This window comes from Nonomuraea sp. NPDC051941, assembly GCF_044593615.1.
This window is the reverse complement of the sequence record NZ_JBIUCF010000008.1, coordinates 93,548-147,805: the sequence shown is the minus strand read 5'-3', so window position 1 is coordinate 147,805 and position 54,258 is coordinate 93,548. Positions and strand designations below refer to the sequence as shown.

The 54,258-nt window shown below is 70.9% G+C and carries 58 protein-coding genes (1 of these 58 running past the window's edge); 26 read left to right on the top strand and 32 right to left on the bottom strand.

Annotation, left to right across the window (positions count from 1 at the left end):
- Positions 1 to 706: the 5' portion of a thiolase C-terminal domain-containing protein gene (locus ACIHFD_RS16475; protein WP_355201545.1), read on the bottom strand. It extends 464 nt beyond the left edge of the window; 706 of the gene's 1,170 nt are visible here — the first part of the coding sequence; it begins with the start codon at positions 704 to 706; the stop codon falls past the left edge of the window.
- Between the two features lie 286 nt (positions 707 to 992).
- On the opposite strand from ACIHFD_RS16475, the gene ACIHFD_RS16470 reads away from it, so the two are divergent.
- From ACIHFD_RS16470 to ACIHFD_RS16455, 4 genes are all read left to right on the top strand, one after another.
- The gene (locus ACIHFD_RS16470) at positions 993 to 1,514 is read left to right on the top strand and encodes a flavin reductase family protein (protein ID WP_397367684.1); all 522 of its coding nucleotides are present in this window, start codon (positions 993 to 995) and stop codon (positions 1,512 to 1,514) included.
- A 76-nt stretch (positions 1,515 to 1,590) separates the two neighbouring features.
- On the top strand, positions 1,591 to 2,781 hold the full coding sequence (locus tag ACIHFD_RS16465) for an acyl-CoA dehydrogenase family protein (RefSeq protein ID WP_397367682.1): 1,191 nt from the start codon (positions 1,591 to 1,593) through the stop codon (positions 2,779 to 2,781).
- A gap of 11 nt (positions 2,782 to 2,792) precedes the next feature.
- Positions 2,793 to 3,563 (top strand): SDR family oxidoreductase, encoded by a 771-nt coding sequence (locus ACIHFD_RS16460; RefSeq protein WP_397367585.1) that lies wholly within the window; start codon positions 2,793 to 2,795, stop codon positions 3,561 to 3,563.
- A gap of 88 nt (positions 3,564 to 3,651) precedes the next feature.
- Positions 3,652 to 4,947 (top strand): DUF2252 domain-containing protein, encoded by a 1,296-nt coding sequence (locus tag ACIHFD_RS16455; protein ID WP_397367584.1) that lies wholly within the window; start codon positions 3,652 to 3,654, stop codon positions 4,945 to 4,947.
- A gap of 6 nt (positions 4,948 to 4,953) precedes the next feature.
- Here the strand turns inward: ACIHFD_RS16455 and ACIHFD_RS16450 are convergent, their stop codons facing one another.
- From ACIHFD_RS16450 to ACIHFD_RS16435, 4 genes are all read right to left on the bottom strand, one after another.
- Entirely contained in the window at positions 4,954 to 6,570 is a 1,617-nt protein-coding gene (locus ACIHFD_RS16450; RefSeq protein ID WP_397367583.1) for an IS200/IS605 family accessory protein TnpB-related protein, read from the bottom strand.
- A gap of 368 nt (positions 6,571 to 6,938) precedes the next feature.
- A complete protein-coding gene (locus ACIHFD_RS16445; RefSeq protein WP_397367582.1) occupies positions 6,939 to 7,118 on the bottom strand; it encodes a hypothetical protein in 180 nt (59 codons plus the stop codon).
- Positions 7,119 to 7,156: 38 nt separating this feature from the next.
- Positions 7,157 to 7,423 carry a hypothetical protein gene (locus tag ACIHFD_RS16440; protein ID WP_350724587.1) on the bottom strand — a complete coding sequence of 89 codons (267 nt, stop codon included), beginning with the start codon at positions 7,421 to 7,423 and terminating at the stop codon, positions 7,157 to 7,159.
- A 44-nt stretch (positions 7,424 to 7,467) separates the two neighbouring features.
- Positions 7,468 to 7,755: a hypothetical protein gene (locus ACIHFD_RS16435; protein ID WP_363967754.1), complete on the bottom strand. Its 288-nt coding sequence runs from the start codon at positions 7,753 to 7,755 to the stop codon at positions 7,468 to 7,470.
- Positions 7,756 to 7,954: 199 nt separating this feature from the next.
- Here ACIHFD_RS16435 and ACIHFD_RS16430 point away from each other — a divergent pair, with 199 nt between their 5' ends.
- Entirely contained in the window at positions 7,955 to 8,608 is a 654-nt protein-coding gene (locus ACIHFD_RS16430; protein WP_397367581.1) for an NIPSNAP family protein, read from the top strand.
- Positions 8,609 to 8,618: 10 nt separating this feature from the next.
- Here ACIHFD_RS16430 and ACIHFD_RS16425 read toward each other — a convergent pair whose 3' ends face one another.
- Together ACIHFD_RS16425 and ACIHFD_RS16420 are read right to left on the bottom strand one after the other, a co-directional pair.
- The gene (locus ACIHFD_RS16425) at positions 8,619 to 9,521 is read right to left on the bottom strand and encodes an SDR family oxidoreductase (protein WP_397367580.1); all 903 of its coding nucleotides are present in this window, start codon (positions 9,519 to 9,521) and stop codon (positions 8,619 to 8,621) included.
- Positions 9,522 to 9,552: 31 nt separating this feature from the next.
- On the bottom strand, positions 9,553 to 10,302 hold the full coding sequence (locus tag ACIHFD_RS16420) for an SDR family oxidoreductase (RefSeq protein ID WP_397367579.1): 750 nt from the start codon (positions 10,300 to 10,302) through the stop codon (positions 9,553 to 9,555).
- 46 nt (positions 10,303 to 10,348) lie between these two features.
- Between ACIHFD_RS16420 and ACIHFD_RS16415 the strand changes: the two genes are divergently transcribed.
- Genes ACIHFD_RS16415 through ACIHFD_RS16400 form a run of 4 tightly spaced genes read left to right on the top strand, consistent with a single transcriptional unit; the run spans position 10,349 to position 13,596 of the window.
- Positions 10,349 to 11,077 (top strand): enoyl-CoA hydratase family protein, encoded by a 729-nt coding sequence (locus ACIHFD_RS16415; RefSeq protein WP_397367578.1) that lies wholly within the window; start codon positions 10,349 to 10,351, stop codon positions 11,075 to 11,077.
- Positions 11,078 to 11,085: 8 nt separating this feature from the next.
- Positions 11,086 to 11,856, top strand: a complete 771-nt coding sequence (locus ACIHFD_RS16410) for a CoA transferase subunit A (RefSeq protein ID WP_397367681.1) — start codon at positions 11,086 to 11,088, stop codon at positions 11,854 to 11,856.
- On the top strand, positions 11,840 to 12,559 hold the full coding sequence (locus ACIHFD_RS16405; protein ID WP_397367577.1) for a CoA-transferase subunit beta: 720 nt from the start codon (positions 11,840 to 11,842) through the stop codon (positions 12,557 to 12,559). Before ACIHFD_RS16410 ends, ACIHFD_RS16405 begins: the two co-directional genes overlap by 17 nt.
- Positions 12,556 to 13,596, top strand: coding sequence for an NAD(P)H-dependent flavin oxidoreductase (locus ACIHFD_RS16400; protein ID WP_397367576.1), 1,041 nt, complete (start codon positions 12,556 to 12,558; stop codon positions 13,594 to 13,596). The genes ACIHFD_RS16405 and ACIHFD_RS16400 overlap by 4 nt, the downstream gene beginning before the upstream one ends.
- A 47-nt stretch (positions 13,597 to 13,643) precedes the next feature.
- Here ACIHFD_RS16400 and ACIHFD_RS16395 read toward each other — a convergent pair whose 3' ends face one another.
- The 5 genes from ACIHFD_RS16395 to ACIHFD_RS16375 all read right to left on the bottom strand — a co-directional run bounded on the left by ACIHFD_RS16395 (position 13,644) and on the right by ACIHFD_RS16375 (position 18,430).
- Complete coding sequence (locus ACIHFD_RS16395; RefSeq protein WP_397367575.1) at positions 13,644 to 14,636, bottom strand: hypothetical protein; 993 nt, start codon at positions 14,634 to 14,636, stop codon at positions 13,644 to 13,646.
- A 20-nt stretch (positions 14,637 to 14,656) separates the two neighbouring features.
- Positions 14,657 to 14,989: a PadR family transcriptional regulator gene (locus tag ACIHFD_RS16390; RefSeq protein WP_397367573.1), complete on the bottom strand. Its 333-nt coding sequence runs from the start codon at positions 14,987 to 14,989 to the stop codon at positions 14,657 to 14,659.
- Between the two features lie 66 nt (positions 14,990 to 15,055).
- On the bottom strand, positions 15,056 to 15,727 hold the full coding sequence (locus ACIHFD_RS16385) for a pentapeptide repeat-containing protein (protein WP_397367572.1): 672 nt from the start codon (positions 15,725 to 15,727) through the stop codon (positions 15,056 to 15,058).
- Between the two features lie 4 nt (positions 15,728 to 15,731).
- Positions 15,732 to 17,207 carry a glycoside hydrolase family 3 protein gene (locus tag ACIHFD_RS16380; protein ID WP_397367571.1) on the bottom strand — a complete coding sequence of 492 codons (1,476 nt, stop codon included), beginning with the start codon at positions 17,205 to 17,207 and terminating at the stop codon, positions 15,732 to 15,734.
- Positions 17,208 to 17,272: 65 nt separating this feature from the next.
- Entirely contained in the window at positions 17,273 to 18,430 is a 1,158-nt protein-coding gene (locus ACIHFD_RS16375) for an acetyl-CoA C-acetyltransferase (RefSeq protein ID WP_397367680.1), read from the bottom strand.
- Positions 18,431 to 18,530: 100 nt separating this feature from the next.
- Between ACIHFD_RS16375 and ACIHFD_RS16370 the strand changes: the two genes are divergently transcribed.
- The gene (locus tag ACIHFD_RS16370) at positions 18,531 to 19,196 is read left to right on the top strand and encodes a TetR/AcrR family transcriptional regulator (protein WP_397367570.1); all 666 of its coding nucleotides are present in this window, start codon (positions 18,531 to 18,533) and stop codon (positions 19,194 to 19,196) included.
- A complete protein-coding gene (locus tag ACIHFD_RS16365; protein WP_350724563.1) occupies positions 19,193 to 19,873 on the top strand; it encodes a DNA alkylation repair protein in 681 nt (226 codons plus the stop codon). Before ACIHFD_RS16370 ends, ACIHFD_RS16365 begins: the two co-directional genes overlap by 4 nt.
- Here ACIHFD_RS16365 and ACIHFD_RS16360 read toward each other — a convergent pair.
- The gene (locus tag ACIHFD_RS16360) at positions 19,866 to 20,705 is read right to left on the bottom strand and encodes a LysR family transcriptional regulator (RefSeq protein ID WP_397367679.1); all 840 of its coding nucleotides are present in this window, start codon (positions 20,703 to 20,705) and stop codon (positions 19,866 to 19,868) included. The genes ACIHFD_RS16365 and ACIHFD_RS16360 overlap by 8 nt on opposite strands.
- 87 nt (positions 20,706 to 20,792) lie before the next feature.
- On the opposite strand from ACIHFD_RS16360, the gene metE reads away from it, so the two are divergent.
- The gene (gene metE / locus ACIHFD_RS16355) at positions 20,793 to 22,952 is read left to right on the top strand and encodes a 5-methyltetrahydropteroyltriglutamate--homocysteine S-methyltransferase (RefSeq protein WP_397367569.1); all 2,160 of its coding nucleotides are present in this window, start codon (positions 20,793 to 20,795) and stop codon (positions 22,950 to 22,952) included.
- Here the strand turns inward: metE and ACIHFD_RS16350 are convergent.
- The gene (locus tag ACIHFD_RS16350; RefSeq protein WP_397367568.1) at positions 22,940 to 23,494 is read right to left on the bottom strand and encodes a GNAT family N-acetyltransferase; all 555 of its coding nucleotides are present in this window, start codon (positions 23,492 to 23,494) and stop codon (positions 22,940 to 22,942) included. The two genes, metE and ACIHFD_RS16350, sit on opposite strands and share 13 nt — an antisense overlap.
- 258 nt (positions 23,495 to 23,752) lie before the next feature.
- Here ACIHFD_RS16350 and ACIHFD_RS16345 point away from each other — a divergent pair, with 258 nt between their 5' ends.
- The 3 genes from ACIHFD_RS16345 to ACIHFD_RS16335 all read left to right on the top strand — a co-directional run bounded on the left by ACIHFD_RS16345 (position 23,753) and on the right by ACIHFD_RS16335 (position 25,450).
- Positions 23,753 to 24,463 (top strand): FHA domain-containing protein, encoded by a 711-nt coding sequence (locus tag ACIHFD_RS16345; RefSeq protein WP_397367566.1) that lies wholly within the window; start codon positions 23,753 to 23,755, stop codon positions 24,461 to 24,463.
- 15 nt (positions 24,464 to 24,478) lie between these two features.
- Complete coding sequence (locus ACIHFD_RS16340; protein WP_397367565.1) at positions 24,479 to 24,901, top strand: hypothetical protein; 423 nt, start codon at positions 24,479 to 24,481, stop codon at positions 24,899 to 24,901.
- A 159-nt stretch (positions 24,902 to 25,060) separates the two neighbouring features.
- Positions 25,061 to 25,450 (top strand): VOC family protein, encoded by a 390-nt coding sequence (locus ACIHFD_RS16335; RefSeq protein WP_355201514.1) that lies wholly within the window; start codon positions 25,061 to 25,063, stop codon positions 25,448 to 25,450.
- Between the two features lie 222 nt (positions 25,451 to 25,672).
- Here ACIHFD_RS16335 and ACIHFD_RS16330 read toward each other — a convergent pair whose 3' ends face one another.
- From ACIHFD_RS16330 to ACIHFD_RS16305, 6 genes are read right to left on the bottom strand one after another with little or no spacing between them, the layout of a single operon-like run.
- Positions 25,673 to 26,518, bottom strand: a complete 846-nt coding sequence (locus ACIHFD_RS16330) for a phosphotransferase family protein (RefSeq protein WP_397367564.1) — start codon at positions 26,516 to 26,518, stop codon at positions 25,673 to 25,675.
- Between the two features lie 20 nt (positions 26,519 to 26,538).
- Positions 26,539 to 27,456 carry a carbohydrate ABC transporter permease gene (locus ACIHFD_RS16325; protein ID WP_397367563.1) on the bottom strand — a complete coding sequence of 306 codons (918 nt, stop codon included), beginning with the start codon at positions 27,454 to 27,456 and terminating at the stop codon, positions 26,539 to 26,541.
- Positions 27,456 to 28,367 (bottom strand): carbohydrate ABC transporter permease, encoded by a 912-nt coding sequence (locus ACIHFD_RS16320; RefSeq protein ID WP_397367562.1) that lies wholly within the window; start codon positions 28,365 to 28,367, stop codon positions 27,456 to 27,458. The genes ACIHFD_RS16325 and ACIHFD_RS16320 overlap by 1 nt, the downstream gene beginning before the upstream one ends.
- The gene (gene ngcE / locus ACIHFD_RS16315; protein ID WP_364747568.1) at positions 28,367 to 29,779 is read right to left on the bottom strand and encodes an N-acetylglucosamine/diacetylchitobiose ABC transporter substrate-binding protein; all 1,413 of its coding nucleotides are present in this window, start codon (positions 29,777 to 29,779) and stop codon (positions 28,367 to 28,369) included. Before ngcE ends, ACIHFD_RS16320 begins: the two co-directional genes overlap by 1 nt.
- 19 nt (positions 29,780 to 29,798) lie before the next feature.
- On the bottom strand, positions 29,799 to 30,533 hold the full coding sequence (locus ACIHFD_RS16310; RefSeq protein WP_350724543.1) for an SIS domain-containing protein: 735 nt from the start codon (positions 30,531 to 30,533) through the stop codon (positions 29,799 to 29,801).
- The gene (locus tag ACIHFD_RS16305) at positions 30,534 to 31,403 is read right to left on the bottom strand and encodes a MurR/RpiR family transcriptional regulator (protein ID WP_397367560.1); all 870 of its coding nucleotides are present in this window, start codon (positions 31,401 to 31,403) and stop codon (positions 30,534 to 30,536) included.
- Between the two features lie 79 nt (positions 31,404 to 31,482).
- Here ACIHFD_RS16305 and ACIHFD_RS16300 point away from each other — a divergent pair, with 79 nt between their 5' ends.
- Positions 31,483 to 32,433 carry an N-acetylglucosamine kinase gene (locus tag ACIHFD_RS16300; RefSeq protein ID WP_397367559.1) on the top strand — a complete coding sequence of 317 codons (951 nt, stop codon included), beginning with the start codon at positions 31,483 to 31,485 and terminating at the stop codon, positions 32,431 to 32,433.
- Here the strand turns inward: ACIHFD_RS16300 and ACIHFD_RS16295 are convergent.
- From ACIHFD_RS16295 to ACIHFD_RS16270, 6 genes are all read right to left on the bottom strand, one after another.
- A complete protein-coding gene (locus ACIHFD_RS16295) occupies positions 32,423 to 33,241 on the bottom strand; it encodes a carbohydrate ABC transporter permease (RefSeq protein ID WP_350724538.1) in 819 nt (272 codons plus the stop codon). The genes ACIHFD_RS16300 and ACIHFD_RS16295 overlap by 11 nt on opposite strands.
- On the bottom strand, positions 33,238 to 34,119 hold the full coding sequence (locus tag ACIHFD_RS16290; RefSeq protein WP_363967799.1) for a sugar ABC transporter permease: 882 nt from the start codon (positions 34,117 to 34,119) through the stop codon (positions 33,238 to 33,240). Before ACIHFD_RS16290 ends, ACIHFD_RS16295 begins: the two co-directional genes overlap by 4 nt.
- Complete coding sequence (locus ACIHFD_RS16285) at positions 34,120 to 35,367, bottom strand: extracellular solute-binding protein (RefSeq protein ID WP_363967801.1); 1,248 nt, start codon at positions 35,365 to 35,367, stop codon at positions 34,120 to 34,122. It abuts the gene before it with no gap.
- Positions 35,368 to 35,378: 11 nt separating this feature from the next.
- Entirely contained in the window at positions 35,379 to 36,734 is a 1,356-nt protein-coding gene (locus ACIHFD_RS16280; protein ID WP_397367558.1) for a cellulose binding domain-containing protein, read from the bottom strand.
- 75 nt (positions 36,735 to 36,809) lie between these two features.
- Positions 36,810 to 37,559: a sugar isomerase domain-containing protein gene (locus ACIHFD_RS16275; protein ID WP_397367557.1), complete on the bottom strand. Its 750-nt coding sequence runs from the start codon at positions 37,557 to 37,559 to the stop codon at positions 36,810 to 36,812.
- Positions 37,556 to 38,425 carry a MurR/RpiR family transcriptional regulator gene (locus ACIHFD_RS16270; protein ID WP_355201494.1) on the bottom strand — a complete coding sequence of 290 codons (870 nt, stop codon included), beginning with the start codon at positions 38,423 to 38,425 and terminating at the stop codon, positions 37,556 to 37,558. The genes ACIHFD_RS16275 and ACIHFD_RS16270 overlap by 4 nt, the downstream gene beginning before the upstream one ends.
- Before the next feature lie 60 nt (positions 38,426 to 38,485).
- On the opposite strand from ACIHFD_RS16270, the gene ACIHFD_RS16265 reads away from it, so the two are divergent.
- Positions 38,486 to 39,427: an N-acetylglucosamine kinase gene (locus ACIHFD_RS16265; protein WP_397367556.1), complete on the top strand. Its 942-nt coding sequence runs from the start codon at positions 38,486 to 38,488 to the stop codon at positions 39,425 to 39,427.
- A gap of 6 nt (positions 39,428 to 39,433) precedes the next feature.
- Here ACIHFD_RS16265 and ACIHFD_RS16260 read toward each other — a convergent pair whose 3' ends face one another.
- The 3 genes from ACIHFD_RS16260 to ACIHFD_RS16250 form a co-directional block, all read right to left on the bottom strand.
- Positions 39,434 to 40,330 carry a hypothetical protein gene (locus ACIHFD_RS16260; protein ID WP_397367554.1) on the bottom strand — a complete coding sequence of 299 codons (897 nt, stop codon included), beginning with the start codon at positions 40,328 to 40,330 and terminating at the stop codon, positions 39,434 to 39,436.
- On the bottom strand, positions 40,327 to 40,860 hold the full coding sequence (locus tag ACIHFD_RS16255) for an RNA polymerase sigma factor (RefSeq protein ID WP_397367553.1): 534 nt from the start codon (positions 40,858 to 40,860) through the stop codon (positions 40,327 to 40,329). Before ACIHFD_RS16255 ends, ACIHFD_RS16260 begins: the two co-directional genes overlap by 4 nt.
- A gap of 88 nt (positions 40,861 to 40,948) precedes the next feature.
- On the bottom strand, positions 40,949 to 41,977 hold the full coding sequence (locus ACIHFD_RS16250) for a thiolase C-terminal domain-containing protein (RefSeq protein WP_397367678.1): 1,029 nt from the start codon (positions 41,975 to 41,977) through the stop codon (positions 40,949 to 40,951).
- Between the two features lie 345 nt (positions 41,978 to 42,322).
- On the opposite strand from ACIHFD_RS16250, the gene ACIHFD_RS16245 reads away from it, so the two are divergent.
- Complete coding sequence (locus ACIHFD_RS16245; protein ID WP_363967814.1) at positions 42,323 to 43,171, top strand: LysR family transcriptional regulator; 849 nt, start codon at positions 42,323 to 42,325, stop codon at positions 43,169 to 43,171.
- A gap of 15 nt (positions 43,172 to 43,186) precedes the next feature.
- Positions 43,187 to 43,807 (top strand): MerR family transcriptional regulator, encoded by a 621-nt coding sequence (locus ACIHFD_RS16240; RefSeq protein ID WP_397367552.1) that lies wholly within the window; start codon positions 43,187 to 43,189, stop codon positions 43,805 to 43,807.
- Here the strand turns inward: ACIHFD_RS16240 and ACIHFD_RS16235 are convergent.
- On the bottom strand, positions 43,804 to 44,691 hold the full coding sequence (locus ACIHFD_RS16235; RefSeq protein ID WP_397367551.1) for a hypothetical protein: 888 nt from the start codon (positions 44,689 to 44,691) through the stop codon (positions 43,804 to 43,806). The two genes, ACIHFD_RS16240 and ACIHFD_RS16235, sit on opposite strands and share 4 nt — an antisense overlap.
- Before the next feature lie 77 nt (positions 44,692 to 44,768).
- Here ACIHFD_RS16235 and ACIHFD_RS16230 point away from each other — a divergent pair, with 77 nt between their 5' ends.
- The gene (locus ACIHFD_RS16230; protein WP_397367550.1) at positions 44,769 to 45,182 is read left to right on the top strand and encodes a TIGR03668 family PPOX class F420-dependent oxidoreductase; all 414 of its coding nucleotides are present in this window, start codon (positions 44,769 to 44,771) and stop codon (positions 45,180 to 45,182) included.
- Here the strand turns inward: ACIHFD_RS16230 and ACIHFD_RS16225 are convergent.
- On the bottom strand, positions 45,172 to 45,846 hold the full coding sequence (locus ACIHFD_RS16225; RefSeq protein ID WP_397367549.1) for a ThuA domain-containing protein: 675 nt from the start codon (positions 45,844 to 45,846) through the stop codon (positions 45,172 to 45,174). The genes ACIHFD_RS16230 and ACIHFD_RS16225 overlap by 11 nt on opposite strands.
- 98 nt (positions 45,847 to 45,944) lie before the next feature.
- Here ACIHFD_RS16225 and ACIHFD_RS16220 point away from each other — a divergent pair, with 98 nt between their 5' ends.
- Both ACIHFD_RS16220 and ACIHFD_RS16215 read left to right on the top strand, forming a co-directional pair.
- The gene (locus ACIHFD_RS16220) at positions 45,945 to 46,820 is read left to right on the top strand and encodes an RNA polymerase sigma-70 factor (RefSeq protein WP_397367548.1); all 876 of its coding nucleotides are present in this window, start codon (positions 45,945 to 45,947) and stop codon (positions 46,818 to 46,820) included.
- Positions 46,821 to 46,828: 8 nt separating this feature from the next.
- A complete protein-coding gene (locus ACIHFD_RS16215; protein ID WP_397367547.1) occupies positions 46,829 to 47,590 on the top strand; it encodes an SDR family oxidoreductase in 762 nt (253 codons plus the stop codon).
- Positions 47,591 to 47,596: 6 nt separating this feature from the next.
- Here the strand turns inward: ACIHFD_RS16215 and ACIHFD_RS16210 are convergent, their stop codons facing one another.
- Complete coding sequence (locus ACIHFD_RS16210) at positions 47,597 to 48,169, bottom strand: TetR/AcrR family transcriptional regulator (RefSeq protein WP_350724507.1); 573 nt, start codon at positions 48,167 to 48,169, stop codon at positions 47,597 to 47,599.
- A 78-nt stretch (positions 48,170 to 48,247) separates the two neighbouring features.
- Between ACIHFD_RS16210 and ACIHFD_RS16205 the strand changes: the two genes are divergently transcribed.
- The 4 genes from ACIHFD_RS16205 (at position 48,248) to ACIHFD_RS16190 (ending at position 54,128) form a co-directional block, all read left to right on the top strand.
- Positions 48,248 to 49,897 carry an FAD-dependent oxidoreductase gene (locus ACIHFD_RS16205; RefSeq protein ID WP_364240387.1) on the top strand — a complete coding sequence of 550 codons (1,650 nt, stop codon included), beginning with the start codon at positions 48,248 to 48,250 and terminating at the stop codon, positions 49,895 to 49,897.
- Positions 49,894 to 51,324, top strand: a complete 1,431-nt coding sequence (locus ACIHFD_RS16200; RefSeq protein WP_397367546.1) for an ATP-binding protein — start codon at positions 49,894 to 49,896, stop codon at positions 51,322 to 51,324. Before ACIHFD_RS16205 ends, ACIHFD_RS16200 begins: the two co-directional genes overlap by 4 nt.
- Before the next feature lie 70 nt (positions 51,325 to 51,394).
- A complete protein-coding gene (locus ACIHFD_RS16195) occupies positions 51,395 to 52,984 on the top strand; it encodes an AbgT family transporter (protein ID WP_397367545.1) in 1,590 nt (529 codons plus the stop codon).
- 10 nt (positions 52,985 to 52,994) lie between these two features.
- Positions 52,995 to 54,128, top strand: a complete 1,134-nt coding sequence (locus tag ACIHFD_RS16190) for a M20 family metallopeptidase (protein WP_397367544.1) — start codon at positions 52,995 to 52,997, stop codon at positions 54,126 to 54,128.
- Positions 54,129 to 54,258: the final 130 nt, after the last annotated feature.

Below are 54,258 nucleotides of genomic sequence, written 5' to 3'. Positions count from 1 at the left end.
GGCGGAGAGCGCGGGCGCGTTCGGCCGTGGTGACGACCACGGCGCAGGCTCCGTCCGTCTCCAGGCAGCAGTCCAGCAGCCGGAACGGCTCCGCGATCCACCTGCTCGCCAGGTAGTCGTCCAGCGTGATGGGGGTGCGCATCAGGGCACGCGGGTTCTTGGCCGCGTTGGCGCGCTGGGTGACGGCTAGTTGCCCGAAATGCTCCGCTTGAGTGCCATATTTCAGCATGTGTGCGCGGGCGTACATGGCGTACTGCTGCGGCGGCGCCACATACCCGTACGGCGCTTGATACTGCACCTCCGGGCTCGCCGGCACGCCCCGGCCGGTGCCGCCCATGCGGAACTCGGAACGGGCGTTGATGGCCCGGTAGCACACCACCGTCTCGGCCACCCCGGCCGCCACCGCCAGCACCGCCTGACCGACGACCGCGTGCGAGACACTGCCGCCGCCGAACTGGTCGAGATGCCAGGCGAGGTCGGTCAGGCCCAGCGCGGGGGCCACCAGCGTGGGGGCGGCGGAGTCACCGACGCGGTGCGTGGCCAGCCCGTCCACCTCGTCCACCGACAGCCCCGCGTCCTCCAGCGCGGCCAGCACGGCACGGCAGGCCAGCGTGAGGGTGCTGACGCCCGAGTCCTTCGTGAAGGGGGTGTAGCCGACCCCGGCTATCGCGGTGCGGTCTCGGATATCAAGCAAGCGCTTGGGCACAAACGTCACGTTAGGCCTGAAATTTCCCCCATGTCAACGCACCCGCCCACCGGTCGCCCGGGCGGGGGCGACCGGGCGCCAGCGGCCCGTTACGCCCCGTGGGGCATGCGAACTTGACATGGTTTCCTGGTTCGCCCTACCGTCCAAGCAAGCGCTTGGTATGATAGAGCGCAGACGGTGGACTAGGAGGCGGACCATGAGCACACACGCTGCCCGGCTCGTCGCGCCGGACGGCTGTCGCGGCCTTCCGACGCCCCCTCAGCGCAGGATTCGCAACGGAGCCGCCATGCCGACCGGCCCTTCACCCCACAGCGCGAACGGTCACCTCGACAGCCTCCGCTTCCGGCAGGTGCTCGGGAGGTTCGCGACCGGTGTGGTGGCGATCACGGCGGTCGATCCGATGAACGGCCTGCCGTCCGGCCTGGCGGCCAACTCCTTCACCTCGGTCTCGCTCGACCCGCCCCTGGTGGCGTTCTGCGTCGCCTACACCAGCACCAGCTGGCCCAAGGTGCGCGGCGCGAAGGTCATCACCGTGAACGTGCTGGCCGAGGATCAGCAGGCGGTGTGCGCCCAGATGGCGACCAAGGGCGGCGACAAGTTCGCGGGCCTGGAGTGGACCGGCTCCCCCGGTGGCAACCCGGTGCTCGAAGGCGCGCTGGCCTGGATCGACTGCGCGGTCGAGGCCGAGCACCCGGCGGGTGACCACATGATCGTGGTGGCCCGGGTGCTCCAGCTCGACACCCACTCCGAAGGTGGCCCGCTGCTGTTCTTCCGCGGGGGCTACGGAGGCTTCGTTGAGCGTCTCTGACGGGCGCGCAGGATCGTCAGGACACAGCGAGCACGCTCCTCCAGGCGTGACGGGCGCGATGAGCTCGACGGGCGCGATGGGGCCGGAGAGTGCGGTGCCGGGGCTGCGCGGAGAGGCGCGGTCCTGGCTGGAGGAGGCGCTGAGCGGCGAGTTCGCGCACGTCAAAGGGCTCGGCGGGCCCGGGCGCGAGCACGAGGGCCACGAACTGCGGCAGGCGTGGGAGCGCCACCTCGGTAAGGCCGGCTGGACCTGCCTGGGCTGGCCCGAGCGGTACGGCGGCCGCGCCGCGTCCCTGGAGGACCAGGTCGCCTTCTACGAGGAGTACGCCAGGGCCGACGCCCCCGCCAGGGTGGGCCACATCGGCGAGGGGCTGATCGGCCCGACCATTCTCGAATTCGGCACCGACGAGCAGAAAGACCGCTTCCTGCCGCCGATCCAGCGCGGCGACGAGCTCTGGTGCCAGGGCTACTCCGAGCCCGAGGCGGGCTCCGACCTGGCCAACGTGCAGACGAAGGCGCACCTGGAAGGCGGCGAGTGGGTCGTCACCGGGCAGAAGGTGTGGACGTCGCTGGCGCACGTGGCCGACTGGTGCTTCGTGCTGTGCCGTACCGAGCCCGGCTCGCAGCGGCACAAGGGCCTGTCGTACCTGCTCGTCCCCATGGACCGGGCGGGCGTGGACGTGCGGCCGATCGTGCAGCTCACCGGTACGTCGGAGTTCAATGAGGTGTTCTTCGACGGCGCGCGCACGGCGGCGGGGAACATCCTCGGAGCGCCGGGCGACGGCTGGCGGGTCGCGATGGCCACGCTCGGCTACGAGCGGGGTGCCTCGACGCTCGGGCAGCAGATCGGGTTCAGGCGGGAGCTGGCCAAGGTCGTCGAGACCGCCGGACGGACGGGCGCGATCGACGATCCGGTGCTGCGTGACAGGCTCGTCCAGTCGTGGCTGGAGCTGGAGATCATGCGGCTGAACGCGCTCCGGATGCTGCGGCGGCCGAACCCGGGGCCCGAGGTGTCGATCGCCAAGCTCTACTGGTCGGAGTGGCACCGGAGGCTGGGCGAGTTGGCGCAGGCCGTGCAGGGGAAGGCAGGGCTGGTGACCGAGCCCACCCAAGACGCCCAGGACGGCCGGGCCGGTGAGGCCGGGCAGGGCGAGTTCAATGAGTTGCAGCGGCTCTACCTGTTCAGCCGCGCCGACACGATCTATGCCGGATCCAGCGAGATCCAGCGGAACATCATCGCCGAGCGCACCCTGGGACTCCCCCGCTGATTGGAGCACGGATGCCCCCGTACCCGAAGGCGCACGGACTGCTCGACGGCAAGGTGACGCTCGTGACGGCCGCCGCAGGGGCGGGCATCGGCTACGCGACCGCGAGGCGCTGTGCCGAGGAAGGCGCCACGATCGTCGTCTCGGACCGGCACGAGCGCCGCCTGGCCGCCGCCGCCGACGCGCTGACCGAGCTCACCGGCGTCAAACCGCTGGCCGTGCCGTGCGACGTGACGTCAGAGGCGCAGGTGCTGGCGCTGTTCGACGCGGTGGTGGAGGCGCACGGCAGGCTCGACGTGGTGGTCAACAACGCCGGTCTCGGCGGTACGGCGTCGCTGGCGGAGATGTCCGACGAGCAGTGGCACATGGTCATCGACGTCACCCTCAACGGCACCATGCGCTGCACCAGGGCCGCGCTCAGGCAGATGATCGCCCAGGGCTCCGGCGTCATCGTGAACAACGCCTCGGTGATCGGCTGGCGGGCCCAGCGCGGGCAGTCGCACTACGCCGCCGCCAAGGCCGGGGTGATGGCGCTGACCAGGTGCGTCGCGCTGGAGGCCGCCGAGCACGGCGTGCGGGTGAACGCGGTGGCGCCCTCGCTGGCGGTGCACCCGTTCCTGGCGAAGGTGACCAGCGAGGAGCTGCTGGCGGAGCTGGCTGCCAAGGAGGCGTTCGGGCGGTCGGCGGAGCCGTGGGAGGTGGCGAACGTGATCGTCTTCCTGGCCAGCGACTACTCGTCGTACATGACGGGCGAGGTGGTCTCGGTCTCCTCGCAGCACCCCTGACGAGGGACGTCCGCGCCTACCCTGACGCGGGCCTGTCAGGGAAAGATCAGGGTGGTCGGCAGGGTCCCGGGGATCTAGTGTCCGAGGCATGGGCGCACGCTCCTCCTTCCTGCTCGATGTCCTCATGGCAGAGTTCGGCGAGTCGATCAAGCGAGACCCCGCCGCTTTTAGGCGGAAATTTCGGAAAATGGCGGCCTCTCCGTTCGCGTTCTACCGGGGCAGTGCCTGCCTGTTCTACGCGGACATGACCGAGTCCTACGCGGACCGTTCCTACCTGGACGAACCCACCAGCCGGGTCTGGATCCACGGCGACCTGCACGCCGAGAACTTCGGCACGTACATGAACGCCTCCGGCGTCCTCGTCTTCAACGTCAACGACTTCGACGAGGCCTACGTGGGCCCGTACGTCTGGGACCTCAAGCGCTTCGCCGCCAGCGTGGCGCTCATCGGTTACGCCAAGGCGCTGTCCGACGACTCGATCAGCGTGCTCGTCACCGACTTCGCCGCCGCCTACCTGGTCGAGCTGGGCGCCCTCGCCGCGGGCGGGGACGACGCGATCGGCTCGCTCACCCTGGAGACCACCAGCGGCGTGCTGCACCGGGTGCTCCAGACGGCGCGGCTCAGCACGCGGGTGGCGCTGCTGGACGTGGAGACCGTGATCGACGACTATGACCGGCGGTTCGCGCTCATGGAGGGGCGGGAGCCGGTGGACGCGGCGACCAGGAAGGCGGTGCTGGCCGCGTTCGAGGAGTACCTGACCACGCTGCCCGTGCAGGCCAACCCGGTCGAGCACGTGATCAAGGACGTGGCGCTGCGCAAGGGCGTGGGCATCGGGTCGGCGGGGCTGCCCTCGTACAACCTGCTGCTCGAAGGGCGCTCGCAGGCGCTGGAGAACGACGTCATCCTCTACATGAAGCAGGCGGCCGTGCCCGCGGTGGCCCGTCACGTCACCGACGAGAAGGTGGCCTCGTACTTCCTGCACCAGGGGCATCGCACGGCGGAGTCGCAGCGGGCGCTGCAGGCGTACGCCGATCCCTGGCTGGGATACACGACGCTCAACGGGGTGGGGCAACTCGTGGCCGAGGTGTCGCCGTACTCGGCGGACCTGGGCTGGGACGACGTGAACGAGCCGGCCGAGCTGCGCTCGATCGTGCAGGACCTGGGGCGGGCGGTGGCGCGCATGCACTCGGTGGCCGACGACGAGTCCAGTCACGACCTGGTCGACTTCTCGACGGAGGAGGCGATCGTGGCGGTCATCGGCAACGACAAACCCGGATTTATCGGGATGCTGGTGGATTTCGCCCACCGGTACGGGGCACAGGCCCGGGAAGACCATCAACGGTTCGTCGACCTGTTCCGCAACGGCCGGCTCCCTGGCGTCTGACCGTTCCTATGGACTGAGCATGAGGTGCACGTGCTCAGCCGAACGCTCCGAACGGTGTTGAGCGTTCTGGTCGCCCGCGTTCGTGCCGTGTCCGGGCGGCACGGATCGTGTCCGTGGTCCGGGGATATGGGGGCGGGGTCCCTCACGCCTGCGGACGTCCGGTCCGGCCTGGACGGTCCGATGCCCCTGCTCATCGCTCCGGTGGGCAGGGGGCGGTGCCGTCCGTCGCCGGATCGGGTGCCCTTGGGCGCGTCTGCCGATCGCCACGGCGGCTGCGTCGTGGCGGGTGGTCGTGCGTTTCGTGGAGGTCAGCGGGGCCTGCCAGTGCTGGGCGCCCCACTTGGAGGTGTAGGCCGGGTCGGCGGCGATGATCGCGATCCCACTCTGGTTGGCCATCGAGGCCAGCCGAGCGCGCAGCCTGCTCGTGGGCATGCCGGAGATCACCTGGCGGAAGCGTTTGCGGCGGCCGTGCTTCTCCCGGGTCTTCTCCGTGGCGAAGTCGAGGTCCTCGATGGCGATGGCGTTCACACCGCAGGCTCTTGCCCAGTGCAGCAGCCGGGTCAGGGCGTGGCGGACCTGGGCGTCGCGATGCTCGGCGTTGCCGGACAGATCGAAGGTGAAGCGGCGGGGGTTGCCGATCGGGTTGCCGTGGGTGTCCAGGCGCCAGGCGGCCAGGTGGTCGGCGTTGGTGTCCACCCCGATCACCCCTGCGGCGAGCGCGGCCGCCATGGGTACGGTCGGGGCCGCGGGAATCTGCCAGGAGGCGGTGATATACCAGCGCCCGCGCGCCGCGTCCAAGTGGATGCGGTAGGCCACGGCCCGGTTAACCTCGATACGATCCCGCCACTCCGTGCCCCGGTGGGCGAAGGCCACCCGGCAGGCCAACACGTAGCGGCCGTGCGGCGCGTTCGCGTGATGCGCCAGCGGCGCGGGCAGCCGGATCGACACCTGGCCGTCAGGGGTGATGCGGATGGTCTCGTTGCCGTAGCGTTTGCCGGACTCGCCATCAGCGGCCAGAAACCACCGCTCGGCTTCCCACGTCTGCCGCCACTCGGCCTCGGTCAGCCCGGCGGCCCTCAGGTGGTGCCGGGTACGGGCCAGCCGTTTGCCGCCCCGCACCACACGCACCCGCCCGGCCTGCTGGTCGGCCTTCCGCCGCTTCAGCCGATCTTGCAGGACGTGCAGGCGGCGGGACTTGGCGAACCACTCCCGCGCCGAGCGGTAGCCGCCCGGTTCCTTGCGGGTGCCCTTCTTCCCGATGGGCAGCGACAACCGGCGGGTGATCATGGCGATGGCGGCCTGGAGATCGCGGATGTGATCGGCCTGACCGCGGCGGGCCAGCGCCCACTGATCATGGGACGCCTTGGTAATGGCCCCGGCCCAGCGCGCCGACGACTGCACGGTCAACTCGCGCTTGCGCGACGCCCAAGTGCCGGCGCAGTGCTCCAGCCCATCGGCGCACCTGGTCTTCAGGTCCGAGGAGGCCAGCGCGCCCAGATGCGCACCGACCAGACGCAGCACCTGCTCGTCTACCGGGGTGAGGTGCTTGAGCCGGTCGCGCACGGCGACACCGGACGGGCCCGGCACCACGAAGGCGGGGGCGATCGGGCGCAGCTCAGCCACGCTGGAGGCCATCCAGCGCGATGCCGGCGCGGTCCGGGGCCGACCGGGGGACACGGACGGTCAGCGCTTGTGGATCGCGGCCGAACGGGCACGCTGGCGTGACTCGCACGAGCCCCTCCCGAATTTCACGTTGCGTATCCGTAACGAGACCAAGAGTTTACTCTGCTGGATGATGAAGCCGGAATCCGAGCAGAGTGCGCACCGGCGCGACAGCGCCGTGGGAGGGGACTACCCGCTGCGCGTGCACATGCCGTCGAGTCGGCACTCTGGCGATGACGTGAGCAGAGTTACAGCATGCACCTTCACCCACACTCAAACACCAAGAGCTCCGAACCCCCGCGACCGCGCAGGGGTCAGACGGAAGGACTTCAGAGCAGCTCGCGTAGCGCCTTGGCGAAGTTCGCCAACGCTTGCGGCTCGCACCGCAGGTAGAGATACGGCTCCGTCAGCTCCACCTCGATGACCACAGGCTCGCCCCCGGATAGCCGGACCAGGTCGACCCTGGCGTGGAGAAGGGGCTGAGGTACGGCGGCGAGCGCCTTCTCCACGAGATCGACCTGGTCCGGGGCTGGTGTGCGCCTCTCGGCTAGTCGATCTCGACCATGTCCTCGATGCCCACGATGCTGCGGTTGGCGGCGGTCGCGGCGTTGCCGTTGACGTTGTTGACGCTGGTCGCGCCGCGGCCGCTCACATTGCTGCTGACGACGTTGCCGAAGTTGTTGCCCGACTGCGAGGAGCTGCGGTTGGAGCTGGAGTTACCCGCGTTGACGTCCGCGTACGCGGGGGCCGCCAGCAGGGTCACCCCGGCAGCGGCGGCGGCGACGAGACCGGTCACGCAGAGCTTCTTCACCATGGTCATGGTCCTTTCAGATCGTGTTGGCTTTGGACGTCAGCCGGTCAGTAGAAGATGTAGGTCACCGTGATGCCGCCGTTGGTGGCGGTCGGCGCGATGCCGTTGACGTTGTTGACGTTCGTCGAGAACTCTCTGCCGCGGTTGACGCCGGTGACATTCCCGAAGTTGTTTCCGGACTGGGACGAGTCGCTGTTGCCGCTCCAGTTGCCGGCGCGGGTGTCGCCGCTCAGCGGCCCCAACCAGTCGTCGTCGGCGTGGGCCGGGGCAGCCAGGAGTGCGCCGCCGACGGCCGCGGCCAGCACGGCTGCGGCGGCGCACACTCTTTTGATCAACTTCTGCTCCTTCGCCGGTAGGGTTCAGGGCCGGCGAGCACGGGCGCGCCGCCCCTTTGACCTTCCTTGACCGCAGGAGATCAAGGTCACAGCGAGCATATAACCGTGAGTTGTCGATCGGTAGCTATGAGTTACCAGAATATTATTCGCCCAATACGCTGACAGAAGACGTCAGTGACCCTGCCCTAACGTCCGCCGCATGATCTTCGAACTACGCCAATACACGCTGCTGCCCGGGCAGCGGGACACCTTGATCGAGCTGTTCGAGCGCGAATTCGTGGAGACCCAGGAGGCGACGGGGATGCGGGTCACCGGCACCTTCCGCGAAGAGGGCGCGCCCGACCGGTTCGCCTGGCTCCGCGCGTTCCCGTCCATGGCGGCGCGCAAGGACGCGCTGGAGGCCTTCTACGGCGGTCCCGTGTGGCAGGCCCACCGGGACGCCGCCAACGCCACCATGATCGACAGCGACGACGTGCTCCTCCTGCACTCCGTGGGGGCCGAGCCGCCCGCCTGGGAGCGGCCGCCCGCGGGCGCGACCGAGCTGCCGACGTCCCTGTACGCCGCCACGATCTACCACGTCGAGGACGGCTTCTCCGCCTTCTTCGCCCGTGAGGTCGCGCCCGTGCTGGCCGAGGCCGGGGTGCCGCCCGTCGCGTGCCTGGAGACGGAGCACTCGGAGAACAACTTCCCCCGTCTTCCGGTCCGGACTGGGGAGAACGTGTTCGTGTGGCTCGCCCGCTTCGACCCGGCCGAGGAGGAGCGGGAGGTGGACCTCCCGATGCTGAAGCCCCGCCTGACGGCCGCCCCCGAGCGCATCCTGCTCCGCCCGACCGCCCGCTCGGCCATGCGCTGAACCGTCCGGCTCACGTCCCGTACACGGGCTCCGGCGACGGGGCGGCGGCCAGGAGCCCGGCGACCGCGTCGCCGACGGCCGCGGGGTCCCAGCGGGCGCCGCGCTCGGCCCGCTCGCCGTGGCGCCAGCCCGTGGCCAGGGCGATCGAGCCGCCCTCCACCTCGAACACCCGCCCCGTCACCTGACCCGACTCCTCGGAGCCGAGCCAGACGACGAGCGGGGCGATGTTGGCCGGGTCCATGGGGTCGAAGCCGGACTCCGGCCTGGCCATGGTCGCGGCGAACACCTCCTCGGTCATGCGGGTGCGGGCGGCGGGAGCGACGGCGTTCACCGTCACGCCGTACCTGCCCAGCTCGGCCGCGGCCACCTGAGTCAGGGCCGCGATGCCCGCCTTGGCGGCCGAGTAGTTGGCCTGGCCGACGCTGCCCAGCAGGCCCGCGCCGGACGAGGTGTTGATCACCCGCCCCGTGACGCGCTCGCCCGCCTTGGCGCTCTCCCGCCAGTACGCCGCCGCGTGGCGCAGCGGCAGGAAGTGACCCTTGAGATGGACGCGGACGACGTCGTCCCACTCCTGCTCGGTCATGGAGACGAGCATCCGGTCCCTGACGAAGCCCGCGTTGTTCACCAGGACGTCGAGGCGGCCGTACGCGCTGACGGCGGTCTTGACCAGCCGGGCCGCGCCGCCCCAGTCGGACACATCGTCGCAGTTGGCCACCGCCTGTCCGCCGAGCGCCTCGATCTCCGCGACCACCTCCAGCGCGGGGCCTCCCGAGGCGCCCTCGCCGCCGGGGCCCGTGCCGAGGTCGTTCACCACGACGCGGGCGCCCTGCCGGGCGAACTCCAGCGCGTGCTCCCTCCCGATCCCCCGTCCGGCGCCCGTCACGATCACCACGCGGCCAGCACAGATTCCCACACAGACCTCCCAGAAGGATCATGCAGAGATATCAGGAAATGTCGCTGGAGGCCAGGTGTCGCCAGGCGGGGATCTCGCCGCCGCCGTCCACCCGTACCTCCGCGCCCGTGACGTAGCCGGGCGCGGCCAGCCACAGGCAGGCCGCGGCCACGTCGGCGGGTGTCGCCATCCGGCCCGACGGGATGGCCGCTCCCATCCCGTCCTCCTGCCCGCCGTAGTGGGAGGCGGCGTTCCCGGTGGTGTTCTCGGTGGCGGCGAGGCCGACGACGACCGTGTTGACGCGCACCTCCGGGGCCCACTCTGCGGCCAGGCAACGGGCCAGGTGGTGCAGCCCGGCCTTGGCGGCGCCGTACGCGGAGGTGCCGGGCGAGGGGCGGGCGCCGCTGGCGCTGCCGATCATCACGATCGCCCCGCCGGCGGCGGCGAGCAGCGGGTACGCGAACTGCGAGACCAGCAGCGGGGCCGTCAGGTTGAGCTCGACGACCCGGGCGTGCAGGCGCGGCGAGGTGCCGTCGAGCGGCGCGTACGGCGAGCCGCCGGCGTTGTTGACCACCACGTCCAGCCGGTCGAACCCGGACATCAGCCGCTCCACGTCCTCGGCCACCCGCACGTCGGCCCGCGCGAACCGGATCCCCGGCGCCGGGGCGGCCGGCTCGCGCCGGGCGCAGACCGTCACGTCGGCGCCCGCCTCCCGGAAGGCGCGGGCGATCCCCGCGCCGATGCCCTGGGTGCCGCCGGTCACCAGGACGGCCCTGCCCGCGTAGTCGTAAGTCACGGTCACGGGTGCTACCGTACCAAGCAAGCGTTAGGTGCAACCAGGGAGTCTCATGGGGATCACTCTGCGGGCCGGGCCGATCGCCGAGGTGGTCATGGACGTGCCGCCGGTGAACGCGTTGACCGTGCGCGGCTGGGAGGAGCTGGCCTGGACCCTCCGGCGGGCCGGGGAGGACCCGGAGACCAGGGTGGTGGTGCTGCGGGCCGAGGGGCGCGGGTTCAACGCCGGGGTCGACATCAAGGAGCTGCGGGACGCCGAGGGGTACGAGGCGCTGGTCGGGGTCAACCGGGCATGTTACGCGGCGTTCGCGGCGGTCTACGAGTGCGCGGTGCCGGTGATCGCGGCGGTGCACGGCCACTGCCTGGGCGGCGGCGTCGGCCTGGTGGGGAACGCCGACATCGTGGTGGCCAGTGAGGACGCGTACTTCGGGCTGCCCGAGGTGGACAGGGGCGCGCTGGGCGCGGCCACGCACCTGGCCAGGCTGGTGCCGCAGCACCTGATGCGGGCCATGGTCTACACGTGCAGGAACGTGACGGCGGCCGAGCTGCACGCGTTCGGGTCGGTGCTGGAGGTGGCGCCGCGCGACAAGCTGCGGGACGCGGCGCTGGAGGTGGCGGGGCAGATCGCCGCGAAGGACCCGTACGTGATCCGCCGCGCCAAGGAGTCCCTCAACGGCATCGACCCCGTGGACGTCAAGCGCAGCTACCGCTTCGAGCAGGGCTTCACCTTCGAGCTGAACCTGATGGGCGCCGGAGACCGGCACAGGGAGCGATTCACGTGACCAAGCTGATGTCGGCCGAGGAGGTCGCGGGCACGGTCGAGAGCGGGATGACGATCGGGATCGGCGGCTGGGGCTCGCGGCGCAAGCCGATGGCCCTCGTCCGCGCCCTCCTGCGCTCCCCCGCCACCGACCTCACGATCGTCTCGTACGGCGGCCCGGACGTGGGCATGCTGTGCGCGGCGAAGAAGGTGCGCAGGGTCGTGGCCCCGTTCGTGACGCTCGACTCCATCCCCCTGGAACCCCATTTCCGGCGGGCCAGGCAGGCCGGGGAGATCGAGTTCGTGGAGTACGACGAGGGGATGTTCATGTTCGGGCTGCTCGCGGCGGCGCACCGGCTGCCGTTCCTGCCGACGCGGGCGGGGCTGGGGTCGGACGTGCTGCGCGTCAACCCCGGGCTGCGGACGGTGCGGTCGCCGTACGCGGACGGGGAGGAGCTGGTCGCGGTGCCCGCGCTGACCATGGACGTGGCCCTCGTCCACCTGAACCGGGCCGACGCGCGGGGCAACGCCCAGTACCTGGGGACCGACCCGTACTTCGACGACCTCTACGCCAAGGCGGCGCGGCGGTGCTACGTCTCGTGCGAGCGGGTCGTGGAGAGCCTGCTGAAGGAAGGGCCCGTGCAGTCGCTGCTGATCAGCCGATCGATGGTGGCGGGGGTGGTGGAGGCGCCGGGCGGGGCGGGGTTCACCGCGTGCGAGCCCGACTACGGGCGCGACGAGGCGCTGCAGCGGCGCTACGTGGAGACGCCTTGGGAGGAGTTCGATGAACAGCAGGGCTGACGTGTGCGTGGTGGCGTGCGCGGAGGCGTTCCGGGGTGACGGCGAGATCCTGGCGGCGGGCATCGGCGGGCCGGTCACGGTGCTGGCGGCGCGGCTGGCGCGGCTGACGTTCGAGCCGGAGCTGCTCACGCACGACGGCACCTGCCTGCTCACCGGCGACGTGCCCGCGCTGGGCGAGGCGCCCGGGGTGGTGGAGGGGTGGCTGCCGTTCCGCGAGCACCTGTGGCTGGTGCTGAACGGGCGCCGGCACGTCATGCTCGGGGCGAGCCAGATCGACCGGTACGGCAACACGAACATCTCCTGCATCGGCGACTGGGCCCGCCCCAAGGCGCAGCTGCTGGGCGTGCGGGGTGCCCCGGGGAACACCCGCTGCGACCCCACCAGCTACTGGATCCCCCGGCACTCCCCCCGGGTGTTCGTGCCTTCGGTGGACATGGTCAGCGGGGTCGGGACCGACAGGGGCGCCTTCGACCTGCGCCGCGTCGTGACGAACCTGGCCGTCCTGGACTTCCGCACCCCCGGCGGAACCATGCGCCTGGTGTCGGTGCACCCGGGGGTCGAGGTGGACGACGTCGTGGCGGCGACCGGCTTCGAGCTGGACATTCCCGACAACGTGCCCCGGACGCGCGGGCCGACCGTCGAGGAGCTGGAGGTCCTGGACCGGCTCGACCCCGAGCGCCTGCGGGACCGGGAGCCGGCGTGAGGACCGCGCTGACGTCCCTGGTCGGGTGCCGCCACCCGATCGTGCAGACCGGCATGGGGTACGTCGCGGGCGCCCGGCTTGCGGCGGCCACCTCCCAGGCCGGCGGGCTCGGCGTGATCGGCGCCGCGACGATGTCCGTGGCCGAGATGACCGCCGCGATCAGGCGGGTGAAGGAGCGCACGGACGCGCCGTTCGGGGTGAACCTGCGATCCGACGCCGACGACGCCGCAGAGCGGATCGGGGTGCTGATCAGGGAGGGCGTACGCGTGGCGTCGTTCGCGATGGCGCCCAAGCGGGACCTGATCGCCCGGCTCAAGGACGCGGGCGTGGTCACGATCCCGTCGGTCGGGGCGCGCCGGCACGCGGAGAAGGTGGCGGGCTGGGGTGTGGACGCGGTGATCGTCCAGGGCGGCGAGGGCGGCGGCCACACCGGCTCCGTCGCCACGACGTTGCTGCTGCCCCAGGTCGTGGACGCGGTGGACATCCCGGTGATCGCGGCCGGGGGCTTCTTCGACGGTCGGGGGCTGGTGGCGGCGCTGGCGTACGGGGCCTGCGGGATCGCCATGGGGACCAGGTTCCTGCTGACGAGCGACTCCCCCGTGCCCGACGAGGTGAAGAAGCTCTATCTGGCGACGCGGGACACGGTCGTCACGACCAGGGTGGACGGGGTGCCCCATCGGGTCCTGCTGACCCCGTTCGTGGCGTCGCTGGAGCGCTCGCGCCTGGTCAGGGCGGTGGTGAACGGGGCCAGGTTCAAACGGCTGTCGGGGCTGTCGTGGGGCGAGATGCTGCGCGAGGGCCGCCGGATGAGGCAGGCGCGCGACCTGACCTGGGCCCAGGTCCTGCAGGCGGCCAACACGCCGGTGCTGCTGCGGGCCGCGATGGTGGAGGGCCGGGCGGACCTCGGGGTGATGGCGTCGGGCCAGGTGGTGGGCGTGATCGACGACCTGCCGTCCTGCCGCGAGCTGATCGAGCGCATCATGGCCGAGGCCGACGCCGCCCTGACCCACCTGGGCCGCACAATGGAGGTGTCCTGACCGGCCGCGCTCCGGAGAGCGAGGAGCGTTGACGCGCCCGGCCGGGCTCAGACCACGGTGATGCCGCCGGTGGCCAGACCGCTGCGGCGGCGGCTCAGGGCGGCGCTGACGGCGAAGGCCAGGGCCGCGCAGCCGAGCTGGGCGAGGACTGTGGAGGTGGGTATCCGCAGCATGTCGCCGAGGTCGCCGAGGGCCGCCGCGGGCAGGAACAGCACCAGCGCCGCCCGCCTCCCCAGCTCCGACCGGCACGCGACGCCGGCGGCCAGCGAGACCACGACGAGCCAGGGCACGGGTTTCCAGGCCACGACGTCGTGATGGTCGATCACGTCCACCCAGCGCACGATGGCCTTGCTGGCGGTCAGCCCCGCCAGCGCGAGCGGCGCCCACAGCAGGAGGGACCTCCGGGGGACGATCGCGAGCGCCCGGTGCGCCCCGGGCAGGAAGGCGATGACGGCCGCCGCCACCTGCGCCAGCAGGATCAGGCCCGTGTTCGGCTGCGCCAGCTGCGCCAGCAGGACCCGCACACCGTCCGGCGACGACAGGACGTACAGGTCCAGCCCGCTCCAGGGGTCCGCCAGGTGATACGCGAGCGCTACCGCGCCGAGCACGGCGATCCACCGGCGGCCGAGCAGCACCGCCAGCGCGGGCAGGGCCGCGACGGCGACAGGCTCGACGAAGTGCAGGAGCCAGACCGGTTCCCGGAACAGATCGACGCCGAAGGTCCGCGCGGACTCCACGATCTCGACCGCCATCAGCAGCGCCATCGCGAGGGCGGCGGTCAGCATCAGCAGCGGCCACAGCGCCACGGCCACGGCCAGGCCCTCGCGCCAGACGGGCCCCGAGACGGGCCCGAACGCCCGCCGGACGTGCACGCGCAGCGCCCCCCACAGCAGGTCGGCCGCGTCGGCGGGATGCGGGCGGAGCTGGCCGGGCCGCGCTCCGGCCAGCAGCACGCCGATCATCTCCTCCTCGTGCCGCTCCCGGTGATCGCGCGGGTAGCAGGCCAGGAGCCGGCGGTAGCGGGCTTCGAGCGGGCTCATGCCATCAGCTTCGAGTGGGCTCATGCCACGCCTCCCGCCCCCGCGGCGCGCAGGCGCGTGGTGGCCGCTTGCGCGTGACGGCGCATCCGCTCGGCCTCCGTCGCCAGCCTGGCCGCGCCGTCGCCGGTCAGCCTGTAGTAGCGCCGCACCCGGCCGTCCACGATCTCCTCCCGGTCCGCCTCGATGAGGCCCTCCGACTGGAGGCGGTCGAAGGCGGCGTACAGAGTGCCGGCGCGCAGGCGGACCTGGCCGTCGGAGATGCGTTCCACGTCGGTGATGACGCCGTACCCGTGCTGCGGCCCGGCCGCCAGCGCGGTCAGGATCAGGAATGTGGGCTCCTGCATGGATTTCATATGATCAATATATATCGATGATCTGACTATCGACAGTCGAACGGGCGATTACAGGGGCGCCCGAGGCTAGAGCACGGTGATGCCGCGGGCGGCCAGGATGGCGTTGGCCTGGGCCTGGTTGATGATCGCGCCCGCGAACGCCCGCAGCTTCGCGTCGTCCGGCTCGCCCAGGTCCGCGCCGCGCAGATCGGCCTTGTTGAACTTGGTCTGGAGCAGGCGCGACCCGATGAACCGGCAGTCGCTGAACGTGGCCTCCGTGAAGTCGCACCCCGACAGGTCGGCGTCGTCGAAGCGGACTCCCTCGATGACCTCCGCGCGCAGGGAGCACCCGCCGAGGTTGGCCAGGGTCAGGTTGGAGCGGGCGATCTTGAAGCCGGTGCCGCGCGAGCCCGTCAGCGCGGCGCCGATCATGCGGCACCCCGTGAACGAGACGTCCGTGAGGAGCGCGCCGCCGAACTGCGCCGAGGACAGGTCCACGTCGGTGAACGTCACGTCGATGAGGTCGGCGTCGTTGAAGCGGGTCCGCATCCCGCCCCCGCCCGTGAACAAGGCCCCGTCGAGGTCGGCCTTGCGGAAGTCGGTCTGGTCCAGCACGCACGACTCGAACCTGGCCCCCGCCAGCGGAGCGCCCCACAGGTCGGTCTCCGTCAGGTCGCACTCGCGGAAGACGTGCGTCTCGTCAGCCGGGAGCCGATCGGCCAGCGCCTTGCGGGAAAGATCCTCGCCGTCGAAGTTCACGGGATCAGAGCCTACCGGTGAGCACCTCCGCCGCCGCCTGCCCGCAGACCCGGGCCGAGCCGTACGTGGCGATGTGCACGGCGCCCAGGTCCGACCGCTCGGGCAGCCCCATCTCCACCACCATGGCGTCGGGCCGGGCACTGAGCAGGTGCCGCAGCGCCTGCTCCTGCCAGGCGTGCCGGTGCACGTCCCGGACCACGATCACCAGCGGCCGCCCGGCGGCCTCCCCGAGCAGTCGCTCCAGCGCCGAACCCGTCGAGTCCCCCACCGCCAGCCGGGTCACCACGGTGCCCGGCAGCAGGCGGGCCAGCGGCTGCCCGACACCCCACGGCGTGTTCCTGTCGATGGCCAGGTTCATCGCGGGGGCCAGCTCCACCACGGACGCGGCCGAGGTCAGCGGCAGCACGGGGGCGGTGGACCGGCGGGTGATCCGGATCGCCCGGCGCGCGGCGGCCAGGCCCACGGAGCCGTCGCGGGACGCCTGGCTGCCCGAGGAGGCGGCCCACGAGGCCAGCTCGCGGACCCTTCGAGCGGCGTCGGCCAGCCGTTCCTCGGGCAGCAGTCCCTGGGTCACCGCCGTGGCGATCGCGTCGCGGATGCCGGCGGCGGTGGCCTCGTCGGCCCGCTCGCCGCCGACGCAGATCGCGTCGGCCCCGGCGGCGATGGCACGGGCGGAGGCGCCCCCGATCCCGTACGCCCCCGCCACCGCGGCCATCTCGATGCCGTCAGTGATGATCATTCCTTCGAACCCGAGCTCCTCCCGCAGCAGCCCGGTGAGCACCTTCGGGCTGAGCGTGGCGGGCAGCTCGGCGTCGTACGAGGGCACGAGGAGGTGGCCGGTCATGACGGCCTTGACGCCCTCCTTGATCGCCTCCCGGAAAGGGAGCAGCGCGTCCTCGATGCCGTCGGCCACCACGGGCACGCCGTGATGCGAGTCGACCGAGGTGTCCCCGTGCCCGGGGAAGTGCTTGGCGCACGCGGCCACGCCCGCCGACTGCAGGCCGCGGACGAACGCCCTGGTGTGCCGGGAGACCAGGACCGGGTCCGCGCCGAAGGCCCGCAGGCCGATGACCGGGTTGTCCGGGTTGGAGTTCACGTCGGCCGAGGGGGCGAAGTCGAGCGTGATGCCCGCCGCCGCCAGGTCGCCGCCGAGGTCTCTGGCCAGGGCCTCGGTCAGGGCCACGTCGTCCACGACGCCCAGCGCGTACCCTCCGGGGCGGCTGCTCCCCGTGGCCACCTCCAGTCGCGTGACCTCCCCCGACTCCTCGTCGGTGCCGACGAGCACCGAGGGGTTCTCCGCGCGCAGCGCGGCGGTCAGCCGGGCCACCTGAGCCGGGTCGGCGATGTTGCGCGAGAACAGCGCCACGCCGGCCAGCCCCTGGCCGAGCCGGCGGCGCAGCCAGTCGGGAGGCGTGTGCCCGGTGAAACCGGGAAAGAGGACGGCGTCGGCAAGGCGAAGCAGGTCACCGCTCAAGGGCATGACCCGAAATCTAATAGGAAAGTTTCCTATTTGCTAGAGTTATTTTCTGACGTCAGCACCTTCTTTCAGGAAGCAAGCCGCTCGATGACGGTGACGTTCGCCTGTCCTCCTCCTTCGCACATGGTCTGCAGGCCGTACCGTCCGCCCGTGCGCTCCAGCTCGTGCAGCAGCTTCACCGCCAGCACGGCGCCGGTCGCGCCGAGCGGGTGGCCGAGCGCGATGGCGCCGCCGTTCGGGTTCACCTTGGCGGGGTCCGCGCCGGTCTCCTTGATCCAGGCCAGCACGACCGGCGCGAACGCCTCGTTGATCTCGATCGCGTCGAAGTCGCCGATGGACAGGCCCGTCATGCCGAGGGCGTGGGCGGTGGCCGGGATGGGGGCGGAGAGCATCACGATTGGGTCGGCGCCGCGGGCCGACAGGTGGTGCACGCGGGCGCGCGGGGTCAGGCCGTGCTCCCGTACGGCCCTGGGTGAGGCGACGAGCAGGGCCGCCGCGCCGTCGGAGATCTGCGACGCCAGGGCCGCGGTGAGCCGGCCGCCCTCGACCAGGGGCTTGAGCCCGGCCATCCGCTCGATCGTGGTGTCCCGGCGCGGGCACTCGTCCGTGGTCACGCCCTCGTAGGGGGCGATCTCGCGCACGAAGCGCCCGGCGTCGATGGCGTGCAGGGCCCGGCGGTGCGACTCGTACGCGTACCGCTCCATCTCCTCGCGCGACAGGTCCCAGGTGGCGGCCATCTGCTCGGCCCCCGCGAACTGGGAGACCTCCTGCGTGCCGTACCGCCCGGCCCAGCCCTTGGACCCCCCGAACGGCGTCTCGTGGCCGAACGCGCGGCCAGCGAGCATCGCGGCCGAGATGGGGATCATGCTCATGTTCTGCACGCCGCCGGCCACCACCAGGTCGCTCGTGCCGGACAGCACGGCCTGGGCGGCGAAGTGCAGCGCCTGCTGGGACGAGCCGCACTGGCGGTCCACCGTGACGCCGGGCACCTCCTCGGGGAGCCCGGCCGCGAGCCAGCAGGTGCGGGCGACGTCCCCGGCCTGCGGGCCGATCGTGTCCACGCAGCCGAAGATCACGTCGTCGACGGCCGCCGGGTCGGCGTCCGTCCGGTGCATCAACTCCCTGAGCACGTGCGCGCCGAGATCGGCGGGGTGGGCCGCGGCCAGGCCGCCCTTCCTGCGCGCGACGGGGGTGCGGACGGCTCCGACGATGTACGCCTCGTTCACCATCATCGCATCGTAGCAAGCGCTTGGTAGAGCACGGAATGCCGCATGAGCTGCGTCAGTTAGGTGAACAAGCGATTGTGCGAGGGCTCATAATGGTGTCGTGACCACGCGTAAGAACTCCGGCACCACGACCACCCCGGCCAAGCGCCAGCGCGCGAGCTCGGGGTCCGCCTCCGAGCGCCGCGACCACCTCGTCAAGCTCGCCGCTGAGCTCTTCGCACGCAAGGGCTTCCAGGCCACGACAGTACGTGAGATAGCCGACGAGGCAGGCATCCTCTCCGGAAGTCTCTACCACCACTTCGACTCCAAGGAGACGATCGTCGACGAGGTGCTCTCCACCTTCCTCGACGACCTCATCGCCCGCTACCGCGCGGCGGTCGACACGAGCGCCGACGCCCGCACGGTGCTGTCGGAGATGGTCCGCATCGGGTTCGGCACGCTCGAGCCGCACCGCGCCGCGATCACCGTCATGCAGAACGACTGGAACTACCTGCGGCAGTTCGAGCGGTTCAACTACCTGGTCAAGGCCGAGGACGAGGTCGAGCAGATCTGGGTGACGCAGATCAAGGCGGGCCAGGCGGCCGGGCTGTTCCGGTCCGACGTCGATCCGAAGCTGACGTACCGCATGATCCGCGACACGATCTGGGTCGCGGTGCGCTGGTTCCGTCCCGGCGGCAGGCTCAACACGGCCGGGCTGGCCGAGCACTACATCACCGTGCTCTTCGACGGCCTCGCCACCGGCGAGCGCACCACACACAAGGGATGAGCCTCGGCAAGGCAGTGCGGCTGGCACTGCAGGGGGCGGCGGAGCCCGGCAAGGCCGAGGCGATGCGCACGTACATGAAGTCGACGATGCCGTTCCTCGGTGTCCAGGCGGTGCGCAGGCGGGCGGCGCTGCGGCGGGTGTTCGCCGAGCACCGGCTGGACACCGCGCCGGAGTGGCGGCGGGCCGTGCTGGCGCTGTGGCGCGAGGCCGAATACCGCGAGGAGCGCTACGCCGCCGTCGAGCTGTCCGGCTACCACCTCTACCGCGACTACCAGACCCTCTACACGGTGCCGATGTACGAGGAGATGATCGTCACCGGAGCCTGGTGGGACCTCGTCGACGAGCTGGCCACCCACCGCGTCGGCGGGCTGCTGACCACCTACCCCGACTCCATGCGGCCGCTCATGCTGGAGTGGGCGCACGACCGCGACCTGTGGAAGCGGCGCACCGCGATCCTCAGCCAGAACCGGTTCAAGGAGCGCACCGACACGGCCCTGCTGTACGCGTGCATCGATCCGAGCCTGTCGGACAACGACTTCTTCGCACGCAAGGCGATCGGCTGGGCGTTACGCGAATACGCCAAGACCAACCCCGACGAAGTGCTCCGCTACGTCAACGCCAAGGGCATCACGGGCCTGAGCCGCCGCGAGGCGCTGAAGAACCTCCCCCTCACCTAGTCCACAGGGCGTCCTGGACGGCCTGCACCAGAGCCATCAGCTCCGGCGTCACCCGCTCCTTCGACCAGGCCAGCGCGTACGTGATGCGCAGGTCGCCGGCGTCGAGCGGCACGAAGCTCACGTCGTCCCTCCTGATGGTCCTGACCAGGAGCTGCGGGATCGGCAGCAGCCCGGCGCCCGCGGCCACGAGGTCGAGCGCGGCCGCGAAGTCGTCGTCGGCCGCCATGCGCGAGCGCCCCGGCAGCCCCGGCCACGGGCGGCTGCCCGGCGTGAGCAGCACCTGCCCGCCCAGCTCGCCAGGGGTCACCTTGGTCCTGGAGGCCAGCCGGTGACCCGCGGGCACGGCCAGGTGGTCGACCGTCACGTGAAACCTGGCCGCCGTCACGAACTGCGCCGGCGCCGGGGTGGCCAGGATCGCGGCCGAGACCTCGCCGTCCGCCAGCGCCCGCACCGCCGCGCCCCGGCCCGCCGCCCGCAGCTCCACGCCGATCGCCGGAGTGCGGCCCGCCAGCCGCCTGACGATCCGCGCCGCCAGCGTCCCGACGAGCGGTGGATAAGCGAGATGAATGGTCGGCCTGGCCAGCCGGGCCGACTCGGCCTCGAAGGCGCCGACCGACTCGATCACCCGCTCCGCGTACGGCAGCAGCGCCTTGCCCTCCGCCGTGAGCCGCACGTCGCGGGCCGTCCGCTCGAAGAGCCTGACCCCGGCGGCGCGCTCGAGCCGGGTGATGGCCTGGCTCATGGCGGGCTGGGACATCCCCAGGTCGGCGGCGGCCCTGGAGAAGCTGAGCCGCTCCGCGACCCTGGCGAAGCAGTGCATCTCCTTGAGCATAAGCAGCACCAATCCATGATGCACGAGCTCCTGAGTGCTCGGCAGGATGCCTGCGATCAGCCGAACGAGATCAAGGGAGCCAGAGACATGTCCCCATTCCCCAAGTCCACGGTGCTCGGATATCCGAGGATCGGGCCGCGACGGGAGCTGAAGCGGGCACTGGAGTCGTACTGGGACGGGCGGTCGAGCCGGGCGGAGCTCGAGCGGGTAGGGGCCGAGATCAGGGAGCGGACCTGGCGCAGGCTCGCCGAGCTGGGGCTGGAAGGGCTGCCGTCCAACACGTTCTCGCTGTACGACCAGGTGCTGGACACGGCGGTGCTGCTGGGCGCGGTGCCCGCGCGCTACCGCGAGGCCGGCGACCCCTACTTCGCGATGGCCAGGGGCACCGAGGGGCTGGCGCCGCTGCGGATGACGAAGTGGTTCGACACGAACTACCACTACATCGTGCCGGAGATCGGCCCCGACACCGTGTTCAAGCTGGACGCGGCCAAGCCGCTCTCCGAGGTGCGCCAGGCGCGGGCGCTCGGGTACGAGACGCGGCCCGTGGTGGTGGGGCCGGTGACGTTCCTGCTGCTGGGCTCGGCGCTGGACCGGCTGGACGACGTGCTGGCCTGCTACGAGGAGCTGCTTTCCGCACTGGCCGCCGAGGGGGTGTCGTGGGTCCAGCTCGACGAGCCCGCGCTGGTCGGCGACCGGACCGCCGAAGAGCTGGCCGCCGTGCGCGCCGCCTACTCGCGGCTCGGCTCCCTCACCACCCGGCCCGGGCTCTTCGTGGCCTCCTACTTCGGCGACCTCGGTGAGGCCCTCCCGGTCCTGGCCGAGACCCCGGTGGAGGCCATCGGGATCGACCTCGTCCGCGGCGCCGTGCCCGCGCTCGACCTGACCGGCAAGACCGTGGTGGCGGGCGTGGTGTCCGGGCGCGACGTGTGGCGCACCTCGCCCGGTCGAGCCCTGGCCGCCCTGGGCGCCGTACGCGCCTCGGAGGTGGTGGTCAGCACGTCGTGCTCGCTGCTGCACGTCCCCTACGACGTGGAGGCCGAGCCGGAGCTGGACCCCGCGCTGAAGGGGCGGCTGGCGTTCGCCGAGCAGAAGGTGGCGGAGGTGGTGGCGCTCGCGCGGTCCCCGCTGCGGGACGCGCCACACACCGCGCCCTCCGTGGCGCTGCCCGCGCCCGTGGTGCCGGAGGAGCGCAGCCCGTACGCGGTGCGGGCGGCGGCGCAGGCCGAGCACCTGCGGCTGCCCGCGCTGCCGATCACCACGATCGGCTCGTTCCCGCAGACCGGCTCGCTGCGCGCCGCCCGGGCCGCGCTCGCTTCGGGCACGCTCTCGCAGGCCGACTACGAGCGGCAGGTCGAGGCCGAGATCGAGCGCGTCATCCGGGTCCAGGAACGCCTCGGGCTCGACGTCCTCGTACACGGGGAGCCGGAGCGCAACGACATGGTGCAGTACTTCGCCGAGCACCTCGACGGGTTCGCCGTCACCAGGAACGGCTGGGTCCAGTCGTACGGCTCCCGCTGCACCCGGCCGCCGATCCTGCACGGGGACGTCGGCCGCCCGTCGCCGATCACGGTGCGGTGGGCCACGTACGCGCAGTCGCTCACGGACAAGCCGGTCAAGGGCATGCTCACCGGACCCGTCACCATCGTGGCCTGGTCCTTCGTCCGCGACGACCTGCCGCTGCGCGACGTCGTGTTCCAGGTGGCGGACGCCGTCCGGGAGGAGGTCCGAGACCTGGAGGCGGCCGGGGTGTCGGTCATCCAGGTGGACGAACCCGCCCTTCGCGAGCTGCTCCCGCTCCGGCGGGCCGCGCAGGCCGACTACCTGGAGTGGGCGGTGGCCGCGTACCGCCGGGCCACGTCGGGGGCCTGCGACCGCACGCAGATCCACACCCACTTGTGCTACTCGGACGCCGACCAGATCCTGGCCGCCATCGACGGCCTGGACGCCGACGTGACCACCATCGAGTCGGCCCGCTCGGGAGCGCGCATCCTGGCCACGGTCGGGACCTTCGGGAGAGGGCTCGGGCCCGGCGTCTACGACATCCACTCGCCGCGGGTGCCCGCGGCCTCGGAGGTCGAGGACCTGCTGCGCCGGACGCTGGCGGCGCTGCCGGTGGAGCGGGTCTGGGTCAACCCGGACTGCGGGCTGAAGACCCGGACGTACGAGCAGGTGGAGGCGTCCTTGGCGAACGTGGTCACGGCCACCCGCCGGGTCCGTGCGGACCTTGACGCTCTTCAGGAAGCGTAGCGTTCGGTGAACTCCTCGATCGTCATGCCGAACAGGACCTCGTCGTCGTAACGGCCGTTGGCGTAGTGGCACCTGCGCCGGCGGCCCTCCTCGACGAACCCCAGCCGCCGGTGCAGCGCCAGCGACGCCTCGTTGGAGCCGTAGACTCCCGCCTCGGCCTTCTGGAAGCGGCGCTCGAAGAACATGTACCTCAGGAGCAGGACGACGGCCTCACCGGCGTACCCCTTGCGGTGGTGGGGCGTCCCGATGCCGATCCCGTACGCGAAGGTGCCGTGCACCCGGTCGACGCTGTGCGTGTTCATCATGCCGACCGGGGTGTTCCCGTCCCGGGTGGCGATCACCAGGCGCACCTCGTCCAGGCCCTGGGTCCGCTCGGCCAGCTCGGCGGCCCACTTCCTGGCCCGCGCCGCCGACTGCGGCGGGTGGAGGTGCTCTCCGCTCCTGACCGCGTCGGAGTATTCGTCGAAGGAGTGGAACGCCTCCCAGTCCTCGGGCTCGATAGCGCGCAACCGTACGAGCTGACCTACCCATGCCGACGTCATGCCCGGCAGCAAACCACGCCCCCGCACACCGCCGCGAACGGTTTTCCCGCCGGAGAGTGGCTCACCCGGGTCGAGGGACCCTCACCGATGCGCCACATTTCGGAGCCGTCCTATTGCGGGGATTCGGCGGCTCTTATAAAAACCCGCCGAATCCAGCTTTATTATTTGCTTTGATTGTGCTGTTCGTCATTCGGGGGCCGGCGCCATGGGGAGGTGCGCATGGGTTCTCAGCCCCAGCTGCTCGTCGTCAGCAGGGGAATGGCCGGGATCAGGTTCGACATTCCCGGCGGGCACACCGAGATCGGAAGTATGCGGGGTTCGGGGATCCTGCTGGAGGTCGACGGGGTCAGCCGGCGGCACGCGTCGCTCGACCGGAACGGCGACCATGTGGTCATCAACGATCTCGGGTCGCGAAACGGGACCTGGCTCAACGGTCACAAGATCGCCGGTGGTCAAGTGCTCCGTGACGGGGACCAGTTGCGGATGGGGTACGCGGAGCTGCGGTTCGTCCAGCCTTCCGGGACGGGTCCGTCGGCAGGTTACGAGTTCGGGGACGTACGCGGGCCGGTGAACGCGGGAAGCGGCATCCAGTACGTGGGCGGGCACCACCAGAACGCCGGCCGGGACATTTATGGCGACAGTTATGACGTTCAAGTCAACGCCGATTATGAGCCGTTCGACGAAGTCTTCCAGGGAAAAGGGTTCGGGCGCGTGCTCTTGGTCCTCGGCACGATGATCGCGCTCGCCGGGTTCGCTATTTGGTCGTCCCTCATCTTCGGCGCCATGACCTCCAACGATTTCTCGAACCCGATGACACAGGAGTTGATTCCCGGCATTCCCCAGGCACCGGCGGGTTTCGGTCTTTTCGTGGCCGGTGGGGTGCTCGCGGGGATCGGCTCGTCCATGTCCAAGGCCGCGCGCAAGCGCGCGGAGCAGCGCAGACGGCGGCGGCGCGGGCCGCGGCCCTAGGGAAAGGTGACGGCAATGGGGGAGACCTTCCGTTTCGGGAACGTCAGCGGGCCGGTGAACGCCGGGAGCGGCACACAGTACGTGGGCGGACATCACCAGACCGCCGGGCGGGACATCCATGGCGTCGCGGGACACCAGCTCGCCGGCCAGGGCCTCCACGCCGACCTGGACGCCATCAGGAGCGCCCTGGACGAGCTGAGGCTGTCCGCGGCCGAACGCCAGAGCGCGGAGCGCGAACTGTCCGCGGTCGAGGACGCGGTGGGCGGAGAGACCCCTGACAGGGAGCAGGCCGGCCGGCACCTCCAGGAGCTCACCTCGGGGCTGGAGCGCGCCGGAGCGCTCGCCGACGCCGGCGCCACGTTGATCGACGCCCTGGGCCGCATCGCCCAGTGGCTCGGCCCGCTGGGCGCCGGAGTACTCGCCCTCCTCGGCCACTGACGCCCAGAGGTCGGGCCGTGCCGCCCGACTGGGAGCACGTCCGAACTCCCTGCACGAATCGCCCTTCGCCGAGCCCGCAGCCATATGCGCCGGCCTGCCATGCCGCCGCTCGGCAGGAACCCGGCCCTGAGGATGACCCCCGTCCAGGAGGATGGGGACATGACGCACTACAGCAGGCTCTACAAGGTTGTGATCGACGTCCCGGAGGACGATCACGACAAGGAGATGACGTTCTGGCAGGAGGCGACCGGGCAGACGTTGACCCGGTTCGAGCGATACCCGGAGTACCACGGCGCTTTCTTACCTGGTGACGTGTTCGCCCTGCTCGTGCAACGACTCGGGACGGGCCCCGCGCGCGTGCATCTCGACATCCACACCGACGACCTGGAGGCGGAGACCGCACGCCTGGAGGCCCTCGGGGCCCGACGGCTGCGGCTGGTAAACGATCATTGGTGCGTCATGGAGGACCCCGCCGGACTGCCCTTCTGCGTCATCCCCCAGCCTCCGGGCTCCCTGAACGACCAGAACGCCCAACGCTGGGACGACTGACACCGCCTGACCGGCGACGGACCACGCGTGCCTCGTCTTCGCCGCCTTGGCGGTCAGCCGGTGAAATGAGCCGACTCAGGGCTCATCGCGAACCGTTTTCGCACCCTAGCGATGCAGACCAACCAACGCCTGAGCTCTCTGAGCGCGAAGCGCTCCTGGCGAAGACCTTTGGCCCGGGGGCTCCAGTAGGCCCACCCCGGAATCGGGCAACGCTTGTGTGACCTAGCCGAAGGTCCAGGCCAGGTGGGTCAGGGCGGCTTCGGCGTAGTGGTGGGGGCCCGTGCTCAGGCCGTACGCCAGGTCCTCGATGAGTGCGCATCTCGCGTAGAAGAGAACCCGGGCGCGGTCCGCCTCGTCCAGGGCGAAGGCGTAGTGCGACACTGTCAGCTCGAAGATCTCCGGCCCCAGGTCGCGGTAGATCAGGGCGAAGTCGTGGGCCGGGTCGGTGAGGGCGGCGTCGGTCCAGTCGATGACGCCGGTGATCGTGCTGGTGGCCGCGTCCGCCAGCAGGTGCTCGGTGCCCAGGTCGTTGTGGCAGAAGCGGAGCTCGCCGGCCTCGTCCGGCGGCGGTTCCCGGAGGAAGCGCTCCACCAGGTGGCGCTGTTCCTCCGGGACGTGGGCCTCGACGTCGCGGTAGTCGAGCTCGGCGTCCTGGAGGAGGGTCAGCGCCGGGTAGGTGTCCAGCGGCGCGAGGTCGCGCATCCTGTCAGGAGAGGCGCCGTGCAGGGCGCTGAGGAACTCGGCCAGGGGCTGGGCCAGGAGCCGGGGGTCGGCGGCGGGGTGCCGGTTGAGGGGCTCGCCCGGGAGCTTGCTGTACGCGATCGCCCCCGACTCGTCGTCGGCGAAGACCACCTCGGGGACCGGTAGCGGTGACAGCTCCCTGACGGCCGCCAGGCGGGCGACCTCCTGGCGGTTCTCCTCGGGGGTCGTCGCCTTGTTACGCCGTACCAGTAATTCGTTGTTGACCTCGTACACCGTGTTGTCGAGGCCCTGGCCCAGCCGATCGATGGAGCGCACCCGATAGTCGGGGAGGTGGCGGGCCAGCAGCGCGCGGATTTCGCCAGTCACACCCGCAGCCTAAGCCCCCGCTACTTGAGGGCTCCAGAGGTCAGGCCGCTCTGGATCTGACGTTGGAAGACCGTGTAGACCGCCAGCATCGGCAGGATCGCCAGGGTCAGGGCGGCGAAGAGGGCCGACCAGTCCTGGTCGTATCCGGCGGCGGTGGAGATGTCGGCGATGCCCATGGGGAGGACCCACTTGTCGCGCTCCTGCAGCAGCACCAGGGGCAGCTGGTACTGGTTCCACTGGCCCAGGATGTTGAAGATCGTGATGCTGATGATGCCCGGCTTGGCCATCGGCAGCATGATCTGGAAGAAGACGCGGGTGTGCGACGCGCCGTCCACCATCGCCGCCTCCCCCACCGCCGTGGGCAGCGTGCGGAAGAACGCCGACAGGAAGAAGACCGTGAACGGCATCGAGTACGCGATGTAGACCAGGACCAGGCCCGCGTGCGTGTTCAGGCCGATGAAGGGGCCGATGAGCGGCACGTTGCCCATGTTCTGGACGACGAAGAAGAGCGGGGTCAGGGCCAGGTAGACGGGAAAGGCCAGACCCGAGACGAAGAGCAGGTAGATCGCCCGGTTGCCGCGAAAGGGATAACGCGCCAGCACGTACGCCGCCATCGACCCGATGAGCATCGTCCCGAACGTGCTGAACGCCACGACGATGACGCTGTTGAGCATGTACTGCCCGATGTGCGCCTGTTCCCAGGCCCTGGCGAAGTTGTCCCAGTGCAGCGTGGCCGGCAGCGACCAGGCGTCACCGAAGATCTCGTCCTCGCTCTTGACCGAGGCCAGGAACGTCCACAGGATCGGCACGATCACCAGCAGCGCCCAGATCAGCAGCGCGACATGCGTCAGCACGCCCAGCGGGCCGAGCCGGCGCCTGCGCTCCTGGCGGGCGAGCCTGCGGGAGTTCGCCGCCGTCCACGAGATCGTCGTTGTCATCAGTACTCGATTCGTTCGCGCCGCGAGAGGCGCAGCGAGAGGATCGCGAAGCCGACGGTGAAGAGGAACATGATCACGCCCAGCGCCGAGGCGTAGCCGAAGCGGAAGTACTGGAACGCGTTGCGGTAGATCTCGGCGGCCATGACCGTGGTCGACCAGTCGGGGCCGCCGTGCTGGTCGGTCATCACCCAGACGATCGCGAACACGTCCAGCGCCACGATCCCCAGATAGACCCAGGCCACCTGGACGGTGTCCCAGAGCAGCGGCAGCGTGATGCGGAAGAACAGGCTCACCCGGCCGGCCCCGTCGATCTGCGCGGCCTCGAACATGTCCCTGGGGATGGAGGCCAGGCCGGCGGAGAAGAGCACCACGTAGAAGCCGACCGCCTGCCACACCATGACGCCCAGCACCGACCAGAACGCCACGTCGGGATCGGACAGGAAGCCGATCGGCTTGACCCCGAGCGCCATCAACGGGCCGTTCAGCATGCCGCTGCCGTCCGGCCGGAACACCTGCTGGAACAGCACCGCCACCACCGTGACGGCCAGGACCTGCGGGAAGAAGAACACCACGCGGTAGAACTTCGACCCGCGGATCCCCGACGTGCCCTGCGCGCCGCCCACGTTGAGGAGGAAGGCGAAGAACAGGGCGATGACGATCGTGATCAGCGGCAGCAGCACGAGCAGCGCGCCGTTGTGCGTGACGGCCTTCCAGAACGTGCCGTCGCCGAAGAGCCGCTTGAAGTTGTCCAGGCCGATGAACCTGGGCGTGGCCGTCACGCCGCGCCAGTCGGTCATCGCGATGTAGAACGCCTGGATGTACGGCGAGATCACGTAGACCAGGTAGAGGATCACCGGGGCTGCCAGGAACGAGGTGATGAACAGCCCGCGGCGATACCTGTTGAACATCATCAGCGCTTGTACTTCTTGATCGAGGAGTCGTTCTTGATCTCGTCGGCCTTCTTCTGCAGGCGCTCGAGGTAGGCGTCCGGCTTGAGCCCGCCGGTCATCAGCTCGCCGGTGGCGGCGATGGCCTCGTCCTTGAGCTGGGCGTACCAGGTCTGCCAGCGGTAGTAGACGACGTTCGTGCCCGCGGCGGCGAACGCCTTGGTCGCGCTCTCGGCGCCCGGCGACAGCTGCCGTCCCTCGCCCGCGCCCTTCACCACGGAGACCGTCTTGACCATCTCGCTGAAGTCGCCCGCCGCCTTCTTCGACAGCATGGCCCGCAGGTACTCCATGCCGCCCTGCGGGTTGGGGGACTTGGAGGGCACGATGAAGTTCTCGCTCGGCTGGCTGTGCAGGGTGCCGTACGGCAGCTTGTCGGAGCTGCCGAAGTCGGGGATCGGGAACATCCCGTACTCGAAGTCGGCCGGGGTGGTCGTCTTCTGCTCGTTCTCCAGCCAGGAGCCGGAGGGCAGCATGGCGACCTTGTACTTGTTCTGGGCCGTCTGGGTCTGCACGTGGTCGAGGCCGGCGGTGCCCTCCATGAGGTACTTCGCGCCGATCTCCGCCCAGGCGGTGGCCGAGGTCTTCATGGCGTCGCTCTTCCAGGCGCCGTCCTCGAGGTTGTCGATGTTGACGAGCACCTCGGCGCCGCCGATCTTGGCGGCCATGGTGAGCAGCGGCTCGTACAGGTACTGCGGGAACTTCCCGGCGTAGGTGAAGGGCGCCATCTTGCCGGACTTCTTGATGGTCTCGCAGAGCTTGAGGAACTCGTCCCAGGTCTTCGGGGCCTCCCAGCCGTTGTCGCGGAAGGCCTTCTGCGAGTACCAGATGCCGAAGATGTAGTTCACGTAGCCGAGCACGCTGAAGGTGCCGTCGTACGTGCCGAGGTCGATGACGGCCTGGTCGATGGTGTCGCGGACCTTGGTGTTCGGGTCGTCCCAGCTGGGCGCGTCGAGCAGCGGGGTGAGGTCCTGGAGCTGGCCGTCCTGGGCGAGCGCGCCGAAGTCCATGGCGTTGGCGCCGGAGTTGTCGATCACGTCCGGCGGGTTGCCGCCGGCGAAGCGCGGCTGGAGGACCTTGGTGATCTCCTTGGTCGCGTTGTGCTTGATCTCGACGTTCGGGTGCTTGCCCTTGAAGAGCGGCTGGTGGATGTTCTTGGCGTAGTCCTGGCCGAAGCCGCCGTCGAAGATCCACACCTCCAGCGGCTTGTTGTCCGCCATGCCGAACGGGTTGGCCGCGCTGGTCGCGACCGGTGCCGCCGAGGACGACGCGGTGGGCTTGGCGGCCGGCGTGGCGCAGGCGGCCAGCGCCCCCGCCACGGGTACGAGTGCGGCGCCGCGAAGGAGTTCACGCCGGCTGATATGGGGGGTGTTGGGCATATGACTGCTCCTGACTTGTCTATGATCCGCGTCGGATACGGCCTGCGTAGCGGCTCTCCAGCGCCTTGTTGTGCTCGTCGCCGCCGGTCACGTTGACCGACATGTAGATCGGGGGCGTCTCGCCCATGGCCACGAGCTCGTCCACCGCCCGGGTGACCACCATCTGCGCGAGCAGCGCCGAGGTGACCGTGGACACGGCTCCGTACGTGCCGCCGCCGGGCAGCTCGAGGATGGCGTCGCCGTACGGCGCCCCGTTGTCCAGCACGACGTCGGCCAGGTCGAGCAGCTTGCGGCCCGACGGGTGGCGCGAGGTCATCTGGGTGCTGTGCTTGACCGAGGTGAGCGCGATCAGCGGGTGCCCGCGCTCCTTGACGAGCGTGGCCAGCTCGACGACCGTGCCGTTCACGCCGGAGCTGGAGATCAGCACGAACACGTCCTGCGGCGCCACCGGCGCCAGGTCGTAGATCTCGTGCGCGATGGCCGGGTCGCGCTCCAGCTCGGAGGTCAGCACGCCGGGCGCGTGGCCTCCGTACAGGACGAGGTCCCTGGGTGAGAGGCGGTTGCTGGGGACGAGGCCGCCGGCCCGTCCGGCGATCTCCATGGCGATGGCCTCGGAGTGCCCCGAGCCGAACGCGTTGACCACGCCGCCCGCCCGGATCGAGGCCACGATCAGCGCGGCCGCCTCCCGTACCGGCTCGGCCTGGCTCTCCGTGACCTGGCGTGCCAGATCGAGGACCTCGGTTGCGTACGTCATTCAGCCTCTCTCCACCCGATGGCTCTCCACGGCGCTGATCGTGCGCTCGAACGCCTCGTTGGTGCGCTCGTAGGTGCTCTGGGCCACCGCCACGTACACGGCGTCCAGCACGAACAGCTGCGAATGGACGGCGGCCAGCCCGCCGAGCCGGAACGTGGTCTCCCTGCTGGCCGTGGTCAGCACCAGGTCTGCCAGCTCGGCCAGCGGCGAGCGGGCGAAGGAGGTGACCGCGACCGTCAGCGCGCCGTGGCTGCCGGCCTCGGCCAGCGCCTCCATGACCTCGCGGGTGCGGCCCCGGTGGCTGATGCCGATGGCCACGTCGCCCTCCTTGAGCAGGGCCGCCTCCGACAGCGCCACGTGCGCGTCGCCGGCGCTCCAGCCGGGGACGCCGATGCGGCGCAGCCGGCCCTCGAACATGGCGGCGACGTTACCGCTGGTGGAGACGCCGACCAGGAGCACGCGCGGCGCGGCCACGATCGCGTCGGCCACCTTGGCGACGATGTCGAGGTCGAGCTGCGCGGCGGTGTCCTGGATGAGCCTGGCGTCGGCGGCGGCCATCACCTCGATGGCCGAGTCGAGCGGGTCGTCGGGGCCGATCTCGTGGCCGACGCCCGCTCCCCACCCCGCCTGCGCGGCCCGGCCGGTCTCGGTGGCGAGCGCGACGCGCAGCTCGGCGTACCCCGAGAAGCCGAACGCCCGGCAGAACCTCGTCACGGTCGCAGGCGAGCTGCCGGCCCGCTCGGCGAGCGCGATGATGGTCGAACGCGCTGCCTCGGCAGGATCGCCGAGAATCACCTCGCCGACCCTGCGCAAAGCTTCCGGCAAACCGGGTAGTTCTGTTTCGACGCGCCCAAGCGCTCCTGAAGTCACGAATATTCCTTCCGAATACCCGGTCTTCTGGCGAAAATTATTCTTGCTTCCGGTCCGCGTCAACCCCCAGACTCGGACCGTGACTGAATCGCTAGTGGTCGGTGTCGACGCCGGGGCCACGTCCACGCGGGTCGCCGTCCACGCGCTCGACGGCACCAGGGTCGGCTACGCCCGAGCCGGCGCGGGCAATCCCACTGCTCACGGGCTGGGCAAGGCGGTGGCCAACGTGGCCGCCGCGCTCGGTGAGGCGCTGGGGACGCATGACGGCCGGCGGGTCGTGGCGTCGCTGACCGGGGTGGCGGGGCACGTGGCGGAGATGGTGCCCGAGCTGGCGAAGGTCTGGGCCGGGCACGGCATCGGGGAGGGGCCGCGCTACATGGGCGACACGCCGATCGCCTACGCCGCGGGCTCGCCGGAGCCCGACGGCTCGCTGCTGCTGTCGGGCACGGGGGCGGTGGCGGCCAGGATCGTGGACTTCCGGCTCGACGCCATCGCCGACGGGCTGGGCTGGCTGCTGGGCGACGAGGGGTCGGGCTTCTGGATCGGCCGCCAGGCCGTCAAGGAGGTGGTCGGCGCCCTCGACCGCGGCGCGCCGCCCACCGGCGCGTTGGCCGAGCTCGTGGTCGAGCACTTCCTCGGCGAGGAGCGACCCGCCGTGCCGCGTGCCGTCGCCGATCGCATCGTACGGCTGGCGCAGGCCGACCACATGCGGCTGGCCGCGCTGTCCTCGCTGGTCAGCCAGGCGGCCGAGGCAGGCGACGAGGCGGCGCTCAAGGTCACGCGGGAGGCCGCCGAGCGCCTGGTCGCCACGCTCGGACGCGTACACGTGTCCGGTCCGGTGGTGCTCGCCGGAAGCGTGCTCACCAGCGAGGGTCCGGTACGCCAGGCGGTGGTGAAGCTCCTGGCGGACAAGAACGTCACGACCGCGGGGGACGCGGCGGGCGCGGCGGCCTGGCTGGCGGCCCGGGACCTGCTCCCGGAGGCGGACGCGAAGGCCCTGCACGCCGCGTTCACCGCCGTCAGCCCTTGACGGCCCCCGCCGTCATCCCGGTGCCCACCCGGCGCTGCAGGAACAGGAAGAGCAGCAGCGCGGGCAGCGCGAACAGGCTGGCGGCGGCCATCGTGGCGCCCCAGTCCGTGCCGAAGACGTCGCGGAACGACGAAAGCCACACCGGCAGCGTGCGCTTGTCCTGGTCCTTGATGATCAGCACGTTCACGAACGCGAACTCGTTCCACGCCGTGATGAACCCGAACAGCGACGTCGCCATCAGCCCGGGCGCCAGCAGCGGGAAGACCACCCGCCGGAAGGCGGCCAGGCGGCCGCACCCGTCCACCTGCGCCGCCTCCTCCAGCTCCGGCGGGATCGCGGCCAGGAACCCGCGCAGCGTCACGATCGTGAACGGCAACGTGATCATGAAGTAGACGCCGGTCAGCATCGCCAGCGAGTCCAGCAGCTCGGTGTCCCTGGCGATGATGAACACCGGCACCAGCAGCGCCTCCCACGGCGCCATCTGCGCCGCGAACACCGCGATCACGAACGCCCCTCTCCCCCGCCAGCGCATCCTGGCCACCGCGAACGCCGCCAGCAGCGCCGTCACCAGCGCGACCAGCACCGCGACCACGGTGACGACGAGGCTGTTGCGCCAGTAGGTCCAGAACCCCGGCGCGTTCACCGCCGTCACGAAGTGCTCCAGGGTCGGGTGCGCCGGCCAGAACGTCGGCGTGGCCGCCTGGATCTCCCCGGTCGGCTTGAACGCGGTCAGGAACATCCAGTAGACGGGGAAGATCGTCATCACGAGCACGACGACCGCGGCCGCGTTGAGCGTCAGCCTCTTCACTGGCGGACCATCCTTCGCAGGTTGCTGACCAGGGCGACGGCGAGGATGACGACGGTGAGCATGGCGACCGCCGAGCCCAGGTCGTACCGGTGCAGCACCCGGGCGATCTTGAACGCGTACACCGGAAGGGTGGTCGTGGCGCCGTCCGGGCCGCCCTGGCTGAGCACCCAGATCTGCGGGAAGCACTTGGCCACCCAGATCACCTCCAGCGAGGCGACCAGGGCGAACAGCTGCCGCAGCATCGGCAGCGTGACCTTCCAGAAGACCTGCCGGCCGGTGCCGCCGTCGATCCGGGCGGACTCGTACAGCTCCACCGGGATGGTGGTCAGCCCGGCGTAGAGGGTGAGCGCGGCGAACGGCACCGACTGCCACACGACGAGGACCACGAGCACGGCGAACGTGGCCGTGCCGTCGGCGAACCACGGGTAGCCGCGGAAGGAGTCGAACCCGAGCGCGACCAGTAGCCAGTTCACCACGCCGAGCTCCGACTGGAACAGCCACTGGAACACCGTCGTGGCGGCGATGATCGGGGTGGCCCAGGCCAGGGCGAGGGCGCTCATCAGGGCCAGGCGCAGCCCGCGGCGCAGGCGGGCGAGCATCAGCGCCACGCCGGTGGACAGGACCACGATCAGCACCACGTTGATCGCGGTCCACCCCAGCGTGCGCCACAGCACCCGCCAGAACTCCTCGCCGGCCAGCAGTTCGGCGTAGTTGTCCAGACCGGCGAAGGCCGCGCCGCCCCTGATCAGCTCCCCCATGCGGAAGTGCTGGAAGGAGATCACCGCGGCCTTGAGCATCGGGTAGAGCAGGAGGAAGGCCCCGCCCGCCACCGTGGGCGCGATGAGCAGGTAGGGCCACGGGCTCCTGGTGCCGCGCATTCAGGACCCGCTGTTCAGGGTCGTGGTGATGGACTCCGAGACCTTCTTCGCCTCCGTCGCGGGGTCGGCGCCGGTGAGCACGGCGGTCATGTACTGCTTGATCACGGAGGTGGCCTCGACGGCGGCCCAGTTGGGGGTGTTCGGGGTGGCGCGGCCGCCCGCGGCGCCCTTCGCCATGGCCGCGGTGCCCTCGTCGCCGTCCAGCACGCCGGCCAGCGAGGTGCGGTTGGGCACGAAGCTCATCGTCTTGGCCAGCTCGGTCTGGAACTGCTCCCCGGACAGGGCTCTGACCAGCTCGTACGCCGCCTCCTGGCGTTTGGACGCGGCCGGGACGATCAGGTCGGAGCCGCCCGTGAAGACGGTGCCGGGCCTGTCGGCCGTCTTGCCCGGGATGGTGAAGAAGCCCATCTTGTCCTTCAGCTTGGGGTCCACCTCCAGGACGCGGGCGGCGATGCCGGGGACGGCGATGATCTGGGCCACCTTGCCCTGGGCGAAGACCTCGTGCTGGGGCGGGTTGGCCTCGTCGGCGTCCTTGGGGCCCTTGCCGAGCGCTTGGAGGCGCTTGTAGAAGTCCATGCCGGCCAGGGCCTGCGGGGTGTCGAGGGCGCCCTTCCACTTGCCGCCCTCCTGGACGGCCAGGTCGCCGCCCTCGTCCCAGATGAAGCCGGCCAGGGCGTACCAGGTCTGTCCGGTCAGATAGATGCCCTGATTTCCGTTTTTATTTAGTTTTGCGGTGATATTTAGCCATTCATCCCGCGTTTTCGGCGGCTCCTTGATGCCGGCCCCGGCGAACAGGTCCTTGTTGTAGACGACCACGCGGTTGGCGGCGTACCAGGGGATCCCGTACTGCTTGCCGTCGACCTTGCCCGGCTGGGCCAGGCCCGGCAGCCAGTCCTCGCCCTTGAGCTCGGCGACCTTGCCGGTCAGGTCGGTGACGCCGCCGCTGGCCGAGTACTGGGCGACCTGGGTGTTGCCCACCTCGATCACGTCGGGGGCGTCGGTGCTGGCCAGGGCCGCGGTGACGCGCTCGCCGATGCCGTCCCACGCCTGGATCTGGATGTCGAGGTCCACGCCCTTGTGCGCCGCCTCGTACTCGGTCTCGAACTTCTTCAGCAGGTCCTGCGTGACGCTGCCGTCCATGATCCAGACGGTCAGCCTGGCGGGGCCCGCGGACGTCTTGGGCTCCTCGGCGGCGCCGCACGCGGCCACCGCGAACACGGCCGCCAGGGCCAGGATGCGGTTCTTCATGGCGATCCTTGTCACGGGTTGGGGACGGTGTCCGTGAAGGAGGTGCCGGCGGCGCGCAGGGAGGCGACACGGCCGGTGACGTCGGCGGGCGGGACGACCTCGTTCTTGCTGTAGTAGAGCCAGTCCACCTGCTGCCGGTACGTACGCGTCCCCGTGGCGGCCTGAAGATCGATGAACCACTGGTTGAACATGATCCACATAGGCGTCTCGGGATAGTAGATGTCACCGTGGTCGGCGAACAGGCGGCCGTCCACGTAGTACCTGATCCGGCCGCCGGAGACCTGGATCACGAGGTCGTGCCAGCCGGCGAAGCTCGCGCGCTCCTCGGTGTGGGTGTTGACGGCCTGCCACGGGTCGGCCTGGTAGGTCTCCCAGCTGGTGGTGTAGAGGATGTTGGACGGCTCGCCCCAGCCGCCGTTCGGCAGGTACTCGAAGTCGAGCTCGCCGTAGTCGGGGTCCAGGTTGTAGCGCAGCGGGGTGATGGTGAAGAACGTCTGCACCACGTGCTCGCCGTCGGGGCCACTGGCCGGGGCGTCGCTGAAGCGGACGCGGGCGGCGTAGGTGCCCTCGAAGAACTTGCGGTTCGCGGTGGACAGCTCGGTCTGGACGGTGCCGGCGGCGGTGCCGTTCGTGGCGGAGTCGAGCGTCAGCAGGCCGCCGGGGAACGAGACCGCCGAGGGCGACCAGGTGGCGCCGGGCACGCCGGGGCCGCCGGAGCTGGAGCGCACCGTCCAGCCGCGCTGGGCGAGGCGCGGGTCGCTCGACCCCGTGTACGTGAAGTCGTCGAACAGCACGCCCGCCGAACCCGTCGGGGGGACCGTGGGGGTGGGAGTGGGGGTCGGCTCGGTGCCGTTCGGCCGCCCCCACGCGAGCTGGCCGTTGACGTGGACGGTGACCTTGTCCCAGTTCGTGTAGGCGGTGTTGGACCCGTAGGAGTAGTCGTCGCTCTGCGTGAACGTCTGCCAGTCCGCGCGGTAGAAGCGCAGCTGCAGGTCGCCGGTGTTCGCGCCGGGGGCCAGGCTGCCGGAGGTGAAGCCGACCTCCAGGTACTGGTCGGCGCCCGACTGGCGGACGAACTGCCCGGTCACCGTCGAGCAGCCCACCACGGCCCAGGAGCAGGCGAAGCGGTAGGTCTCCGCGCCGGTCAGGTAGTAGCGGATCTTGACCTGGTTGAGCGGGATCGTGGTGGTGCCGTCGTTGAAGAGCTGGAGCCAGGGCTCGGCCTGGGCGGTGGTGGCTCCAGGGGCGCTGGTGCGGTACTGGAGGCGTACGGACTGCTGGGCGTTGGCCGGGGCGACCAGGGCCACGACGACGAGGACGAGAGGGAGAGCTAAGGAGAGGACAACTTTTCCGATATTTCGGTACATGGGGGGTTCTCCTTGCGAGGTCCGGCCCCGGATTCCGGGCATGCCGAACAGAGCTCGTGACAGCTTGCGGAGGACTCAGGCGCCGCGCCGGATGCGACCGGCGTACAGCGCCTCCAGCTTGAGGTTGTGGGCGTCGCCCTCGGGGACGTTGGCCGACAGGTAGACCGGCGGCACCTCGCCCGCTTCGAGCAGGTTGCGTACGGTCTGGGCCACGACGAGCTGGGCCAGCAGCGCCGAGGTGATGGTGGAGACGGCTCCGACGGAGGCGCCCGCGTCGGGCAGGGGGAGCACGGCGTCGCCGTAGGGCGCCCGGTTGTCCAGGACGACGTCGGCCAGGTCGAGGAGCTTGCGGCCCGAGGGGTGGCGGGACGCGACGGCTTCGCCGTGGGCGCGCGAGGTGATCGCGATCAGGTCGTGACCGCGCTCCTTGACGAGCGTGGCCAGCTCGACGACCACGCCGTTGACGCCCGAGTTGGAGATGATGACAAACAGGTCGCCGGGGTGGACGGGCGCCAGGTCGAGAATGGCGCGGGCGACGGACGGGTCGCGTTCGAGGTCGTAGCGGTCCAGTTCGGAGCGGGGGGCGTCGCCGTACAGGACGAGGTCCCTGAGCGCGAGCTTGCTGGTGGGCACGAGGCCGCCGGCGCGGCCGGCGATCTCCATCGCGACGGCCTCCGAGTGGCCGGAGCCGAACGCCTGGATGACGCCGCCCGCGCTCACCGCCTTGGTGAAGAGGCCGGCGGCTCGGGCGATCTCCGGATCTTCCGGGATCGTCCGGACGAGGTCGGCGATGTGCTGAGCGAACTTTGCTGGATCTACTGTCATAAATCCCCTTCCGGGAGCCGATGTCCGGCCACCGCCCGGACAGTCACGTCGAATGCCTGCCTGGTGCGCTCGTACGTGCGTTGGGCCACCGACACGTATACGACGTCGAGCACCAGGAGTTGCGAGTGGATCGCGGCGAACCCCTCCGACCTGAAGCTCGTCGCGCGGCTGGCCGTGGTCAGCACCAGCTCGGCCACCTCGGCCAGCGGGGAGCGCGGCTGCGAGGTGACGGCCACGGTGATCGCGCCGTGGCTGCTCGCCTCCGCGAGCACCTCGATGACCTCGCGCGTCCGGCCGCTGTGCGAGATCCCGATCGCCACGTCGCCCTGTCCGAGCAGCGCGGCGTCCGTCAGCGCGCTGTGGGCGTCGGACCTGCTCCAGGTCGGTACGCGCATGCGCTGCAGCCGGTACTCCATCTCGCTGGCCACCGCCGCGCTGCTCGACACGCCGAACAGCAGCACCCGCCCGGCCCTGGCCACCGCCTGGGCGGCCTTGTCCACCACGGCCAGGTCGAGCTGATCGGCGGTCTCCTGGATGAGGCGGATGTCGTTGCCGGACACGACGCCGAGCACCTTGTCGAGGCTGTCGTCGGGGAGGATCTCCTGACCGATGTCGGTGTGCCAGGTCTGCTGGGCCTTGCGGCCGGTCTCGGTGGCGACGGCCACGCGCAGCTCGGCGTACCCGGTGAAGCCGAGGGCGCGGCAGAAGCGCGTGATAGTCGCCGTGGACGTCCCGCTCCGCTCGGCCAGGTCGACGATGGTCAGCCGGGCGGCCTCGGCGGGCGCGGCCAGGATCACCTCGGCCACCTTGCGCAGCGCCTCGGGCATGTCGCGCTGCTCGGCCTCGATGCGGTTGAGTAGTTCCACGCGATGAAAATTATGACCAGGATCTGGCGCCGTCAAGGCATTTGGGCAATAATTTTTGACATGCTGGTACTCGGGGTCGACGCGGGCGGCACCTCGTCGCGGGCCGCGCTGTTCACGGTGGACGGGGCGCCGGTCGGGCGAGGGCACGCGCCCGGCGCCAACCCGGTGACGCTCGGCATGGACCGGGCCCGCGCGCACCTGACCGCCGCCGTCCAGGAGGCGGCATCATCCTCGTTACCGCACGTCAGCGCGGTGGTTATGGGGCTGGCGGGGAATCCCGGGGCGTGCCGGGAGCTGGCCGGGCGCGTCCTGCGCCCGCTCCTCCCCCAGGGCCTGCCGGTACGGGTCGTCGGCGACACCGTGACCGCGTTCGCGGCCGGCACCTCCTCGCCGTCGGGCACCGTCCTGATCTCGGGGACGGGGGCGATCGCGGCAAAAATTACCGATCACGAGCAGACGGCGACCGCCGACGGGTACGGGTGGCTGCTCGGGGACGAGGGCTCGGGCTTCTGGCTCGGCCACGCCGCCGCCCGCGCCACCGTCCGCGCCCTCACCGCCCTCACCGCCCTCACCGCTCGCAGCGCCGGGGGCGGGTCACTGATGGAGCTCGTCGTCCGGCAGTTGCTGCCCGAAGGCGTGGGCGAGGATCCGGTCGCGCAGCTCGCGGCGGCGGTGCACGCCCGGCCGCCGCTGGCGCTCGCCGAGCTGGCGCCCCTCGTCAGCCGGGCCGCCGAGGCGGGCGACCCGGAAGCGCGGGCCCTAGTCGCCGAGGCTGCGGCCCGGCTGGCGGGCACCGCGGCCCAGGTGCACGAGCCGGGCCTGCCCATCGTGCTCGCAGGCGGCGTGCTCACGTCGGAGGGCCCGGTCCAGCGAGCGGTCCACGACCTCCTGGCGGACGCCGTCACGGCGGGGGACCCGGCGGGGGCGGCGGCCTGGCTGGCGGCCCGCGACCTGCTCCCGGAGCCCGAGGCGCGGGCCCGGCACGCCGCCTTCACCACCTGATCCCGGCTACTCGTCCAGGATCTTCGTGTCGCCGTAGACGGGGTTCTTCGGCAGTCGTTCCTTGGTCACCATCAGGCGCACGACGCCGGCCTTCTCCGACTGGACCTCCCAGACCATCCAGTCGTCGCCGACCCTGGCCGACTGCTGCTTCGGGTCCACCCCGTAGCCGTCGTTGTCCGGCGCGGGGGTGATGATCTGGAAGACCGCCTCGAGGCCGCGCCGGCGAACCTCGGCCATGACCTCGCCCACGGTCTTCCCGTCGGCGCGGTAGCCCGCCAGCATCTCGCCTTTCTTCATGGCCGAGCGCCAGTTCTGGTACCTCTCCCCCGGCCGCGCCGCCCGCCCCAGCCGGACCGAGGCCCAGCCGGTCCAGCCGCGGGCCACCTCGACGGTCATCGCGCAGCCCGCACTGCCGAACGCGCAGCCCTCGGGCGACGTGCCGTTGGTGATGGACTCGCCGTTGGGCGCCAGCCGACCGCTCAGCCGCATGCCCGTGATCTGGCCCACCTGGGTGGGAGACACCGGCACGACCTCCAGGTTCACGTTCAGGCCCACGGCTTTGAAGCCCTCGGTGTACTTGGCGTAGTCGGCGAACGGGTCCTTGATGGTGGCCACGTACATGTCGCCGCGCAGCTCGATGTCGATGGCGGAGCTGGCGTAGGAGGTGGCGGGGCCGCGCGCCCCGAGGACGGCGGGGGCGATCACGGCGGCCGCGGCGAGCCCGGTGACGGCCACGGCGCCCACGGCCAGGCGGGTACGCCACCGAGGGGTCCGGCGGCGGGCGGGCTCGGCGGCGGGCTCCTCGGAGGTGATCGAGGCGAGGAGCGCCCGCGCCCCCGCGCCGGACGCCTGGCCTGCCAGATCCTCGTCGCGGACCCTGGCGAGGTGCTGCAACTCGTTCACGCGGACTCCATGATCAGGTAGTTGACGGTCACGCCCGCCGCGGCCAGCGCCTTGGAGAAGCGCTTGCGCGCCCGGTGGAGGCGGATGCGGACGGCGTTGCGCGAGCAGCCGAGCACGGTGGCGATCTGGGCCCGGTCCAGGCCCTCCCAGGCCACCAGCGAGATCAGCTCCCGGTCTTCCTCGGACAACTGCTCGAACGCCCGCGCGATCGCGCCCAGCTCGACGCTGGTCTCGGGCGAGTGCGCGTACAGGTCGGCGAGGTCGGCGTCGAGCTCCATGCTGTGGTTGCGGTGCCTGGCCTGGCCGCGGCGGTGGTTGGCCAGCACGTTCCTGGCCACCCCGTACAGCCACAATCTGGACGCGCCGCCCGGCGGCAGCGCGTCCATGCGGCGCCAGGCGATCGCGAACGTCTCGGCGACCACGTCCGCCGCATCCTCCGGCGAGTCGCAGCGGCGCATGGCGTAGCCGAGTATGTGCTCGTACGTCTGCTGGTAAACGGCCTCGAACCGGGTCCTCCGGTCGTCATCCACGGGCGGTCCCCATGGTCGGCCTCCTCGGTCGTCGGGATCGGATCACCCCGTACATGTCGGAGGCATCATCAGCATTTCAGCCGATTTTTCACCGTACGAGCAGGGCGGCGCTCCCGTAGCTGCCCCCGAACCCCGTCACGAGGGCCACCTCACGCCCCTCACGCAGCTCCCTGACGGCCTGGGCCACGTTGTTCAGGCCGTGCACGTAGCCCTCCGAGAGCAGCCCGCCGTGCGGGTTCACCCACGCGTGCCGGCGCTCCAGCAGGTACGGCCCCAGGTCCGCGCGCTCGACCAGCCCGAAGTCCTCCAGCTGCCGGGGCACGAGCCACGAGTAGGCGTCGTACGGCAGTGCCACATCCACGTCCGACGGCCGCAGCCCGGACGCCTCCCAGAGCATGGGCGCCACGTACGCCGAGAAGATCGCGGTGACGTCCGGGGCGCGGTCCATCGACGAGCAGCCGGGGCCTCCCCCGCGGACGACCGCCCGCACGCGCGGCCCGTCGAGCACGCCGCTGATCACGAGGGCGCAGGCCCCGTCGGTCTCCTGGCAGCAGTCGACCGTGCGGAGGGGGGTGCTCACGTACGGCCGGGCGAGGTAGTCGGCGAGCTCCAGGGGTTCGCGGCGCAGGGCCCGTGGGTTGGCCTTGGCGTTCTCCCTGGACTGGGCGACGACCGCGTGCAGGTGCTCCTCCGTGAGGCCCGTGTCGTGCAGGTAGCGGGTCGCGGCCAGGGCGAACAGCGGGATCGGGCCCGCCAGCCCGTACGTGAAACGCTCCTGGGGGCCGGTGGAGACGGTGTTCATGCGCTTGCCGGAGCGGCCGTTGAGCGCCCGATAGACCACGATATTTCGCGCCAACCCGGCATGTATGAGCATCGCCGCGTCGCCCAGGATCGACGCCGCCTGCGTGCCTCCCCCGGCGATGTCGTTGTGCCACCCGAGCCGCTCGATGCCCAGGGCCCGCGCGACCTGGACGACGGGGGCGGAGTCGTTCAGGTGGTAGCTGAGCACCGCGTCCACGTCACGCGGCCCGATGCCCGCGTCCGCGCACGCCGCCCGGCACGCCTCGACCGCCAGCTCCAGCTCGCTCCGCCCGGACTCCCTGGTCAGCGCCGTCATCCCGACGCCGGCCACCGCCGCCAACCCCCCGAACGGCTGCTGTGTTGATGGCCTCACTCCGTGAGGCGGGCTCGGTCGCTTCAAGCCGTCGCCTTCCCTCGTCGCTCTGGTCGCTCCGCTCCCGGCGCTCCTCAGTCCAGCCGACGGCGCTCCCTCGCCGTCGGCCCGCTCTGTAGACGCACGCTAGCCCGCGCCGACAGCCGAGACAAGCGCTTGCTCGGCAACCACATCCAATCCGGAAATGTCGCCACCAGTGGATAACTGAATATCTTCACGGGAGGCAGGTCCTCTTGTAATACGGAGGAGTGATCAACCGATAAGCCCATCATCACGCTGAGGTGAGGGATGGATCTACGTTACGTCCGGTACGCGATGGCGATCGCCCGCGCGGGCAGTCTCCGCCGCGCCGCCACCGCGCTGCACATCGCACAGCCCACGCTGTCGGAGCAGCTCAGAGCCCTGGAGAAGGAGATCGGCGTCGAGTTGTTCAGCCGATCGTCCAGCGGCGTGCAGCTGACCGAGGCGGGCGAGGCCTTCCTGGCCCAGGCCACCGTGGCGGTCGACGCCTTCGACCGCGCCGTGGCCGCCGCCAGGAACAGGGTCACGACCGCGCGCCTGGGCGTGGCCGACGGGCTGGCGGACGTGGTGGCCCGGCTGCTCTCCCAGCTCCAGACCTCCAACCTGCGCGTGGCCCCCATGGGGACGGCCGAGCAGATCGTCTCCATCGCGGACGGCACCCTGCAGGCCGGGCTCGGCTACGCGCCGGGCTCGCTGCCCAGGGGCGTGGCCCGCATGCTGGTCCACCGTTTCCCGGTGCGCGCCCTGCTCCACCGCGATCACCCATTGGCGTCGTACGAGGCGCTGTCGCTGGCGGACCTGGCGGGCGAGCCGCTGGTGATGCCGGAGTCCGACGCGGTCGCCGGGGCCCGCCGCTTCCTGGAGGGTTTCGTACGGCACCGCCTCCACCCCCGCCTCGGCCCGGCCGCGGCCACGCACGATCTGGTCATCAACATGGTGGAGGAAGGCGCGGGCTACGCGCTTTGCGTCCACGAGGGCACCACCATCCCCGACACACTCGCATTTGTCCCTATAAAAGAGGACGTGCCGCCGCTGGAGGTGGTCTTCCTCTGGAACCGCCAGACGGACGTCCACGAGCTCCTCAGCGCCGCCCGGCACCTCGCCCGCTCTGGATAGCGCTATTATCTAGCGATGCGCATCTCCGAACTCAGTGCCAAGTCCGGTGTGGCCATCCCGACGATCAAGTACTACCTCCGCGAGTGCCTGCTGCACCCGGGCGAGCAGACAGCCGCGACCAGAGCCGAGTACGACGAGTCCCACCTGCGCAGACTCCGCCTGATCCGAGCCCTGCTCGAAGTGGGCCGGCTCCCCGTCGCCTCGATCAAGAAGATCATCGAGGCCGTCGAGGACGAGTCGCTCCCCCTGCACCTGCTCCTCGGCACCGCCCACTACGCCCTGAGCGCCACGGTCGAGCCCGAGCCCGGCGAGGAGTGGCAGATCGCCCGCGACGAGGTGGACCGCCTCGTCGCCGGCCAGGGCTGGGACGTCTCGCCGACCGCCCCCGCCCGGGACGAGCTGGCCCAGACGATCGTCCGGATGCGCCAGCTCGGCCTGCCCGTCGACCTGAAGCCGTACGTCGAGATCGCGCAGAAGCTCGTCTCCGAGGTCGAGATGAACACCATCCCCTTCGACGGCCCGCGCGACGCCGCCGTGGAGGCCCTGGTGCTCGGCACCGTCCTGTACGGCAAGGCGTTCGAGGCGCTGCGCCGCATGGCCCAGGAGTCGGAGTCGGCCCGCCGCCTGTCCCCCTAGACGAGGCTGTTCTCGCGCAGCAGCGCGAGGTTGTTCACGGTGACGGCCCCGCGCCAGTCGAGCGCCCCGGCCGGGGAGATACGCGCGTAGTCCACTTCCCATCCGCCGTCGTCCTTCTGCTGCCCCGCCAGTCGTACGAGGTCCGCCGCGATCACGTCGGGCTCGAAGAGGTCGCGGGCCGGCCCGCCCGGGTGGGGCGCGAAGTCCAGCGGCCGCAGCGTCTCGTGCTCGGTGCCGCCCTCGACCGGCACCCGCCCGTCCGCGGGGATGTGCGCGGCCAGCCGCTTGAGCAGGTCGGCCGCCCTGGGCTGGGTGTCGTACACGGCGTCGAGGAAGCGCACCGCGAACGCCAGCACGTACGCGTGCGGCGCCTTGTCGAGCTCCTGGATCGCGTCGAGGCAGTAGCGCGTGGCCCGCTCCAGCCACGGATGCGCGGCGACGGCCGGATCGTGGGCCGCGACGCGGTGGGCGGCGGCCGCCGAGATCGAGGTGATCTGCAGGGACGAGGTGTCCGCGTCGCCGCCCGCCCACCAGGGCGCGGTGGCCTCGCCGACGGTGAGCGGCAGCGAGAACGGCACCCCGCCGTCCGGCAGCGTGACCGAGTCCAGCCAGTCGCACAGCGCCGCGGCCCGGGGCGAGGTCACGGGGGCGACGTCCGCGAACACCTCGAAGGCGTGCAGCGCGGCCCCCGGTTGGCTCTCGGGTGGGCGCAGGTCCGGCTCCAGGCCCCAGCCGTAGCCGCCGTCGGGGTTGCGGTAGGCCTCCAGCGCGCCCAGCGCGGAGGCGGCGTCGCCGTCGCCCATGAGCAGGTCGTAGCGGCGGCGGTCCAGTACTCGTGCGTGCCCGGCGAGGAAGCCGGGGATCGCGGAAAGGTTCACGTTCATGGACTCATCGTGCCCACGTCGGCGACATGCGGTCTTGTAAGTTCCGGACCGATCCGCCGGCGGTGAGAATGGGGCGCATGGACGGCGAGCGGGCCCGCGCGAGGTTCCGGGGCGAGCGGGTGGCGCGGCTGGCCACGGCGAGCGGCGACGGGACACCCCACCTGGTGCCCGTCACCTTCGCCGTGGTCGCGGACCGGGTGGTGATCGCGATCGATCACAAGCCGAAGACCACCACCGACCTGAGACGGGTGCGCAACATCCGGGAGAACCCGCGGGTGAGCCTGCTGGCCGACCACTACGAGGACGACTGGACTCGGCTGTGGTGGGCCCGCGCCGACGGCCTGGCCGCGGTCGTCGAGGAGGGGCCGGAGCGCGAGCCGGCGCTCGACGCGCTGGCGGCCAAGTACGGCCAGTATCGCGAGCACCGGCCCGGCGGCCCCGTGATCCTCGTGGACGTGACCCGCTGGAGCGGCTGGTCGTTCACTCCGTGATGGTGACGGGCCGCTTCAGCAGCCACAGCGCGGCCCGCTGGAGCATCGCGCGGTGCACCTCGTTGTCGTACGACCTGGTGTCGTGGCCCAGCGCGTCGTAGAACACCCGGCCGCGCCGCACCGGCCGCGCCCAGACCAGCGGCTGGCCGTTCGAGGACGCCAGCGGATCGACGTCCGGCAGGATGTCGAGGTCGCTGTAGACCTCGTCCACCACGTCGAAGTCCCGCAGCCCCTCGACCACCGGGTGATCGCCGTGCACCCGCACGCCGGTCCACCCCAGCGGGGGATGGTGGGACTTGGGCCAGGTCCAGCAGCCGCCCAGGACGCGCGGCCAGCCCTGCCAGTCGTCGAAGCAGATCGACGCCGAGTGCATGCACAGCAGCCCGCCGCCCCGGTCGAGGTGATCGAGGAGCGTGGTGCGGGCCTGCGCCGGTAAGGCGAAGCGCCACTCGTCACGCAGGTCGGCGAAGCGGTCGTGGTCCATCTGCCAGCGCAGCGCGTTGACGGTGATGAGCTGGACCTCCGACGGCTCGCTCAGCGCGCCCGCGATGTCCTCGGTGATCTCCGACTCGACCCCCACCTCGGCCAGCACCCCCGCGAGCGCTGCCGACGTGGCGGCGAAGTCGTGGAACGGGCCTCCTGACAGGATCAGATTTCTCGCCACCCGCCAAGCTCATCATGCTTACCGCGGCTTTTCCACCCATGGAGCGTCGACTGGCCCCACTTCGGCACCCTCGCCGGTGACCGGGCATGATGCCAATCGTGGACTTCGAGGAGCACCGCCCCATGCTGCTCGGGCTGGCCTACCGCCTGCTCGGCAGCATGTGGGACGCCGAGGACGTCGTACAGGAGGCCTGGCTGCGCTGGCAGGGCACCGACCGGAGCGAGATCAAGGAACCGCGCGCCTTCCTGGTGACCGTGGTCTCGCGGCTGGCGCTCGACCAGCTGCGCTCGGCGCGGGTCAAGCGTGAGGCGTACACGGGGCCGTGGCTGCCCGAGCCGGTGATGACGGCGCAGGCGGGGCCGCTGGACACGGCCGAGCTGCGGGACACCGTCTCGTACGCGACCCTGCACATGATGGAGCGGCTGTCGCCGCCGGAGCGGGCGGTGTTCGTGCTGCGGGAGGCGTTCGAGCTCCCGTACGACGAGATCGCGGAGATCGTCGGCATCTCCGTCCCCAACGCCAGGCAGCTGCACCGCCGAGCCTCCGTCCGGCTCGCCGAGGGGCGCGACCGGTTCCACCCGTCGGCCGAGGACCACACCGAGCTGCTGACGAAGTTCATGGACGCGGCGGCGGGCGGCGACCTCGCGGCGCTCACGGAGCTGTTGCACGAGGACGTCGTGTCCTACAACGACGGCGGCGGCAAGGTCAGGGCCGCGCTGCGGCCGATCCTCGGGCGCCACAAGGTGGTGGCCTTCCTCAACGGCCTGCTCAGCCGCTACGACTTCGCCGACTCCCGGCTGATCGAGCTCAATGGCCAGCCGGCCCTCTGGACCCGGGTCGCGGGCCACCGCCAGGTCGTGCTGATCGAAGTCCACGACGGCCTCATCACGCGCATCTACGGCCTGCTCAACCCCGACAAGCTCACCCGCGTCACCCCCGACGCAGAGGTCGCGGCACTCCCGCACGATCTATAGTCGCCCCTATGGATCTCGGCATCTCGGGCAAGGTCGCCCTCGTCACCGGAGGCAGCGCGGGCATCGGGCTCGCCGCCGCCAAGAGCCTGGCACGGGAGGGCTGCGACGTCTGCGTCGCCGCCCGCAACCCGGAGCGGCTCGCGGAGGCGGTCGTGCAGTTGCAGGAGTACGGCAAGGTCGTGCACGCCGTGCTGGCCGACGTGGAGGACCCGGCCGCGGCCCGCCGGGTGGTCGAGGAGACGCGTGACGTGCTCGGCCCGATCGACATCCTGGTGGCCAGCTCCGGCGGACCGCCGGCCGGCCGCTTCGACGAGACGAGCCTGGCCGACTGGGACGTCGCCGTCCAGCGCAACCTGCTCGGCACCGTACGCCTGATGTACGCGGTCCTGCCCGAGATGCGCTCGCGCGGCTGGGGCCGCATCGTCACGATCACCAGCAGGTCGGCCCGCGAGGCGCTGGACGGCCTGGCGCTGTCCAACGCCACCCGCTCGGCCGTGGCCGGCGTCGTGCGCACGCTGGCCCGCGAGGTGGCCCGCGACGGCGTGCTGGTCAACAACGTGATGCCGGGCCCGATCGACACCGATCGGCTGCGGACGCTGGCGGGCGACGAGGAGGGGCTGGCCCGGCGGGGCGAGGCGGTGCCGATCGGGCGCGTCGGCAACCCGGAGGAGGTCGGTGACGTGGTGGCGTTCCTGTCCAGCGAGCGGGCCTCGTTCGTGAACGGGATCTCGATGCTCGTGGACGGCGGCGAGAGCCGCGTCATCGCGTAACGGGCGTCACTTCCGCACCAGCGTGCGCGCGATCGCGGCGGCCCAGGGCTCGTCCGCCTCCGGGAGCTCGACGTAGTACGTCAGGTTCGCCCGGTGGAAGCAGGCGCCCATCAGCATCGACGCGGCGGCGTCGGCGTCGATCCCCTCGTCGAGCCGGCCGCCGCGCTGCTCGGCCCGGAGGATCTCGGCCAGCGCCCGGATCGGCAGGTGCGGGCCCATGTCGCTGGCGGCCAGCATGCCCCTGAACCCCGCCATGAGCGACGGGTCGGCCAGCAGGCCGGAGGCGATGGCCGCGGCCTTGGTGTAGAACTCCAGCGCCATCAGCGCGAACTCGGCCAGGTTGCCGGCCAGGTCGCCCTGCCCGGTGCTCTCCCGCAGCCGCTCCAGCGCGGGGCCGAGCGCGGGCAGCCGCTCCAGCAGGACGGCGAGGAACAGCGCCTCCTTGCCGGCGAAGTGCTTGTAGAGCAACGCCTCGGAGCAGCCGGCCTGCTGGGCGATACGCTTGGTGGTGGCACCCGCGATGCCGAACTCCCTAATCGCCTGCTCGGCGGCGTCGATGATGCGATCGCGTGTACGCATCCGACCATGATATGAGCGAGTGCCTACCGACTCCCCCGCACATGACATGCTTCCAGTAGGGACGAGTGGGGAGAAGACATGGACAAGCCGGTCATCGTTACCGTTGATGACGATCCGGGCGTCTCACGGGCGGTGGCCCGCGACCTGAGACGCCGCTACGGCCAGGAATACCGGATTGTCCGCGCCGAGGCGGCCCGGGACGGCATCGAGGCCGTCCGGGAGATGCGGCTGCGGGGTGACGAGGTGGCGGCCATCCTGGCCGACTACCGCATGCCGCAGATGAACGGCGTGGAGTTCCTCGAGGCCGCCATGGACTTGTATCCGTACGCGCGCAGGGTGTTGCTGACCGCCTACGCCGACACCGACGCCGCGATCCAGGCGATCAACGTGGTGGATCTGGACCATTACCTGCTCAAGCCGTGGGACCCGCCGGAGGAGAAGTTCTACCCGGTGATCGACGGCCAGCTCGACGCCTGGATGCGCACGGACCGGATCGAGCGGTCCGAGCTGCGGGTGGTGGGCGACCGGTGGTCGGCTCAGTCGTACAAGGTGCGTGATTTCCTGGCCCGCAACCACGTGCCCTACCGGTGGATGCTGTCGGAGGACCCGGAGGGCGAGCAGCTGGTGAAGGCGGCCGGCGAGGGCTGCCACCTGCCGCTCGTGGTGACGGCCGAGGGCACCACCCTGGAGTCGCCCGATCAGGCCACGCTGGCGGCGGCGGTGGGCCTGTCGACCACGCCGGCCACCGACTTCTACGACCTGATCGTGGTCGGCGGCGGGCCGGCCGGGCTCGGCGCGGCCGTCTACGGCGCCTCGGAAGGGCTGAGGACCGTGCTGGTCGAGGCCTACTCCTCGGGCGGCCAGGCGGGGCAGAGCTCCAGGATCGAGAACTACCTGGGCTTCCCCGACGGCGTCTCCGGGCAGCAGCTCGCGGACCGGGCGCGCAGGCAGGCGCTGAAGTTCGGGGCGGAGCTGCTGACCGCGCGCAAGGTGGTCTCGCTGGAGCCGCGCGGGCAGGCGCGGGTGGTCGGGTTCAAGGACGGCGGGGAGATCGCCGCGCACGCGGTGATCCTGGCGACCGGCGTCACCTACCGCCGGCTGGACGCGCCGGGGCTCGACGAGTTCACCGGCCGGGGTGTCTTCTACGGCGCCGCCCTGACCGAGGCGCCGTCCTGCCAGGACACCGACGTCTACATCGTGGGCGCGGCCAATTCGGCCGGGCAGGCGGCCGTCTACCTGTCGGGATTCGCGAGCAAGGTCAATTTGTTGGTGAGGGGTGACGGTTTGGAGAAGTCCATGTCGCACTACCTCATCGAGCAGATCGCCGCGATCCCCAACATCGAGGTGCACCTCCAGACGGAGGTCGTCGGCGGTGAAGGCGACGACCACCTGGAGCGGCTGACGCTCTCGACCAAGGGCGAGCAGCGCACGGTCGACGCGCAGTGGCTGTTCGTGTTCATCGGGGCGGAGCCGTACACGTCGTGGCTGGGCGAGACGGTCGAACGCGACGAGAAGGGGTTCGTGCTGACCGGGCCCGACCTGGTGCAGGGCGGGAAGCGGCCGCGTAACTGGCCGCTGCGGCGCGAGCCGTACTTCCTGGAGACGAACGTGCCCGGGGTGCTGGCCGCGGGTGACGTACGCGCTGACTCGATCAAGAGAGTGGCCTCCGCCGTCGGCGAGGGCGCGATGGCCGTCGCGCTCGTGCATCGCTACTTGGAGAAGCAATGACCAACATCGACATCGATGAACTGCGCAAACTCTTCCTCTTCGAGCGGCTGAACGACGAGCAGCTCACCAAGCTGGCCAACAGCGGCCAGGTGCGCACGTTCGGCCAGGACGAGGTGATCCTCCAGCAGGGCGACCCGGCCGAGTGCTTCGCGGTGCTGCTCGAGGGCGAGATCCAGATGATCAGCGAGACGGTCAGCGCTGGGACCGTGGCGATGCCCCGTGCGTCGCAGCCCGGCGTCTACGGGGGCGCCACCAGCGCCTACCTCGGCGACCGGGCGCCGCAGACGTACCAGCACACGCTGCGGACCACCGCGCCGACGCGGATGTTCATGCTGCCGGCGAAGAAGTTCGCCTACATCGTGGCCGAGTGGTTCCCGATGGCGATGCACCTGCTCGACGGCATGCTGTCGGGCGGGCGGATGCAGAGGGAGGTCATCGACCGGCGGCAGCGGCTGACCGCGCTCGGCACGATCACGGCCGGGCTCACGCACGAGCTGAACAACCCGGCCGCCGCGGCGGTGCGCGCCGCGAGCGAGCTGCGCTCGCTGATCAGGACCTCGCGCCTCCAGCTCGCCCAGCTCGCCGAGGAGGGCATCCCGCCGGAGAAACTGCGCATGATGATCGAGTGGCAGGAGTCCTGCACGGACAACCTGGGCAAGCTGCCCCAGCGCAGCCCGCTGGAGATGTCCGACGCCGAGGACGAGCTGGGCGACGCGCTGGACGAGCTGGGCGTCGAGGACGCGTGGGACCTGGCTCCCGCGCTGGTCATCGCCGGGTTCACGCCCGAGGCGCTGGAGAAGATCCGCACCAAGGTGGGTGAGGAGCGCGCTCCCTCGGCGGTCCAGTGGCTGGCCAAGGCGATCGAGATCTCCCAGATGCTCAACGAGGTGACCGAGGCCACCGAGCGCATCACGTCGCTGATCGGCTCGGCCAAGCAGTACTCGCAGATGGACCGGGCGCCGTTCCAGCAGGCCGACGTACACGACCTGCTCGACAGCACGGTCGCGATCTTCCGCGGCAAGATCCCCCCGGGCATCACGGTGGCCACCGACTACGACCGCACGCTGCCGCCCATCCCCTGCTACGCGGGCGAGCTGAACCAGGTCTGGACGAACCTCATCCACAACGCGCTCGACGCGATGGGCGACGGCGGCACGCTCACGATCCGCACGGCGCACGACGAGGACGAGGCCATCATCGAGATCGGCGACACCGGCCCCGGCGTGCCCGAGGCGATCAAGGACCGGATCTTCGAGCCGTTCTTCACGACGAAGAGCGTGGGTCAGGGCACCGGTCTCGGCCTGGACATCTCGTACCGGATCGTGGCCGGGCGGCACGGCGGGGAGATCAAGGTGCGCTCGGTCCCGGGCGAGACCTGGTTCGAGGTACGGCTGCCGCTCCGGGAGCCGGTTGTCGCCGTCTCTTGACCTTACTCTTGTCAGGACGCTTCCTTACCGCGTGTAATGGTTGACCGAAATGCGGGAAGGAGGGGTGCCCGTGAGCGCGTCCGAGACGGTGACAGGTTCGCGGTCCCTGAACGGCCTCCTCCGGGTGCTGGGCGGGATCGAGCGGCTGGGCAACAGGCTGCCCCATCCGTTCTGGCTGTTCGTCATCCTGGCCGCGTTACTGGCGCTGGTCAGCTGGGGTCTGGCGGCGGCAGGGGTGTCGGCGGTCAACCCGGCGACGGGCAAGACCGTCGTGGCCAAGAACCTGCTGTCCGCCGACGGCGTCCGGATGATGGTCGGCGACGCGGTCACGAACTACACCTCGTTCCCGCCGCTCGGCACGATCCTGGTCGTCATGCTCGGCGTCGCGGTCGCCGAGCGCTCGGGGCTGCTGGCCGCCGTGCTGCGCTCCGGGGTGTCGAGGGTGTCGCCGAAGTGGGTGACGTTCGCGCTGGCGTTCACCGGCATGGTGGCGCACGTGGCCTCCGACGCCGCGTACGTCGTGCTCATCCCGCTCGGCGCGCTGGCCTTCCGCGCGGTGGGGCGCAGCCCGATCCTGGGCATCGTGGTGGCGTTCGTGTCGATCTCGGCGGGCTACGACGCCAGCCCGCTGATCACGCCGACCGACGCCATCCTGTCGGGGCTCACCACGGCCGCCGCGCACACCGTCGATCCCGCCTACACGGTCACGCCGCTGGCCAACTACTTCTTCTCGCTGGCCTCCTCCCTGGTGCTGGCCGCCACGATCACCCTGGTCACCGAGCGCGTGCTGGCGCGCCGGGTCGAGTCGATGCCCATCGACCCGGAGCCCTCCCCCACCGCCCCCGCCCCCGCCTCCACCGGCTCCTCCACCTCCTTCGACGAGGATCTGGGCGCGCTGGCGCTCAGCGTCTCGGAGCGGAAGGGGCTGCGGGCCGCGTTGATCGCGCTCGTGGTGTACGTGGCCGCCGTGGTGGCGGCCGTGCTGCCCGCCGGGTCGCCGCTGCGCGGCAAGGACGGCGGCATCGTGCAGTCGCCGCTGCTCACCTCCATCGCGATCTTCCTCGCGCTGGCGTTCCTGGCCGTCGGGTGGGCGTACGGGAAGGCCGCCGGGACGATCACCGGCAGCCGGGACATCCCCGGTTTCATGGCCCACGGGTTCCGCGAGATGGCGCCGATCCTGGTGCTGTTCTTCGCGATCTCGCAGTTCCTGGCGTACTTCAAGTGGACCGGCATCGGCGAGATCATCGCGATCGACGGGGCCGGCCTGCTGAAGTCGGCCGGGGTGAGCGGGCCCGTGGTGTTCCTGGGCATCCTGGTCGTGGTCACCCTGATCAACCTGGTGGTGACCAGCGGGTCCGCGCAGTGGGCGCTCGTCGGCCCCGTCTTCGTGCCGATGCTGATGCTGCTGAACATTCCGCCCGAATACACCCAGGCCCTCTACCGCATCGCCGACTCGTGCACCAACGCGATCACGCCGATGAGCCCGTACTTCGTGATGGCGCTCGGCTTCCTCCAGCGCTACCGGCGCTCGGCCGGGATCGGCACACTGGCCTCGATGACCATCCCGCTCTCGTTCACCCTGCTCGTCGTCTGGACGCTGCTGTTCTTCGCATTCTGGTGGCTCGGCATCCCGCTCGGCCCCGGAGCGCCGATTCCTTAGAAAGGACCTCGTGTTGATCACCGACTGGGCCCGGCAGGCCCTCCCGGCCATGCTCGACGACCTCAAGGCCACGGTGGAGCTGGAAACCCACAGCTACGACAAGGCCATGCTGGTCAAGGGGCTGCGTGAGATCCGCGGCCGGGCCGTCGAACGCCTCGGGACGCCGGACGAGGAGGTCCTGCACGACGGCGGGTCCTACGGCGACATCCTGGAGCTGACCTACCGGGGCACCGCGCCCGGCACCGTGCTCATGCTCAGCCACTACGACACCGTCTGGCCGACCGGGATGCTGGCCGCCTGGCCGTTCGCGGTGGTGGACGGCAAGGCGACGGGGCCCGGCGTGTTCGACATGAAGACGGGCCTCGTCCAGTCGATCTGGGCCCTGCGCGGGCTGCGCGAACTCGGGCTGCCGCATCCGAGCGTGCGCTACCTCTTCAACGGGGACGAGGAGATCGGCAGCCCCGCCTCCCGCGCGCACATCGAGGCGGCCAGCGAGGACACGCTGGCGACCCTGGTCTTCGAGGCCTCCCAGGAGGGAGCGCTCAAGACCGCCAGGAAGGGCGTGGGGCTGTTCAACGTGAGCGTGACCGGGGTGGAGGCGCACGCGGGGCTCGACCCGTACGCGGGGGCGAGCGCCATCCACGCCCTGGCCGAGATCGTCACCACCCTGGCCCGGGCCGGCTCCCGCGAGCGCGGCACCACCGTGAACGTCGGCCTGATCAGCGGCGGCACCGGGCGGAACGTGACGGCCGGGGACGCGAGCTGCGGAATCGACGTACGCGTCACGGATCCGGCGGAGATGGGACGCATCGACGACGTCTTCGCCGGCCTGAAGGCGTCGGACCCCCGGGTGACCATCTCGGCCACCGGGGAGTGGAACCGCCCGCCCATGACGCCGAACGCGGCCTCCCAGCGGCTGTTCAAGGAGGCGCGGGAGGTGGCGGCCGGGTTCGGATGGCTGCTGGACGAGGTGTCGGTGGGGGGCGCCAGCGACGGGAACTTCGTCTCGGCGCTGGGCCGACCGGTGCTGGACGGGATGGGCGCGGTGGGGGGCGGGGCGCATGCGCGGCACGAGCACGTGCTGGTGGAGCACATCGCGGAGCGCACGGCGCTGACCATGGGCCTGATCACCGCCCTCGCCTGACAGCCGCCTGTTCCATGGGTCGCTGATCCACTGCCACGCGCCCTCGACCGGGGTCTCCGCCCGGACCGCCAGCACCCGCCTTGTCCTGCACCTCGGGATGGGGCAGCCCTTCCGGGCGAGGCGCGGTGCG

Excerpts from the sequence above, each read along its gene's own strand:
- ACIHFD_RS16470 (WP_397367684.1), top strand. The coding sequence starts at position 993 with ATGCCGACCGGCCCTTCACCCCACAGCGCGAACGGTCACCTCGACAGC.
- ACIHFD_RS16465 (WP_397367682.1), top strand. The coding sequence starts at position 1,591 with ATGGGGCCGGAGAGTGCGGTGCCGGGGCTGCGCGGAGAGGCGCGGTCC.
- ACIHFD_RS16460 (WP_397367585.1), top strand. The coding sequence starts at position 2,793 with ATGCCCCCGTACCCGAAGGCGCACGGACTGCTCGACGGCAAGGTGACG.
- ACIHFD_RS16455 (WP_397367584.1), top strand. The coding sequence starts at position 3,652 with ATGGGCGCACGCTCCTCCTTCCTGCTCGATGTCCTCATGGCAGAGTTC.
- ACIHFD_RS16440 (WP_350724587.1), bottom strand. The coding sequence starts at position 7,423 with ATGGTGAAGAAGCTCTGCGTGACCGGTCTCGTCGCCGCCGCCGCTGCC.
- ACIHFD_RS16430 (WP_397367581.1), top strand. The coding sequence starts at position 7,955 with ATGATCTTCGAACTACGCCAATACACGCTGCTGCCCGGGCAGCGGGAC.
- ACIHFD_RS16415 (WP_397367578.1), top strand. The coding sequence starts at position 10,349 with ATGGGGATCACTCTGCGGGCCGGGCCGATCGCCGAGGTGGTCATGGAC.
- ACIHFD_RS16410 (WP_397367681.1), top strand. The coding sequence starts at position 11,086 with ATGTCGGCCGAGGAGGTCGCGGGCACGGTCGAGAGCGGGATGACGATC.
- ACIHFD_RS16405 (WP_397367577.1), top strand. The coding sequence starts at position 11,840 with ATGAACAGCAGGGCTGACGTGTGCGTGGTGGCGTGCGCGGAGGCGTTC.
- ACIHFD_RS16395 (WP_397367575.1), bottom strand. The coding sequence starts at position 14,636 with ATGAGCCCGCTCGAAGCCCGCTACCGCCGGCTCCTGGCCTGCTACCCG.
- ACIHFD_RS16390 (WP_397367573.1), bottom strand. The coding sequence starts at position 14,989 with ATGAAATCCATGCAGGAGCCCACATTCCTGATCCTGACCGCGCTGGCG.
- ACIHFD_RS16380 (WP_397367571.1), bottom strand. The coding sequence starts at position 17,207 with ATGCCCTTGAGCGGTGACCTGCTTCGCCTTGCCGACGCCGTCCTCTTT.
- ACIHFD_RS16365 (WP_350724563.1), top strand. The coding sequence starts at position 19,193 with ATGAGCCTCGGCAAGGCAGTGCGGCTGGCACTGCAGGGGGCGGCGGAG.
- ACIHFD_RS16360 (WP_397367679.1), bottom strand. The coding sequence starts at position 20,705 with ATGCTCAAGGAGATGCACTGCTTCGCCAGGGTCGCGGAGCGGCTCAGC.
- metE (WP_397367569.1), top strand. The coding sequence starts at position 20,793 with ATGTCCCCATTCCCCAAGTCCACGGTGCTCGGATATCCGAGGATCGGG.
- ACIHFD_RS16350 (WP_397367568.1), bottom strand. The coding sequence starts at position 23,494 with ATGACGTCGGCATGGGTAGGTCAGCTCGTACGGTTGCGCGCTATCGAG.
- ACIHFD_RS16345 (WP_397367566.1), top strand. The coding sequence starts at position 23,753 with ATGGCCGGGATCAGGTTCGACATTCCCGGCGGGCACACCGAGATCGGA.
- ACIHFD_RS16340 (WP_397367565.1), top strand. The coding sequence starts at position 24,479 with ATGGGGGAGACCTTCCGTTTCGGGAACGTCAGCGGGCCGGTGAACGCC.
- ACIHFD_RS16335 (WP_355201514.1), top strand. The coding sequence starts at position 25,061 with ATGACGCACTACAGCAGGCTCTACAAGGTTGTGATCGACGTCCCGGAG.
- ACIHFD_RS16325 (WP_397367563.1), bottom strand. The coding sequence starts at position 27,456 with ATGACAACGACGATCTCGTGGACGGCGGCGAACTCCCGCAGGCTCGCC.
- ACIHFD_RS16320 (WP_397367562.1), bottom strand. The coding sequence starts at position 28,367 with ATGATGTTCAACAGGTATCGCCGCGGGCTGTTCATCACCTCGTTCCTG.
- ngcE (WP_364747568.1), bottom strand. The coding sequence starts at position 29,779 with ATGCCCAACACCCCCCATATCAGCCGGCGTGAACTCCTTCGCGGCGCC.
- ACIHFD_RS16310 (WP_350724543.1), bottom strand. The coding sequence starts at position 30,533 with ATGACGTACGCAACCGAGGTCCTCGATCTGGCACGCCAGGTCACGGAG.
- ACIHFD_RS16290 (WP_363967799.1), bottom strand. The coding sequence starts at position 34,119 with ATGCGCGGCACCAGGAGCCCGTGGCCCTACCTGCTCATCGCGCCCACG.
- ACIHFD_RS16285 (WP_363967801.1), bottom strand. The coding sequence starts at position 35,367 with ATGAAGAACCGCATCCTGGCCCTGGCGGCCGTGTTCGCGGTGGCCGCG.
- ACIHFD_RS16280 (WP_397367558.1), bottom strand. The coding sequence starts at position 36,734 with ATGTACCGAAATATCGGAAAAGTTGTCCTCTCCTTAGCTCTCCCTCTC.
- ACIHFD_RS16275 (WP_397367557.1), bottom strand. The coding sequence starts at position 37,559 with ATGACAGTAGATCCAGCAAAGTTCGCTCAGCACATCGCCGACCTCGTC.
- ACIHFD_RS16265 (WP_397367556.1), top strand. The coding sequence starts at position 38,486 with ATGCTGGTACTCGGGGTCGACGCGGGCGGCACCTCGTCGCGGGCCGCG.
- ACIHFD_RS16250 (WP_397367678.1), bottom strand. The coding sequence starts at position 41,977 with ATGACGGCGCTGACCAGGGAGTCCGGGCGGAGCGAGCTGGAGCTGGCG.
- ACIHFD_RS16245 (WP_363967814.1), top strand. The coding sequence starts at position 42,323 with ATGGATCTACGTTACGTCCGGTACGCGATGGCGATCGCCCGCGCGGGC.
- ACIHFD_RS16240 (WP_397367552.1), top strand. The coding sequence starts at position 43,187 with ATGCGCATCTCCGAACTCAGTGCCAAGTCCGGTGTGGCCATCCCGACG.
- ACIHFD_RS16235 (WP_397367551.1), bottom strand. The coding sequence starts at position 44,691 with ATGAACGTGAACCTTTCCGCGATCCCCGGCTTCCTCGCCGGGCACGCA.
- ACIHFD_RS16230 (WP_397367550.1), top strand. The coding sequence starts at position 44,769 with ATGGACGGCGAGCGGGCCCGCGCGAGGTTCCGGGGCGAGCGGGTGGCG.
- ACIHFD_RS16215 (WP_397367547.1), top strand. The coding sequence starts at position 46,829 with ATGGATCTCGGCATCTCGGGCAAGGTCGCCCTCGTCACCGGAGGCAGC.
- ACIHFD_RS16210 (WP_350724507.1), bottom strand. The coding sequence starts at position 48,169 with ATGCGTACACGCGATCGCATCATCGACGCCGCCGAGCAGGCGATTAGG.
- ACIHFD_RS16205 (WP_364240387.1), top strand. The coding sequence starts at position 48,248 with ATGGACAAGCCGGTCATCGTTACCGTTGATGACGATCCGGGCGTCTCA.
- ACIHFD_RS16200 (WP_397367546.1), top strand. The coding sequence starts at position 49,894 with ATGACCAACATCGACATCGATGAACTGCGCAAACTCTTCCTCTTCGAG.